Origin of the sequence: Actinomadura parmotrematis (genome assembly GCF_019458805.1) — a bacterium.
Taxonomy (GTDB): Bacteria; Actinomycetota; Actinomycetes; order Streptosporangiales; family Streptosporangiaceae; genus Spirillospora; species Spirillospora parmotrematis.
In genome coordinates, this window is sequence record NZ_JAIBOA010000021.1 from 55,721 (window position 1) to 112,294 (window position 56,574).

At 74.2% G+C, this 56,574-nt stretch carries 50 protein-coding genes and 1 tRNA gene (2 of these 51 only partly in view); 27 read left to right on the top strand and 24 right to left on the bottom strand.

Features of this window, described 5'->3' with window-relative positions:
* From K1Y72_RS27550 to K1Y72_RS27580, 7 genes are all read left to right on the top strand, one after another.
* On the top strand, positions 1 to 400 hold the 3' portion of the coding sequence (locus tag K1Y72_RS27550; protein WP_220169392.1) for a hypothetical protein. Its footprint begins 392 nt before the window's first position; only the last 400 of its 792 coding nucleotides appear in the window; its start codon lies off the left edge, out of view; the stop codon is at positions 398 to 400.
* A complete protein-coding gene (locus K1Y72_RS27555) occupies positions 397 to 1,506 on the top strand; it encodes a hypothetical protein (RefSeq protein WP_220169393.1) in 1,110 nt (369 codons plus the stop codon). The genes K1Y72_RS27550 and K1Y72_RS27555 overlap by 4 nt, the downstream gene beginning before the upstream one ends.
* Before the next feature lie 2 nt (positions 1,507 to 1,508).
* A complete protein-coding gene (locus K1Y72_RS27560; RefSeq protein ID WP_308287256.1) occupies positions 1,509 to 2,975 on the top strand; it encodes a hypothetical protein in 1,467 nt (488 codons plus the stop codon).
* The gene (locus K1Y72_RS27565) at positions 2,972 to 4,291 is read left to right on the top strand and encodes an AAA domain-containing protein (RefSeq protein ID WP_220169395.1); all 1,320 of its coding nucleotides are present in this window, start codon (positions 2,972 to 2,974) and stop codon (positions 4,289 to 4,291) included. The genes K1Y72_RS27560 and K1Y72_RS27565 overlap by 4 nt, the downstream gene beginning before the upstream one ends.
* Positions 4,292 to 4,374: 83 nt before the next feature.
* On the top strand, positions 4,375 to 4,890 hold the full coding sequence (locus K1Y72_RS27570; RefSeq protein WP_220169396.1) for a hypothetical protein: 516 nt from the start codon (positions 4,375 to 4,377) through the stop codon (positions 4,888 to 4,890).
* A gap of 108 nt (positions 4,891 to 4,998) precedes the next feature.
* A complete protein-coding gene (locus K1Y72_RS27575; RefSeq protein WP_220169397.1) occupies positions 4,999 to 5,685 on the top strand; it encodes a hypothetical protein in 687 nt (228 codons plus the stop codon).
* A 202-nt stretch (positions 5,686 to 5,887) separates the two neighbouring features.
* The gene (locus K1Y72_RS27580) at positions 5,888 to 6,103 is read left to right on the top strand and encodes a hypothetical protein (protein ID WP_220169398.1); all 216 of its coding nucleotides are present in this window, start codon (positions 5,888 to 5,890) and stop codon (positions 6,101 to 6,103) included.
* Positions 6,104 to 6,118: 15 nt separating this feature from the next.
* On the opposite strand, the gene K1Y72_RS27585 is transcribed toward K1Y72_RS27580, so the two are convergent.
* Entirely contained in the window at positions 6,119 to 7,627 is a 1,509-nt protein-coding gene (locus K1Y72_RS27585; RefSeq protein ID WP_258573943.1) for a coiled-coil domain-containing protein, read from the bottom strand.
* A 92-nt stretch (positions 7,628 to 7,719) separates the two neighbouring features.
* The gene (locus tag K1Y72_RS27590; RefSeq protein WP_220169399.1) at positions 7,720 to 8,229 is read right to left on the bottom strand and encodes a GbsR/MarR family transcriptional regulator; all 510 of its coding nucleotides are present in this window, start codon (positions 8,227 to 8,229) and stop codon (positions 7,720 to 7,722) included.
* Positions 8,230 to 8,320: 91 nt separating this feature from the next.
* Between K1Y72_RS27590 and K1Y72_RS27595 the strand changes: the two genes are divergently transcribed.
* Complete coding sequence (locus K1Y72_RS27595; RefSeq protein WP_220169400.1) at positions 8,321 to 9,232, top strand: ABC transporter ATP-binding protein; 912 nt, start codon at positions 8,321 to 8,323, stop codon at positions 9,230 to 9,232.
* Complete coding sequence (locus K1Y72_RS27600) at positions 9,229 to 10,830, top strand: ABC transporter permease (RefSeq protein ID WP_220169401.1); 1,602 nt, start codon at positions 9,229 to 9,231, stop codon at positions 10,828 to 10,830. The genes K1Y72_RS27595 and K1Y72_RS27600 overlap by 4 nt, the downstream gene beginning before the upstream one ends.
* 8 nt (positions 10,831 to 10,838) lie before the next feature.
* Here the strand turns inward: K1Y72_RS27600 and pip are convergent, their stop codons facing one another.
* Complete coding sequence (gene pip / locus K1Y72_RS27605; RefSeq protein WP_220169402.1) at positions 10,839 to 11,795, bottom strand: prolyl aminopeptidase; 957 nt, start codon at positions 11,793 to 11,795, stop codon at positions 10,839 to 10,841.
* A 19-nt stretch (positions 11,796 to 11,814) separates the two neighbouring features.
* Complete coding sequence (gene hrpA, locus K1Y72_RS27610) at positions 11,815 to 15,777, bottom strand: ATP-dependent RNA helicase HrpA (RefSeq protein ID WP_220169403.1); 3,963 nt, start codon at positions 15,775 to 15,777, stop codon at positions 11,815 to 11,817.
* Between the two features lie 174 nt (positions 15,778 to 15,951).
* On the opposite strand from hrpA, the gene K1Y72_RS27615 reads away from it, so the two are divergent.
* A complete protein-coding gene (locus K1Y72_RS27615) occupies positions 15,952 to 17,400 on the top strand; it encodes a protein kinase domain-containing protein (RefSeq protein ID WP_220169404.1) in 1,449 nt (482 codons plus the stop codon).
* Here K1Y72_RS27615 and K1Y72_RS27620 read toward each other — a convergent pair.
* Entirely contained in the window at positions 17,385 to 18,293 is a 909-nt protein-coding gene (locus K1Y72_RS27620; protein ID WP_220169405.1) for an SDR family oxidoreductase, read from the bottom strand. The two genes, K1Y72_RS27615 and K1Y72_RS27620, sit on opposite strands and share 16 nt — an antisense overlap.
* Before the next feature lie 6 nt (positions 18,294 to 18,299).
* Positions 18,300 to 19,067 carry an SDR family oxidoreductase gene (locus tag K1Y72_RS27625; RefSeq protein WP_220169406.1) on the bottom strand — a complete coding sequence of 256 codons (768 nt, stop codon included), beginning with the start codon at positions 19,065 to 19,067 and terminating at the stop codon, positions 18,300 to 18,302.
* 64 nt (positions 19,068 to 19,131) lie between these two features.
* Between K1Y72_RS27625 and K1Y72_RS27630 the strand changes: the two genes are divergently transcribed.
* From K1Y72_RS27630 to K1Y72_RS27645, 4 genes are read left to right on the top strand one after another with little or no spacing between them, the layout of a single operon-like run.
* Positions 19,132 to 19,881, top strand: coding sequence for an enoyl-CoA hydratase family protein (locus K1Y72_RS27630; protein ID WP_220169407.1), 750 nt, complete (start codon positions 19,132 to 19,134; stop codon positions 19,879 to 19,881).
* 5 nt (positions 19,882 to 19,886) lie between these two features.
* A complete protein-coding gene (locus tag K1Y72_RS27635) occupies positions 19,887 to 20,777 on the top strand; it encodes a CoA transferase subunit A (protein WP_258573979.1) in 891 nt (296 codons plus the stop codon).
* Positions 20,774 to 21,523 (top strand): CoA-transferase subunit beta, encoded by a 750-nt coding sequence (locus K1Y72_RS27640; RefSeq protein WP_220169408.1) that lies wholly within the window; start codon positions 20,774 to 20,776, stop codon positions 21,521 to 21,523. The genes K1Y72_RS27635 and K1Y72_RS27640 overlap by 4 nt, the downstream gene beginning before the upstream one ends.
* Positions 21,520 to 22,590, top strand: a complete 1,071-nt coding sequence (locus K1Y72_RS27645; RefSeq protein WP_220169409.1) for an NAD(P)H-dependent flavin oxidoreductase — start codon at positions 21,520 to 21,522, stop codon at positions 22,588 to 22,590. The genes K1Y72_RS27640 and K1Y72_RS27645 overlap by 4 nt, the downstream gene beginning before the upstream one ends.
* On the opposite strand, the gene K1Y72_RS27650 is transcribed toward K1Y72_RS27645, so the two are convergent.
* Complete coding sequence (locus K1Y72_RS27650) at positions 22,559 to 23,191, bottom strand: TetR/AcrR family transcriptional regulator (RefSeq protein ID WP_220169410.1); 633 nt, start codon at positions 23,189 to 23,191, stop codon at positions 22,559 to 22,561. The genes K1Y72_RS27645 and K1Y72_RS27650 overlap by 32 nt on opposite strands.
* A gap of 72 nt (positions 23,192 to 23,263) precedes the next feature.
* On the opposite strand from K1Y72_RS27650, the gene K1Y72_RS27655 reads away from it, so the two are divergent.
* Positions 23,264 to 23,818 carry a peroxiredoxin-like family protein gene (locus K1Y72_RS27655; RefSeq protein WP_220169411.1) on the top strand — a complete coding sequence of 185 codons (555 nt, stop codon included), beginning with the start codon at positions 23,264 to 23,266 and terminating at the stop codon, positions 23,816 to 23,818.
* A gap of 30 nt (positions 23,819 to 23,848) precedes the next feature.
* Here K1Y72_RS27655 and K1Y72_RS27660 read toward each other — a convergent pair whose 3' ends face one another.
* From K1Y72_RS27660 to K1Y72_RS27670, 3 genes are all read right to left on the bottom strand, one after another.
* A complete protein-coding gene (locus K1Y72_RS27660) occupies positions 23,849 to 24,802 on the bottom strand; it encodes a quinone oxidoreductase family protein (RefSeq protein ID WP_220169412.1) in 954 nt (317 codons plus the stop codon).
* Positions 24,802 to 25,812 carry an aldo/keto reductase gene (locus K1Y72_RS27665; protein WP_220169413.1) on the bottom strand — a complete coding sequence of 337 codons (1,011 nt, stop codon included), beginning with the start codon at positions 25,810 to 25,812 and terminating at the stop codon, positions 24,802 to 24,804. Before K1Y72_RS27665 ends, K1Y72_RS27660 begins: the two co-directional genes overlap by 1 nt.
* 106 nt (positions 25,813 to 25,918) lie before the next feature.
* The gene (locus tag K1Y72_RS27670; protein WP_220169414.1) at positions 25,919 to 26,782 is read right to left on the bottom strand and encodes a helix-turn-helix transcriptional regulator; all 864 of its coding nucleotides are present in this window, start codon (positions 26,780 to 26,782) and stop codon (positions 25,919 to 25,921) included.
* Between the two features lie 113 nt (positions 26,783 to 26,895).
* Between K1Y72_RS27670 and K1Y72_RS27675 the strand changes: the two genes are divergently transcribed.
* Together K1Y72_RS27675 and K1Y72_RS27680 are read left to right on the top strand one after the other, a co-directional pair.
* A complete protein-coding gene (locus K1Y72_RS27675; protein WP_220169415.1) occupies positions 26,896 to 27,441 on the top strand; it encodes a MarR family winged helix-turn-helix transcriptional regulator in 546 nt (181 codons plus the stop codon).
* Between the two features lie 115 nt (positions 27,442 to 27,556).
* The gene (locus K1Y72_RS27680; protein ID WP_220169416.1) at positions 27,557 to 28,723 is read left to right on the top strand and encodes a PP2C family protein-serine/threonine phosphatase; all 1,167 of its coding nucleotides are present in this window, start codon (positions 27,557 to 27,559) and stop codon (positions 28,721 to 28,723) included.
* A gap of 25 nt (positions 28,724 to 28,748) precedes the next feature.
* Here the strand turns inward: K1Y72_RS27680 and K1Y72_RS27685 are convergent, their stop codons facing one another.
* A complete protein-coding gene (locus K1Y72_RS27685) occupies positions 28,749 to 29,924 on the bottom strand; it encodes an acyl-CoA dehydrogenase family protein (protein WP_220169417.1) in 1,176 nt (391 codons plus the stop codon).
* Between the two features lie 59 nt (positions 29,925 to 29,983).
* Positions 29,984 to 30,706 (bottom strand): GntR family transcriptional regulator, encoded by a 723-nt coding sequence (locus tag K1Y72_RS27690; RefSeq protein ID WP_220169418.1) that lies wholly within the window; start codon positions 30,704 to 30,706, stop codon positions 29,984 to 29,986.
* Between the two features lie 89 nt (positions 30,707 to 30,795).
* Between K1Y72_RS27690 and K1Y72_RS27695 the strand changes: the two genes are divergently transcribed.
* A complete protein-coding gene (locus K1Y72_RS27695; RefSeq protein ID WP_220169419.1) occupies positions 30,796 to 31,947 on the top strand; it encodes an acyl-CoA dehydrogenase family protein in 1,152 nt (383 codons plus the stop codon).
* Positions 31,948 to 32,115: 168 nt separating this feature from the next.
* On the opposite strand, the gene K1Y72_RS27700 is transcribed toward K1Y72_RS27695, so the two are convergent.
* The 6 genes from K1Y72_RS27700 to K1Y72_RS27725 form a co-directional block, all read right to left on the bottom strand.
* Complete coding sequence (locus K1Y72_RS27700; RefSeq protein ID WP_220169420.1) at positions 32,116 to 32,922, bottom strand: HTD2 family dehydratase; 807 nt, start codon at positions 32,920 to 32,922, stop codon at positions 32,116 to 32,118.
* On the bottom strand, positions 32,919 to 34,067 hold the full coding sequence (locus tag K1Y72_RS27705; RefSeq protein ID WP_220169421.1) for a CoA transferase: 1,149 nt from the start codon (positions 34,065 to 34,067) through the stop codon (positions 32,919 to 32,921). The genes K1Y72_RS27700 and K1Y72_RS27705 overlap by 4 nt, the downstream gene beginning before the upstream one ends.
* Before the next feature lie 71 nt (positions 34,068 to 34,138).
* Positions 34,139 to 35,293: an acetyl-CoA C-acetyltransferase gene (locus K1Y72_RS27710; protein ID WP_220169422.1), complete on the bottom strand. Its 1,155-nt coding sequence runs from the start codon at positions 35,291 to 35,293 to the stop codon at positions 34,139 to 34,141.
* Positions 35,294 to 35,306: 13 nt separating this feature from the next.
* Positions 35,307 to 35,930 carry a TetR/AcrR family transcriptional regulator gene (locus K1Y72_RS27715; protein ID WP_220169423.1) on the bottom strand — a complete coding sequence of 208 codons (624 nt, stop codon included), beginning with the start codon at positions 35,928 to 35,930 and terminating at the stop codon, positions 35,307 to 35,309.
* 3 nt (positions 35,931 to 35,933) lie between these two features.
* On the bottom strand, positions 35,934 to 36,713 hold the full coding sequence (locus tag K1Y72_RS27720; RefSeq protein ID WP_220169424.1) for an SDR family oxidoreductase: 780 nt from the start codon (positions 36,711 to 36,713) through the stop codon (positions 35,934 to 35,936).
* A complete protein-coding gene (locus tag K1Y72_RS27725) occupies positions 36,710 to 37,891 on the bottom strand; it encodes an acyl-CoA dehydrogenase family protein (RefSeq protein WP_220169425.1) in 1,182 nt (393 codons plus the stop codon). The genes K1Y72_RS27720 and K1Y72_RS27725 overlap by 4 nt, the downstream gene beginning before the upstream one ends.
* A 143-nt stretch (positions 37,892 to 38,034) precedes the next feature.
* Here K1Y72_RS27725 and K1Y72_RS27730 point away from each other — a divergent pair, with 143 nt between their 5' ends.
* Positions 38,035 to 38,580: a DUF6069 family protein gene (locus K1Y72_RS27730; RefSeq protein WP_220169426.1), complete on the top strand. Its 546-nt coding sequence runs from the start codon at positions 38,035 to 38,037 to the stop codon at positions 38,578 to 38,580.
* Here K1Y72_RS27730 and K1Y72_RS27735 read toward each other — a convergent pair.
* Both K1Y72_RS27735 and K1Y72_RS27740 read right to left on the bottom strand, forming a co-directional pair.
* Complete coding sequence (locus tag K1Y72_RS27735) at positions 38,577 to 40,454, bottom strand: SpoIIE family protein phosphatase (RefSeq protein WP_308287255.1); 1,878 nt, start codon at positions 40,452 to 40,454, stop codon at positions 38,577 to 38,579. The genes K1Y72_RS27730 and K1Y72_RS27735 overlap by 4 nt on opposite strands.
* A 324-nt stretch (positions 40,455 to 40,778) precedes the next feature.
* Entirely contained in the window at positions 40,779 to 41,699 is a 921-nt protein-coding gene (locus tag K1Y72_RS27740) for a hypothetical protein (RefSeq protein WP_220169427.1), read from the bottom strand.
* A gap of 117 nt (positions 41,700 to 41,816) precedes the next feature.
* Between K1Y72_RS27740 and K1Y72_RS27745 the strand changes: the two genes are divergently transcribed.
* The 3 genes from K1Y72_RS27745 to K1Y72_RS27755 all read left to right on the top strand — a co-directional run bounded on the left by K1Y72_RS27745 (position 41,817) and on the right by K1Y72_RS27755 (position 48,908).
* A tRNA-Pro gene (locus tag K1Y72_RS27745) sits at positions 41,817 to 41,890 on the top strand.
* A 148-nt stretch (positions 41,891 to 42,038) separates the two neighbouring features.
* Positions 42,039 to 43,022, top strand: coding sequence for an EcsC family protein (locus tag K1Y72_RS27750; protein ID WP_220169428.1), 984 nt, complete (start codon positions 42,039 to 42,041; stop codon positions 43,020 to 43,022).
* Positions 43,023 to 43,472: 450 nt separating this feature from the next.
* Positions 43,473 to 48,908: a DUF3320 domain-containing protein gene (locus K1Y72_RS27755; RefSeq protein WP_220169429.1), complete on the top strand. Its 5,436-nt coding sequence runs from the start codon at positions 43,473 to 43,475 to the stop codon at positions 48,906 to 48,908.
* Positions 48,909 to 49,049: 141 nt separating this feature from the next.
* Here K1Y72_RS27755 and K1Y72_RS27760 read toward each other — a convergent pair whose 3' ends face one another.
* Together K1Y72_RS27760 and K1Y72_RS27765 are read right to left on the bottom strand one after the other, a co-directional pair.
* Complete coding sequence (locus tag K1Y72_RS27760) at positions 49,050 to 49,481, bottom strand: hypothetical protein (protein WP_220169430.1); 432 nt, start codon at positions 49,479 to 49,481, stop codon at positions 49,050 to 49,052.
* 47 nt (positions 49,482 to 49,528) lie between these two features.
* Positions 49,529 to 49,948, bottom strand: a complete 420-nt coding sequence (locus K1Y72_RS27765) for a hypothetical protein (RefSeq protein WP_220169431.1) — start codon at positions 49,946 to 49,948, stop codon at positions 49,529 to 49,531.
* Positions 49,949 to 50,708: 760 nt separating this feature from the next.
* On the opposite strand from K1Y72_RS27765, the gene K1Y72_RS27770 reads away from it, so the two are divergent.
* The 5 genes from K1Y72_RS27770 (at position 50,709) to K1Y72_RS27790 (ending at position 55,478) form a co-directional block, all read left to right on the top strand.
* Complete coding sequence (locus K1Y72_RS27770; protein WP_220169432.1) at positions 50,709 to 53,072, top strand: sensor histidine kinase; 2,364 nt, start codon at positions 50,709 to 50,711, stop codon at positions 53,070 to 53,072.
* Entirely contained in the window at positions 53,069 to 53,482 is a 414-nt protein-coding gene (locus K1Y72_RS27775) for a roadblock/LC7 domain-containing protein (protein WP_220169433.1), read from the top strand. The genes K1Y72_RS27770 and K1Y72_RS27775 overlap by 4 nt, the downstream gene beginning before the upstream one ends.
* A gap of 6 nt (positions 53,483 to 53,488) precedes the next feature.
* A complete protein-coding gene (locus tag K1Y72_RS27780; protein ID WP_220169434.1) occupies positions 53,489 to 53,860 on the top strand; it encodes a DUF742 domain-containing protein in 372 nt (123 codons plus the stop codon).
* Positions 53,838 to 54,434, top strand: coding sequence for a GTP-binding protein (locus K1Y72_RS27785; protein ID WP_220169435.1), 597 nt, complete (start codon positions 53,838 to 53,840; stop codon positions 54,432 to 54,434). Before K1Y72_RS27780 ends, K1Y72_RS27785 begins: the two co-directional genes overlap by 23 nt.
* A 72-nt stretch (positions 54,435 to 54,506) precedes the next feature.
* Positions 54,507 to 55,478: an alpha/beta fold hydrolase gene (locus K1Y72_RS27790; protein WP_220169436.1), complete on the top strand. Its 972-nt coding sequence runs from the start codon at positions 54,507 to 54,509 to the stop codon at positions 55,476 to 55,478.
* Positions 55,479 to 55,485: 7 nt separating this feature from the next.
* On the opposite strand, the gene K1Y72_RS27795 is transcribed toward K1Y72_RS27790, so the two are convergent.
* Positions 55,486 to 55,989, bottom strand: a complete 504-nt coding sequence (locus K1Y72_RS27795) for a PH domain-containing protein (protein WP_220169437.1) — start codon at positions 55,987 to 55,989, stop codon at positions 55,486 to 55,488.
* Positions 55,990 to 56,047: 58 nt separating this feature from the next.
* On the bottom strand, positions 56,048 to 56,574 hold the final stretch of the coding sequence (locus K1Y72_RS37375; protein WP_220169438.1) for a nucleotide disphospho-sugar-binding domain-containing protein. The gene runs 700 nt beyond the window's last position; 527 of the gene's 1,227 nt are visible here — the last part of the coding sequence; the start codon falls outside the window, past its right edge — the gene reads right to left on this strand; it ends in the stop codon at positions 56,048 to 56,050.

Genomic DNA, 56,574 nt, shown 5'->3' on the forward strand with positions numbered 1-56,574 from the left:
GCCCGCGCGCGGGCTCCTGACGGTCGGTTCCTGGCCGCTGGAGCGCCGCGTCGTCGGGCGGCTGAGCGCCCGCACCGACTTCCTCACCGCCGCGATCCGCCTGGCCGGGCACCCCCGGCACGGCGAGCCGGCCGTGCAGCGGCTGCTCTGGCGGTTCGCGGCCAACATCCCGGGCGCGTCCGGTGGCGCGCTCGGTACAGTCGACGCGGCGGCCCTGGCCGCGGCCGCGCAGGCGGAACTGGACGTGCATCTCGGCGCCGACCGGCGCGAGCGGGCCGCGGCGGCGGCCCGCGCGGCCCGGCTGGGCGACGCCGAGCGGCTGTTCGGCCACCGCCTGCGGGCCCTGCGCGCCGCGTCCGGCGGACTTCCCCACGACCCATCCGACGGAGAACGACGATGACCGACACCGCGCCGGCGCTGGACCGGCTGCGCGGCGACGCGCCCCCGCGCAACCACGACGCCCGCACGATCGCCGCCCTCACCGCCAATCCCGGCTGCGCCCGGCGCGGCCTCATGGACGCCGCCGGCGTCGACAAGGACGCCGTCGCCCGCCATCTCGGCTTCCCCGCGCCGTTCGGCCAGTCGCAGTTCGCCATCACCCGCGGCAACGGCTTCGAGCAGCAGGTGAAGGAGAACGGCTGCGCCGAGCTGCTCACGCTGCTGCGCGAGCGCGCCGGCCTGGACGTCGCCGAGGTCGCCTACGACGACCTGGAGGTCGTCGCGGGCGGCGAGGGCCGCGAGCTGCGGCACGCCCGCACCCGGGCGCTCCTCGGGCGGGCCCTGGACGGCGACGCGGGCACCCTGTTCGACCATCCCCTGCTGAAGCTCGACATCGCCGGGCAGCCCGCCTACCTGGAGCCCGACGTCATCGCCTTCCAGCTCGCCGGGCGGTTCCACGTCGTGGAGATCAAGTCGTTCGCGGTGATCGACGGGCAGGCCGAGCCCGAGCAGGTCGCCGCCGCCGCCCGGCAGGCCGCGGTGTACGTGCTCGCGCTCCGCCGCCTCGTCGCCGAGCTCGGGCACGACCCCGCGCGGGTGTCGCACGAGGTGTTCCTCGTCTGCCCGGAGAACTTCTCCAACCGGCCCACCGCGACGGCGCTGGACGTCCGCCCGCAGCTGGCGACCGTCGAGCGCCAGCTCGCCCGGCTCACCCGCGTCGACCGGCTGGTCGAGGCGCTGCCCGACGGCCTCACCTTCGCGCTCGGCGAGGAGCTGCCCGAGACGGTGCGGGCGGTGGAGGCGCGGTACGCGCCCGAGTGCATGGCGAGCTGCGAGATGGCGATCTTCTGCCGCGACGAGGCGCGCGCCTGCGGCGCCACCGGCGTGCTCGGCCGGTCGGTCCGCGACGACCTCGGCGGCGTCGACTCGGTCGCCGCCGCGCTGGAACTGGCCGACGGCACGCGGGAGGCGCCGCCCGAGCTCGCCGAGCTCGCCGGGCAGCTGCGCACCGCCGCGCGGCTCCGCGCCGAGGCCCTGCAGCTCGCGGCCGCGGGCGGCGTCGCTTGAGCGTGCTGACGTCCCTCGCCCAGGTGCAGGCCGCCGCCGCGGGCGTGGCGCAGCCGGTCGCGACCGTCCGGCACTGCCACCTGGCGGCGGCGCCCCTGGTGATGGTCCCGCTGAAGATGGCCGGGGAGGCGGCGGCGCCGCTCGCGGTGATGCTCGGCAGCGACCGCGCCGCGCCCGAGCTGCTGGCCGTCCCGCAGCCCCGCAACCGCGACCTGCGGTTCGCCTTCGCCGCCGAGTTCGCCAAGCTCGTGCTGGAGCACGTGGCGGCCAACGTCGGCGCCGCCGAGTCGCTCGGCGAGGGGAAGGACGGCGAGGAGCGCGTCCGCTACACCGAGGCGCCGCAGATCCTGCTGCCCAACCGGGGCGGCGTCGGGTTCCTGCGGCTGCTCGGGCGCTCCACCCGGTTCCGGCGCACCGAGGGCCCCTACGCGGTGGAGCCGGCGGTGCCCGCGCTCGGCCGCTGGCTGACCTGGTACGCCGACCGCCACGACCGGCCCGGCTCGTCGCTGCTGCTGACGATGACCGAGACGCTGCGGCTGCACTGGGCGACCGGGCAGAGCTCGCTGGAGGACGGCAACCTCGCCGCGCTCGTCGGCTGGATCGACCCGCCCGACGGCCTGGACGGCCCGGCGGCGGCGCGCCGCGCCGAGGACCCGGTCGCGAGCCCGCCGGCCGGTCCCGCGACCGACCCGACGTTCGACAACGAGGTGCTGGCGCCCGCGATCGCCGCCTACGACGGCGCCGGCCGCGACCCGCGCGCCGAGGAGCGCGTCCGCGACGCGCTGCGCGGCCAGCTCGCCCCCACCTGGGACCTGATGTGGCGGTCGGTCGACCTGCTGCGCACCCTGCCCGAGGGCGGCAGCGTCGCGCGGCGCTGGGAGCGCGACCGCGACGGTTTCACCTGGTTCCACCGCTCGTTCGCCGAGAGCCTCCCCCAGCCGCGCCGCGACATCGCCGTCCGCGCGGCGCGGCGCCTGCACGACCTGGAGCGCGCCCAGGACGCCTACGAGGCGCAGCGCGCCTTCGACGACCCGCTGGTCATGATCGAGCACCGGCTGAACGGGCTGGCGTTCGGCGGCGTCGTCGTCGGCGGCGACCCCGCCCGGCTGGACGAGAGCGGCAAGCGGCCGAAGCTCCGCCCGCACCTGCTGGTCGCCACCGGCGACCCGGTCCGCCTCGACCCCGGCGCGACCGTGGTGAACGCGGCCCGGCCCGGCCTGAAGGGCAGGGTGCTGGAGGTCGGCGCGGACGGCGTCCTGGTCGAGCTGACCGGCGGGATGGGGCGCGGCCTCGTCCCGGCGGCGGGCTCGGTGCCGCAGGTCGGCGAGCGGGTGGTGTTCACCTCCCTCACCGAGGGCTCGTTCGGCCCGGCCCGCTTCCCCGAGGCCGAGGACACCCCGTGGACGCACGGCGGGCCGCCCGCCGAGTACGTCCCGACCGACGAGGACGCGCAGGAGGACTGGTCGTGACCGCAGCCGACGCCCTCGCCCCGGGCGACGCCGCCGAGGCGGTCGTCGCGGCGGTGCTCGCCGACCTCGGCCGCGGCCACCGCGGCGTGATCGTGGACTCCCCGCCGGGCGCCGGCAAGTCCACGCTGGTGGTGCGGGCGACCGCGCACCTGGCCGCCGCCGGCGACCGGCTGATGATCGTCGCGCAGACCAACGAGCAGGTCGACGACCTCATCGAGCGGATCGCCGCCAAGCACCCGCACCTCGGCGTCGGGCGGCTGTCGGCGGCGACCTACGCCCCGTCCGCGCGGGTCCTCGCGCACCCTCAGGTCCGCGTCGCGCAGAAGGCCGACGACCTCGCCGAGCAGCCCGTCGTCATCGCCACCGCCGCCAAGTGGGCGACGCTCACCGACGGCTCGTGGACGTGGGCGATCGTGGACGAGGCGTACCAGATGCGCTCGGACATGCTGCTGCGCATCGCGGGCCGCTTCGACAAGGCGCTGTTCGTCGGCGACCCCGGCCAGCTCGACCCGTTCTCCACCGTCGAGGTCGAGCGGTGGGCCGGGCTGACCTGGGATCCGATGCGCAGCGCGGTGTCGGTGCTGCTCGCGCACAACCCCGACCTGCCGGTGCACCGGCTGCCGGTGTCGTGGCGGCTGCCGGCGTCCGCGGCGCCCGTGGTGGCGCGGGCGTTCTACCCCTTCACCGGGTTCCGGTCGGGCACCGGACCCGGCGACCGCCGCCTGGAGCTGCGCGCCGGCGGCATGGGCACCGCGCACGACCGGGCGCTGGAGGAGGCCGCCGCGTCCGGATGGGCCCTGTACGAGCTGCCCGCCCGGCACACGCTGCGCACCGACGCCGAGGCCGTCCGGGCGACCGCCGCGCTCGCCGTCCGGCTGCTGCAGCGCGGGCCCGTCGCGCACTCCGAGCAGGGCTCCGCCGAGGTCGGCGCCGACCGGATCGCGATCGGCGCGGCGCACCGCGACCAGGTCGCGGCGATCCGCGCCGCGCTCGGCGAGGAGGGCGCGGGGATCACCGTCGACACCGCCAACCGGCTGCAGGGCCGCGAGTACGACGTCACCGTGGTGCTGCACCCGCTGTCGGGGCGGCGCGACGCGACCGCGTTCCACCTGGAGGCCGGGCGGCTCTGCGTGCTGACCTCGCGGCACCGGCACGCCTGCGTGGTGGTGGCGCGGGCCGGGATCCCCGAGCTGCTGGACGCCCACCCCTCGACCGAGCCGGTCCGGCTCGGCGTGCCGGTGAAGTTCCCCGACGGCTGGGAGGCCAACCAGGCGGTGCTGGCGCACCTGGCCGAGCACCGCGTCGCTGCGGGCTAGGGGCGCGCCCGCCGCACCGGGAGCGCGGGGCCGCCGGGCCGGATACGGTGAGAAGGCAGGTGCCACGGCGAACAGGGAGGGGCATGGACGACATCGGCTTCATGTGCGCCCGCTGCGACGGCGAGGTGCACGACGTGACCCACAACCGGGAGGGGACGCTGGACGGGGTCGGCTACCGCCACAACCGGCGCGTCGAACCTTGGGACCACGCGCTGGAGCTCGCGGTCGGGACGCCCGATCCGCCCCGCGCCGCCTGCGACTTCTGCGGCGCGGACGGGCCGGCGTGGCTCTACCCGCCGACGCTGGACCCCGAGGACACCGACATCTTCGAGGTGGAGCTGGACACCAGCCGGCTGTCCGACGACGACACCGCGGTGGCCGTCCTCAACATGCTCTACCCCTGGCTGGCCTGCGACACCTGCTCGGTGCTGGTCGCCGACCGCCGCGCCGACCTGCTGGTCGACCGGGCGCTGGAGCTCACCCCGGTGCCGGCGGGCGGCCCGGTCGACGAGGAGACGGTGCGCGCCCGGCTGCACGGCTCGCTGTCGGTGTTCTTCAGCACCCGCCCGGGGCGGCCGCAGCCGTCGCGGGCCCTGTGAACAGCGACCGGGATCACCCCCGGGCCGCCGCCGGGACGCCGCCGGATCGTCCGAAGCGCTGAATATGATCGGTGCCGTTTCGGTACGGTGGGAAACCGGGGGATTCCTGTGATCATTGACAAGCGCTTCCACGGCCCGGACGGCTCGGGCAACGGGGGGTACGTGGCGGGGCTGCTCGCCGCGCACGTCGACTCCGACACCGTGACGGTGTCGCTGCGCACGCCGCCGCCGCTGGACACCGAGCTGCGCGTCTCGCCCGCCGACGACCGCTGGCTCGGCGCGTGGCTGTGGAACGGCGACGAGCTCGTCGCCGAGGCGCTCACCGGCGCGATCGTGGTCCCGCCGGTGCCCGCCGTGGCGTTCGCGCGGGCCGAGCGGGCCGGCGCGGCGGCCCTGTCGTCCGAGGACCACCCCTTCCCGCGCTGCTTCGTCTGCGGGCCCGACCGCGACCCGGGCGACGGGCTGCGGCTCGCCGTCGGCCCGGTGGGCGAGGGCACGGTGGCGGCCGCCTGGCGGCCGGCCGGGCCGGTCACGCCCGAGCTGGTCTGGGCCGCGCTGGACTGCCCCGGCGGCCTCGCCTTCGACCTGGCGGGGCGGGCGGCGGTGCTCGGCACCATGACGGCCCGGGTCCTCGGGCTGCCCGAGCCCGGCGAGGAATGCGTGGTGATGGGCCGCGCGCGCAGCCGCGAGGGGCGCAAGCTGCACGCCGCGACCGCGCTCTACGGGGCGGACGGGGGGCTGCTCGGGCGGGCCGAGCAGATCTGGATCGAGGTCGATCCGGCCCGTTTCCGGTGATGGGCGGGCCGGCTGCACCCGGTGACCGCCCGGTGACCTTGTTCCGCTAACGCGCCGCGCGGCGGGGTCCCGGTCCCGATCAGGAGGTGAGGCGGCCCTACCGGTTACGTCGAAGTGGCGCCAAATGTGTCGTCCGACACGGTATGGCCCGGTAACGTCGCGTTGAATCTGAGCACCCGTGACCAATGGAGGTCGGGTCGAGATGAACGGTAACGGGTTTCTGGTGATCTGCGCGGCGGCGCTCGCCGTGTACATGGGGATGACGTGGGAGCGCGCCCGCCGCGCGCTGTTCGACGTGCGCAGCGGGCGGAAGCGGGTGGACAACCTGAAACGGGCGGCCACCCGCGAGCGCTTCCACGCCTACCTGGTGGTGACCGCCGCGGCGGCGGTCATCTTCATGATCGCGAAGTACCAGTAGTCCCCGGTCCGGCCCTCACGGGCCGGTGAACAGCGGGTCCTCGCGCTCCCCCGCGCCATGGCGCCCGCCGGCGTGCGGGGCGTCCTGGACGGGCGGCGTCCCGGTCGCCGGCGGCCGGGACGCGCCGGGCGCGGGCGGGAACGTCGGGAAGGACGTCCCGCCGGGCACCGGCGCCGCCAGCGGGCCGGACGGCATCGCCCCGAGCGGCGAGGGCGCCTGCCCCACCGGCGCGCCCATGGGCTGCCCCATCGGCTGCGCCACCGGGACGTGGCCGCCCTGCGGCACGGCCGGGGCCGCCGCCGGGGGGACGTTGGACGACAGGCTGCCCGACGACAGCGTGCTGTGGGTGAACTGGTCGACCTGCCGGCGCGCCCGGTCGGCCTCGGCGCGGGCGGCGTCGCGCTCCTCGGCGAGGGCGGTGAGGGCCGCCTGCTGCTCGGCGACCGACTGCGACAGCCGGCGGAGCTGCGCGGCCTGCTCGGCGAGCCGCCCCGACATCTCGTCGCGCTCGCCGGCCGCCGCGGTGGCCTGGGAGAGGGCGGCGTCGCGCTCCTTGACCGCCTCCTGGAGGCGCTCGGCGGCGCGCGCGGCCTCGCTCTCGGCGTCGGCGCGGGCGCGCTGGGCGGCGGTGCGCTCGGCCTCGGCCTTGCTGGCGGCCTGCATGGCGCGCTGGCGCTGCGCCTCGCTGTCGCGCATGGCGTTGCGCAGGTCCTCGGCGCCCTGGCGGACGACGGCGGCCTCGACGCGCTGCGCCTCGGCGCCGCCCTCGATCTCGGCGACGCGCGCGTGCAGGGCGACCAGCTCGGCGCGGGCGTTCTCCAGGGCGGCGAGCAGCTCGGTCTCGCGGGCGGCGATGCGGTCGCGCTCGCTCTCGGCGGCGAGCTTGGCGGTCATCGCCTGCTGCGCGATCTGGTGCGCCTCCTCCCACGCCTTCTCGGCGGCGTCGCGCTTGGCGGTGGCCAGCTTGGCCTCCTCGCGCGCCTGGGCGGCGTCGCGGTCGGCGAGGCCCGCGCGGTGGCGCGCCTGGCCGGCCTCCTGGCGGGCCTCGTCGGCCTGCCGCTGGGAGGCGTCGCGCTCGGTCTGCGCGACGGCGAGCTCGCGGGCCGCCTCGGCGCGCACCTCGGCGACGCGGCGCTCGACGCCGGCGACGCTGAGCTCGGCGGTGAGGGAGTCGGCGAGCAGGTCGGCGGCCTTCTCCAGGCGCTCGACCATGTCCCAGGTGGCGGCGACCTGGCCGGTGAGGCCGGGGGCGTCGCGGCCGCGCTCGCGGCGCTCGCGCGACTGGCGCTCGCAGGCGCCGTCGTTGTCCTGGCAGTAGCGGACGGCGCGGACGGCGCCGATCGCCTGCGGGACGGGCCGTCCGCAGTTGGCGCAGGGCCAGACCGTCACCGGGTCGCCCACCCGCGCGACCGCGGCCTCGCCCCGGACCCCCTGCACCGCCGCGGAGGGCACCCCGCCGGGCATGCCCATGGGCCTGCCCGGATCGCCCGGAACGCTGATGTCGCGCTCATCGCTGTTCGGCATGGAATGCACTTTACGGGCAAGTAGCCGGGGCTGCAGAGACTTGCGCACCCTGTGAGAAGGACGGTACGAGTGGTGACGGACCGGGCGGGCGGTCAGTCCGCGGCGCGCAGCGTCTTCCGGTAGGCGAGCCAGCGCTCGATCATCTCCGCGGCCTCGCGCTGCATGAAGGCGAAGAACTCCGCGCCCTCGTTCAGCCGCCGTCCCGCGCGGGTGTCCGCGCCGACCGCGCGGACGCCCTCGTACAGGCTCTCCTGGAACATGCGGGTGGTGCTCTCGCGGCCCGCGACGACCTCTTCCCACACGTTGTCGCGCACCCGGTAGACGTCGCGCCGGGAGCCGGGCTCGCGCTCGCGCGCCGCCATGTGCAGGTGCACCAGGTTGCGCACCGCGCCCGAGATGGCGGCGGGGCTGACCTGGAGCACCTCCGCGAGCTCGGCGGCGGTGAGGGCGCCGTCCTCCGACGCCAGCAGGGCGCCGAAGACGCGCGCGGGCATCCGCTGCCAGCCGGCGTCCTCCATCCGCACCGCGAAACGCTCGATGAAGCGCCGGACCGCGTCGATATCGGGGCCGGTGTCGGGCTCGCCCGCCTTCGGGTCGGTCACGCGCATCAGCTCCTGGATCCGGTCGGCTCCCCAGTGTAACCGGAAATTCAATCTCTTCACAGATTCATGAATCTGCTGTAGATTCTGAAATATGAACACGGCACTGGCCGTCTCCGGCCTGGTCAAGTCCTTCGGCCGGTCCCGCGCCCTCGACGGGCTCGACCTCACCGTGCGCGCCGGCGAGGTGCACGGCTTCCTCGGCCCGAACGGCGCGGGCAAGTCCACCACCATCCGGGTGCTCCTCGGCCTGCTGCGCGCCGACGCCGGCGACGCCGAGCTGCTCGGCGGCGACCCCTGGCGGCAGGCCACCGAGCTGCACCGGCGCCTCGCCTACGTCCCGGGCGACGTCACGCTCTGGCCGAACCTCACCGGCGGCGAGGTCATCGACCTGCTCGGCCGCCTGCGCGGCGGGCTGGACGAGCGGCGGCGCGACGAGCTGCTGCGGCGCTTCGAGCTGGACCCGCGCAAGAAGGGCCGCGCCTACTCCAAGGGCAACCGGCAGAAGGTCGCGCTCGTCGCCGCGCTCGCCTCCGACGCCGAGCTGCTGATCCTGGACGAGCCGACCTCGGGCCTCGACCCGCTCATGGAGGAGGTCTTCCAGGAGTGCGTGCGCGAGGAGCGCGAGAGCGGCCGCACCGTGCTGCTGTCCAGCCACATCCTCAGCGAGGTCGAGGCGCTCTGCGACCGGGTGACCATCATCCGCAAGGGGCGCACCGTCGAGAGCGGCACCCTCGCGGACCTCCGCCACCTCACCCGCACCTCGATCGAGGCCGAGCTCGCCGCCGCCCCCGACGGCGTCGCCGCGATGGAGGGCGTGCACGACGCCCGCGTCACCGGCACCACGATCGCGCTGGAGGTGGACACCGCCCGCCTGGACCCGGTGCTGCGGCGGCTCGCCGAGATCGGCGTGCGCGGCCTGGTCAGCCGCCCGCCCACGCTGGAGCAGCTGTTCCTGCGCCACTACGAGGACGACCTCGACAAGACCGCCGGGACCGCGCGATGAGCGCGGCGGCGGGCACCCCGGCCCTCGTCCGGCTCGCGCTGCGCCGCGACCGGATCATGATCCCGGCGTGGGTGCTGGTGACCTTCGTCCTGATCGCGGGCTCCGCGCGGGCCACCACGGACCTCTACGCGACGGTCGGGCAGCGGGTCCGGTTCGTGGCGACCAGCAACGGCACCCCGGCGATCGTCGCGCTCTACGGCCGCATCCCGGACGCGCGCTCGCCCGGCTCCGTCGCCCTGTTCAAGATCGACATCATCGGCGCGGTCCTCGCCGCCGTGCTGTCGATCCTGCTGGTCGTCCGGCACACCCGCGCCGAGGAGGAGAGCGGCCGGCTGGAGCTGGTCGGCGCGACCGGCGTCGGCCGCCGCGCCCCGCTCACCGCGGCGCTGCTCGTCGCCGGGGGCGCCGATCTCGCGCTCGGGCTGCTGTCGGCGGCCGGGCTCGTCGCGGTCGGGCTGCCGGTCGAGGGCTCGCTCGTCGCGGGCACCGCCTTCGCCACGGTCGGGTTCGCGTTCGCCGCCATCGCGGCCGTCGTCGCGCAGCTCACCAGTAGCGGGCGCGCCGCCGTCGGGCTGTCCTCGGCCGTCCTCGTCGCGGTGTACGTGGTGCGCGCGGCGGGCGACAGCGCGGACGCCGGCGGCGCCCGCCGGCTGACCTGGCTGTCCCCGCTCGGCTGGGGCCGCCAGTTCCGCCCCTACGCCGGGGACCGCTGGTGGGTGGCGCTCGTCACCCTCGGCTTCGCCGCCGTCATGGTCGCCGCCGCCTACGTCCTGGTGGCCCGCCGCGACCTCGGCGCCGGCCTGCTCCCCGACCGCCCGGGGCCCCCGCGCGCGGGACGGGCGCTGGCCGGGCCGCTCGGGCTGGCCTGGCGGCTCCAGCGCACGTCGCTGCTGTGGTGGACGGTCGCGTTCGCGATCCTCGGCGCCGTCCTCGGCGGGATGGCCGGCAGCGTGTCCGACATCGTCGGCGACAGCGCGGGCGCCGGCGACCTCATCACCAAGCTCGGCGGCGGCGAGGCGCTGACCGACGCGTTCCTGTCCACCGAGCTTTCGTTCCTCGGGATCGGCGCGGCGGTGTTCGGCGTCCAGACGGCGATGCGGGCCCGCGGCGAGGAGACCGCCGGCGCGGCCGAACTGGTGCTCGCCGCCTCCGTCGGCCGGTTCCGCTGGCTGGCGTCCTGGCTCGCCGTGGCGCTCGCGGGCACCGCGCTGCTCATGGCGGTGGCGGGCGTCGCGTCGGGGCTCGTGTACGCCGGGCAGAGCGGCGACGGCGGCGAGACGGGCCGCCTGGCCGGGGCGGCGCTCGCGCGCGTCCCGGCCGTCTGGGTGTCGGTCGGCGTCGTCGCCGCCGCGTTCGGGCTCCTGCCCCGTCTCGCGGCCGCCGGCTGGGCCGCGCTCGCGCTGTTCCTCGTGCTCACCGAAGGGGGGCCGCTGCTCGGCCTGCCGCAGGGCGTGCAGGACGTGTCGCCGTTCACGCACGTCCCTCACCTGCCCGGCGGGCAGGCGTCGGCGGCGCCCTTCGGCTGGCTGTTCGCCGTCGCGGTCGTGCTGCTCGCGGCGGGTCTCGCCGGGTTCCGCCGCCGCGACCTGACGTCCTGACGCGCGGGTCAGCGGCGGAAGCGGTCGGTCGCCTCGATGAGGCGGTGGAGGGTGCCGGGCTCGGCGCCGGCGTGCCCGGCGTCCTCCACCACGTGGAACTCCGCCTCCGGCCAGGCCAGGTGCAGGTCCCACGCGCCGACCAGGTTCGTCTTCATGTCGTACCGGCCGTTGACGATCACGGCGGGGATGTGGCGGATCCGGTCCAGGCCGCGCAGCAGCTGGTCCTCGGCCAGGAAGCAGCCGTTGCTGAAGTAGTGGTGGGAGATGCGGGCGAAGCCGAGGACCAGCCGGTCGTCCAGCTCGGGCGGCTCGGCCGGCAGCAGCGTGTTGGCCGACATCTCCCAGGCGACCCAGGCGCGCGCGGCGGGCAGGTGGACGGCCGGGTCGGGGTCGGCGAGGCGGCGCCCGTACGCGGCGAGCAGGTCGTCCTGCTCGGCGGCCGGGATGTGGCCCGCGAACGGCGCCCAGTCCTCGGGGAACAGCCGCGCCTGCCCGGCGGGCGTGAAGGCCCACTCCTCGTCGGAGGCGCGGGCGAGGTAGACGCCGCGCAGCACCATCTCGGTGACGCGCCCGGGATGCGCCTGCGCGTAGGCGAGGGCGAGGGTGCTCCCCCACGAGCCGCCGTGCACGAGCCAGCGCTCGACGCCGAGGTGCTCGCGCAGCCGCTCGATGTCGGCGACCAGGTGCCCGGTGGTGTTGGCGTCCAGGGACGTGCCCGGGTCGCCCGCGTGCGGGACGCTGCGCCCGCAGCCGCGCTGGTCGAACAGGACGATCCGGTAGGCGGCCGGGTCGAACAGGCGCCGGAAGGACGGCAGCAGGCCGCCGCCGGGGCCGCCGTGCAGGAACACCGCCGGTTTGCCGCCGGGGTCGCCGCACTCCTCCCAGTGGACGGCCGCGCCGTCCCCGACGTCCAGCAGGCCCGAGGCGTACGGTTCGGCCGGGGGGTACAGCGCGCGCGACACCATGATCTGAATTCTTACCCGATCATGGGGTCAGCTGCGCCATCGCCTTCCGGATCCGCTTGTCCGACACCGGGTACCGGGTGCCGAGCCGCTGCGCGAAGAGGCTGACCCGCAGCTCTTCGATCATCCAGCGGATCTGCCGGACCGGCTCGTCGTCGCGGCGGCCGGGCGGCAGCCGCCGCAGCAGCGCGCCGTACTCGCCGGCGAGCACCTCGGCCTGGTGGGCGGCGGCCCGGTCGCGGCCGGGGTTCTCCGGCAGCCGGTCGAGGCGCGCCTGGAGCGCCTTCAGGTAGCGCAGCAGGTCGGGCAGGCGGGCGGCGCCGGTCGCGGTGACGAACCCCGGGTGGACGAGTTCGGCGCGGCGCGCCTTGATGTCGGTGAGCGCCGGGACGAGCGTCAGGCTGGCGGTGCCGCGCAGCTTGCGGTCCAGCTCGTGGGAGGCGGCGAGGATCCGCTCGACCTGCCCGACGATCGCGGCGGTCGTGTCGTGCAGCTCGGCGCGGACGTGGTCGTACAGGCGGGTGAAGCCCGCCTCGTCCCAGGCCGGGCCGCCCGCCTGCGCGATGAGGTGGTCGGCGGCGGCCGTCACGCAGTCCTCGAACAGCTTGGCCACCGACCCGTCGGGGTTGTGGCTGAGCGCGAGCTTGGCCTGGTTGGTGAGGGCGCCCTGGATCGCCTTGGCGGGCGACGGCGCGTTCAGCAGGACGAGGCGGCGGGTGCCGCGCCACATGGCGCGGCGCTGCTCGGCCTCGGTCTCGTACATGCGGACGGCGACGGTGCCGCCCTCGTCGGTGAGCGCCGGGTACGCCTTCACCTGGTAGCCGGCCTGGCTGCGCTCGTAGGTGCGCGGCAGCGCGCCGACCGTCCAGGACGTGAGGCCGCCCCGCTCGACGCCCTCGGCGGACGCGGCCTCGGCCAGGGTGCCGCGCACTTTGGGGGCCAGGCGCCGCTTCAGGGCGTCCAGGTCGGTGTCCTCGCCGAGCGCGGCGCCCTGGGCGTCCTCGACGCGGAAGGTGATCCGCAGGTGCGCGGGCAGCCGGGACAGGTCCCACGCCTCGCGGGCGACCGGGACGCTCGTCAGCGCGGTCAGCTCGCGCTCCAGCGCGTCGAGCAGCGGCTCGGTGCGCGGCGCGACGCGTTCCAGGACGCGGCGGGCGTAGTCGGGCGCGGGCACGAAGTTGACCCGCAGCTGCTTCGGCAGGGAGCGGATCAGCTCGGTGACGAGCTCGGTGCGGAGGCCCGGGACGAGCCATTCGAAGCCCTGCGGCCGCACCTGGTTGAGGATCTGGACGGGGATGTGGACGGTGACGCCGTCGGCGTTCGCGCCCGGCTCGAACTGGTAGGTGAGGCGCAGCCGGAGCGGTCCCTGCTGCCAGCCGTCGGGGTAGTCGGCCTCGGTGACCTGCCCGGCGGCGGCGTTCATGAGCATCGACTTCTCGAAGGCCAGCCGGTCGGGCTCGCGGTGGCGGGCCTTCTTCCACCAGGCGTCGAAGTGGCGGCCCGACACCACGTCCTCGGGGACGCGCTTGTCGTAGAAGTCGAACAGGGTGTGGTCGTCGACGAGGATGTCGCGGCGCCGGGCGCGGTGCTCCAGCTCCTCGACCTCCTCCAGGAGGGCGCGGTTCTCGTGGAAGAACCGGTGGTGGGTCTCCCAGTCGCCCTCGACGAGGGCGTGCCGGATGAACAGCTCGCGCGACAGCTCCGGGTCGACGCGGCCGTAGTTGACGCGCCGCTGCGCCACGATCGGCACCCCGTACAGGGTGACCTTCTCGTAGGCCATGACGGCGGCCTGCTTCTTGGACCAGTGCGGCTCGCTGTAGGTGCGCTTGACGAGGTGCTCGGCGAGCGGCTCGACCCACTCGGGCTCGATCTTGGCGTTGACGCGGGCCCACAGCCGGGACGTCTCGACCAGCTCGGCCGACATGATCCAGCGCGGCGGCTTCTTGAACAGCGCCGACCCGGGGAACACGGCGAACTTGGCGTTCCGGGCACCGATGTACTCGCGCGACCCGCGCCGCTTGTCCCCCCCGCCCTCGTCCTTCTTCTCGGTGTCCATGAGCCCGATGTGCGAGAGCAGGCCCGCCAGCAGCGACTGGTGGATACGGTCCGGCGGCGCGTCGGTGCTGTTGAGGGTCACACCGAGGCCCTTGGCGACCTGCTTCAGCTGGCCGTGCAGGTCCTGCCATTCGCGGACGCGCAGGAAGTGCAGGAACTCGTTCTTGCACATGCGGCGGAACCGGCTGCCCGACAGCTCGTTCTGCTGCTCGCGCAGGTAGTTCCACAGGTTCAGGTAGGACAGGAAGTCCGAGGTGGGGTCGGCGAAGCGGCGGTGCTGCTCGTCGGCGGCCTGCTGGTGGTCCGAGGGGCGCTCGCGCGGGTCCTGGATGGACAGGGCGGCGGCGATGACGAGGACCTCGCGGACGCAGCCGTTGCGGTCGGCCTCCAGGACCATGCGGCCGAGCCGCGGGTCGACGGGCAGCTGGGCGAGGCGGCGGCCGGCCTCGGTGAGGCGCCTGCGGGGGTCCTTCTCGGCCGGGTCGAGCGCGCCGAGCTCGTGCAGCAGGTCGACGCCGGCCTTGACGTTGCGGCGGTCGGGCGGCTCGACGAACGGGAACGCGGCGATGTCGCCGAGGCCGAGGGCGGTCATCTGCAGGATGACCGAGGCGAGGTTGGTGCGCAGGATCTCGGGGTCGGTGAACTCGGGGCGGGACGCGAAGTCCTCCTCGGAGTACAGCCGGATGCAGATGCCGTCCGACACGCGGCCGCAGCGGCCCTTGCGCTGGTCGGCCGACGCCTGCGAGATCGGCTCGATGGGGAGCCGCTGCACCTTCAGCCGGTGGCTGTAGCGGGAGATGCGGGCGGTGCCGGGGTCCACGACGTACTTGATGCCGGGGACGGTGAGGGAGGTCTCGGCGACGTTGGTGGACAGCACGACGCGGCGGCTGCGGTGGGGCTGGAACACGCGGTGCTGCTCGGCGGCCGACAGCCGCGCGTAGAGCGGCAGGACCTCGGTCGCGGGCCCGCGCCTCCGCTCGAAGTGCTTGCCCAGCGCGTCGGCGGTGTCGCGGATCTCCCGCTCGCCGCTGAGGAAGACCAGGACGTCGCCGGGCGCCTCCAGCGCCAGCTCGTCCACCGCCTCGATGATCGCCTGGACCTGGTCGCGGTCGGGGTCGGCGCCCGGGTCGTCGGGGTCGGCGACGGGCCGGTAGCGGACCTCGACGGGGTAGGTGCGGCCGGACACCTCCACGATGGGGGCGTCGTCGAAGTGCCGGGAGAACCGCTCGGGGTCGATCGTCGCCGAGGTGATGATCACCTTGAGGTCGGGGCGGCGCGGCAGGATCTCCTTGACGTAGCCGAGCAGGAAGTCGATGTTCAGGCTGCGCTCGTGCGCCTCGTCGATGATGAGGGTGTCGTAGCGGCGGAGCAGCCGGTCGGTCTGGATCTCGGCGAGCAGGATGCCGTCGGTCATCAGCTTGACCAGCGTGCCGTCGCTCGACTCGTCGGTGAAGCGGACCTTGTAGCCGACGGCCGCGCCGAGGTCGGTGCCGAGCTCGGCGGCGATGCGGTCGGCGACGGTGCGGGCGGCGAGGCGGCGCGGCTGGGTGTGGCCGATGGCGCCGAGCACGCCGCGGCCGAGCTCCAGGCAGATCTTGGGGAGCTGGGTGGTCTTGCCCGACCCGGTCTCGCCGGCGACGATCACGACCTGGTGGTCGCGGATCGCGGCGGCGATGTCGGCGCGCTTGCGGCTGACCGGCAGCTCGTCGGGGTAGGTGATCGCGGGCACGGCGGCGCGCCGGCGGGCGACCCGCCGTTCGGCGGCCTCCACGTCGGCGGCGATCTGCGCGGTGACGCTCTCGCGGCGCGCGGCGTCCCGCATCTTCTGCGTCCCCTCGATCCGGCGGCGCAGGCGCTGCCGGTCGTAGGGCATCAGCTCGGGCAGGCGCGCGCGCAGATCGGCGAGCGGCGATGTCACAGGCGTCCTCATAACCGTCGATCAGGATAGGTCGCGGACGGGCGGATCGGCGAACGCTTTTCCCGGCTCCCTCGCGCGACCACCAGTGCAACGCCCGAGGCCACGGCGGCATTCCGGGCGCTCCCACCGGGTGGTCACCCCCCGACCCCTGCCCGATGTGCGGTGGATCGTTCATTATGGGCGACCATGGACACCCCTAGCGCGGCGGGGCGGTACCGGATCGACCGGCTCCTCGGGTCCGGCGCGTTCGCCACCGTGTGGCTCGGCCACGACGAGGAGCTGGCCTCCCCCGTCGCGATCAAGATCCTGGCCGAGCACTGGGTGCGGCGCACCGACGTGCGCGACCGGTTCGTGCAGGAGGCCCGGCTGCTCCGCCGGGTCGACTCGCACCGGCTGGTCCAGGTGTTCGACATCGGCGAGCTCCCCGACGGCCGCCCCTACTTCGTGATGACCTACGCCGACCAGGGCACGCTGGAGGACCTGCTGGCGGCGGCGCCGCTGCCCCTCGCCGAGGCGCTCCGGCTGGCCCGCGAGGTCGCGCTCGGGCTGCAGGAGCTGCACGGCCAGGGCATCGTGCACCGCGACCTGAAGCCCTCCAACGTGCTCATCCGCACCGCCACCGGCGGCGAGGAGCGGGTGATGGTCTCCGACCTCGGCATCGCCCGGTCCGGCGACCGGCTGTCCAGCCTCACCCTGCCCGCCGGGTCGCCCGGCTACATGGCGCCCGAGCAGACCATGATCGACGGGGCGCCGGACCACCGTGCCGACATCTACGGGCTCGGCGCGCTCACCTACCACCTGCTCACCGGCGAGCCGCCGGGCGAGGCGCGGCGGCCGCCGAGCCTGCTGCGGCCGGCCGTCCCGCCGCTGATCGACACGGTGGTGATGCGGGCGCTGGAGCCCGACCGGGACCGGCGCTGGCCGTCGGCGGCGGCGTTCGGCAAGGCCCTGGTCACCAGCGCGTCGCAGGCCGCCGTCGTCCTCGATCCCCCGGCGCGGCGGCGGCGCCCGCGCCGGGCGCTGCTGCTCGCCGGCGCGGGCGCGCTCGCCGTGGGCCTCGCCGCGGCCGGGGCGGCGGCGCTGGCGGCGCTGGACGGCGCGCACGGCGGGCGGGTCGCCGCCGACCGCGGCGCGATGGTCGGCGACCCGAACGGGCACTGGCTGCGCACCGACCGCGACGTCCCGCCCCGCTACCGGGCGCTGATCGTGCAGGCCGGCACCTGGTGCCGGCTGAGGGGCCTCAGCCCGGCGCTCGTCGCGGCGGTGCTGAAGGCCGAGAGCGGCTTCGACGCGCACCTGTCCGACCCCGGCCGCGACGAGTACGGCATCGCCCGCTGGACGCCCGGCACGCTCGCCTACTGGCAGCCCGGCGGGCCGCGCGACCCCGAGCCGCGCCCCGAGCAGATCACGCCGGAGCTGTCGGTCCCGGCGCTCGGCCGCTACTTCTGCTCGATGGGGCGCACGCTCGGCGACGTGCCGGGCGACCCCGCGCTGAACCTCGCCGCCGCCTACCGCTCATCGCCGTCGGCGGTGGTGCAGGCGCGCGGCGTCCCGCCCCGGTACCGGTCCTACACCGCGCAGGTCGCCCGCCACCTGGCCGAGTACCGGCCGGGCGGCGCTCAGGACGCGCCGTAGACGGGCTCGGGCGCGGGCGCCTGGGCGAGCAACTCCTTCATGGCCGCGCCGATCTCGGCGGGGTCCCAGCGGGCGCCCTTGTCGACGGCCGGGCCGTGCCGGAAGGCGTCCATCACGCAGAGGTGGCCGCCCTCGGCCTCGAAGACGCGGCCGGTGATCCCGCGCGACTCGGCCGACCCGAGCCAGACGACGAGCGGTGAGACGTTCTCGGGCGCCATGGCGTCGAACGCGCCCTCGGCGGGTGCGGCCATGGTCTGCGCGAACACCTCCTCGGTCATGCGGGTGCGCGCGGCGGGCGCGATCGCGTTGACGGTGACGCCGTAGCGGCCGAGTTCGGCGGCGGCGACGAGGGTCAGGCCGACGATGCCGGCCTTGGCGGCCGAGTAGTTGCCCTGGCCGACGCTGCCGAGCAGCCCGGCGCCCGAGGAGGTGTTGACGATGCGCGCGTCCACCGGGCGGCCCGCCTTGCTCTCGGCGCGCCAGTAGGCGCCGGCGTGCTTCAGCGGCAGGAAGTGGCCCTTGAGGTGGACGCGCATGACCGCGTCCCACTCGTCCTCCGCCAGGTTGACCAGCATCCGGTCGCGCAGGAACCCGGCGTTGTTGACCAGCACGTCCAGGCGCCCGAACCGCTCGACGGCGGCGGCGACCACGGCCCGCGCGCCCGCCTCGGTCGCGATGTCGTCGCCGTTCGCGACGGCCTCGCCGCCGAGGGCGCGGATCTCCTCGACGACCTCGCCGGCCGGGCCGCCGGACGCCTCCCCCGACCCGTCGCGGGCCACCCCGAGGTCGTTGACGACGACCCGCGCGCCCTGGCGGGCGAACTCCAGCGCGTGCGCACGGCCGAGGCCGCGGCCGGCCCCGGTGACGACGACGACCCGGTCCTGGCAGATCATGTGCGGTCAGTCCTTTCGGTTGGCGGTCGCGGCGTCCAGGAAGGCGGGCCGCTCGCCGCCGCCGTGCATCAGCAGCGTCGAGCCGGTCACGTAGGACGCCCGGTCGGAGGCGAGGAACACCGCGGCCTCGCCGACCTCGAAGGGGTCGGCGAGGCGCCCGGCGGGGACGGTGGCGGCGACGGCGGCGACGCCCGCCTCGTCGCCGTAGTGCAGGTGGGCCTGCTCGGTGCGGACCATCCCGAGGGTGATCGCGTTGACCCGGATGTCGGGCGCCCACTCGACCGCGAGGGAGCGGGTGAGGCTCTCCAGGCCGGCCTTGGCGGCGCCGTAGGCGGCGCTGCCGGGCGACGGTCGCACCGCGCTGACGCTGCTGATCATGAGGACGGATCCGCCGTGGCCGTCCGCGCGCATCCGTGCGGCGGCGGCCCGCGCCATGATCAGCGGCGCGGCCAGGTTCAGCTCCAGGATCCTCAGGTGGGTGCGCAGGTCCCCGTCCACCAGCGGCAGGAACGGGCCGCCGCCGGCGTTGTTGACCAGCACGTCCAGGCGGTCCAGGCCGGCGGTGAAGTCCTGGACGGCGTCGGGGTCGCGCACGTCCAGCGAGGCGAACCCCGCGGTCCGGCCGCCCGCCTCCGGCAGCGCGTCGGGCTCGCGGCGCGCGACCGCGACGACGTCGGCGCCCGCCTCCAGGAAGGCGCGGCTGATGCCGGCGCCGACGCCGCGCACCCCGCCGGTGACGACGACCGTCCGGCCGCTCAGGTCCAGCGTCAGCATCCTGTCCCTCCCGGTGGCGTCTGCTACGTTCAGTTCTAACAAATGTTTGGTGGAAAGGTAGCGTATGGGAGTCTCCACCACGACCCACCCCGGCGGGGTCGCCGAGATCGTCGTCGACGCGCCGCCGGTGAACGCCCTCACCGTCGCCGGCTGGTACGGGCTCGCCGACGCCGTCGTCGCGGCCGGCCGCGACCCGCGGGTCGGCGCCGTCGTCCTCCGCTCGGAGGGGCGCGGCTTCAACGCCGGCGTCGACATCAAGGAGATGCAGTCCACCGAGGGCCACGGCGCCCTGGTCGGCGCCAACCGCGGCTGCTACGCCGCCTTCGCCGCCGTCTACGACTGCGAGGTCCCGGTCGTCGCGGCCGTGCACGGCTTCTGCCTCGGCGGCGGGATCGGCCTCGCCGGCAATGCCGACATCGTCATCGCCGCCGACGACGCCTATTTCGGCCTGCCCGAGGTGGATCGCGGCGCGCTCGGCGCCGCCACGCACCTCGCCCGGCTCGTCCCCCAGCACCTCATGCGCGCGATGGTCTACACCTGCCGCAACGTCACCGCCGCCGAGCTGCACCACCACGGCTCGGTGCTGGAGGTCGTGGCGCGCGAGGACCTGCGCGCCAAGGCGCTGGAGGTCGCCGGGGACATCGCCGCCAAGGACCGGTACGTGATCCGCCGGGCCAAGGAGTCGCTGAACGGCATCGACCCGGTCGACGTCAAGCGCAGCTACCGGTTCGAGCAGGGCCTCACCTACGAGCTGAACCTCGTCGGCGCGGGCGACGCGCACCGGGACGCCTTCGTCGCCAAGGGGGCCCGGTGAGCGCCTTGGGCAAGGTCACCCCGGGCAAGGTCACCCCGGGCAAGGTCACCACGGTCGAGGCGATCGTCGGGTCGCTGGAGAGCGGCATGACGCTCGGCATCGGCGGCTGGGGGTCGCGGCGCAAGCCGATGGCGCTCGTCCGCGCGATCTGCGCCTCGCCGCTCACCGACCTCACCGTCGTCTCCTACGGCGGCCCCGACGTCGGGCTGCTCTGCGCGGCCGGCAAGGTCCGCCGCCTCGTCGCCCCGTTCGTCACCCTGGACTCGGTGCCGCTGGAGCCGCACTTCCGCGCCGCCCGCCAGACCGGCGCGATCGAGCTGACCGAGTACGACGAGGGCATGTTCATGTTCGGGCTGTACGCGGCGGCGCACCGGCTGCCGTTCCTGCCCACCCCCGCCGGGCTCGGCTCGGACGTCCTGAAGGTCAACCCGGACCTGCGGACCGTCCGCTCCCCCTACGCGGGCGGCGAGGAGCTGATCGCGGTGCCCGCGCTCACCATGGACGTCTCGCTCGTCCACATGAACCGCGCCGACGCGCGCGGCAACGGCCAGTACCTCGGGCCCGACCCCTACATGGACGACCTGTTCGCCAAGGCCGCCCCGCGCACCTACCTGTCGTGCGAGCGGCTCGTCGACACCGCCGACCTGCTGAAGGAGGGGCCGGTGCAGTCCCTGCTGATCAGCCGGGCGCACGTCACGGGCGTGGTGGAGACGCCGAACGGCGCGCACTTCACCGACTGCGAGCCCGACCACCGGCGCGACGAGGCGTTCCAGAAGCTGTACGTCAAGGCCGCGGGCGACCCGGAGGGGTGGGCGGCGTTCCGCGACCGCTTCCTGTCCGGCGACGAGGCCGCCTACCAGGACGCCGTGCGCGCGTGGCGGGAGGAGTCGCGATGACCGAGGCCACCGAGACGGGGACGGCGACGCGCGCGGAGGTCTGCGCGGCCGCGTGCGCCGACGCCTTCCGCGGCGACGGGGAGATCGTGGCGGCGGCCGTCGCCGGGCTCGTCCCGATGCTGGGGTCGCGGCTCGCCCGCATGACGTTCGAGCCGGGGCTGCTCACCACCGACGGCGGGCCGTCGCTCACCGCCGAGGCCGTCCCGCTCGGCGCGCCCGCCGATGTCGTGGAGGGCTGGCTGCCGTTCCGCGACCACCTGTGGCTGGTGCTGAACGGGCGCCGCCACGTGTGGATGGGCGCGAGCCAGATGGACCGCTACGGCAACGCCAACATCTCCTGCATCGGCGACTGGGCGAAGCCGAAGTCGCAGCTGCTCGGGGTGCGCGGCGCGCCCGGCAACACGCGGCTGAACACCACCAGCTACTGGATCCCCAAGCACTCGGCGCGCGTGTTCACCGAGCGCGTCGACTTCGCCAGCGGCGTCGGCCACGACCGGGGGGCCTTCGAGCTGCGCGTCGTCGTCACCAACCTCGCCGTCCTGGACTTCGCCACGCCCGACCACCGGATGCGGCTGCGGTCGGTGCACCCGGGCGTCGCGGTGGACGACGTCGTCGCCGCGACCGGGTTCGAGCTGGAGATCCCCGCCGAGGTGCCGGAGACGCGCGCGCCCACCGCCGAGGAGCTGCGGATCATGCGCGAGGTGCTGGACCCGAAGGGCCTGCGCGAGCGCGAGGTCCCGGCGTGAGCGCGGACGGCCGGGTCCTCGACACCGCGCTGACGCGCCTGGTCGGCGTCCGCCACCCCGTCGTGCAGACCGGGATGGGCTGGGTCGCCGGCCCGCGCCTCGTGTCGGCCGTCGCGAACGCGGGCGGCCTCGGCGTCCTCGCGTCGGCGACGATGACGCTGGAGCAGCTCGCGACCGCGATCGGCGAGGTCAAGGACCGCACCGGCGCGCCGTTCGGCGTCAACCTGCGCGCCGACGCCGGCGACGCGGGCGAGCGCATCGACCTGCTGATCAAGGAGGGGGTGCGGGTCGCCTCGTTCGCGCTCGCGCCCCGCCGGGAGCTGATCGGCCGGCTCAAGGACGCCGGCGTCGTGGTGATCCCCTCGGTCGGCGCCCGCCGGCACGCCGAGAAGGTCGCGGCCTGGGGCGCCGACGCGGTGCTCGTCCAGGGCGGCGAGGGCGGCGGCCACACCGGCCCCGTCGCGACGACGCTGCTGCTGCCGCAGGTGGTGGACGCCGTCGAGATCCCCGTCATCGCCGCGGGCGGCTTCTTCGACGGCCGCGGCCTCGCCGCCGCGCTCGCCTACGGCGCGGCGGGCGTGGCGATGGGCACCCGGTTCCTGCTCACCGCCGACAGCTCGGTGCCCGACGCCGTCAAGAAGGTCTACCTCGGGACGGCCGAGACGGTCGTGACGCGGCAGGTGGACGGGATGCCGCACCGCGTCCTGCGCAGCGACCTCGTGGACGGCCTGGAGCGCTCGGGGCGGCTCGGCGCGCTCGCCCGGGCGCTCCGCAACGCCGCCGCGTTCAAGAGGATCTCCGGAATGTCGTGGCGGGCGATGCTCGCCGACGGCCGCGCCATGAAGCACGGCAAGGACCTGTCGTGGTCGCAGGTGCTCATGGCGGGCAACACCCCGATGCTGCTGAAGGCCGCCATGGTCGACGGCCGCCCCGACCTCGGCGTGATGGCCTCCGGCCAGGCCGTCGCCGTCATCGACGACCTGCCGTCCTGCGCCGAGCTGATCGAGGCGATCGTCGCGCGGGCGGCCGAGCGGATCAGGGCGCAGCAGGCGGTGCTGGCGGGCTGAACCCGGCCAGCAGCAGGCCGAGGCCGCGCTCGAACTCCTCGTCGGCGCCGACCGACCGGGCCGCGCGCGCGGTCTCGGCCATCAGCGGGAACTCCGCCTCCGGCAACGCCGCGATCACGTCGGTGCCCGGCCCCGACAGCGGCCCGAGGTGCTCCAGCTGCACGGCCCCGATGATCTGCGCGGTGAGCGCGCGCAGCGCGACGACGCGCGCCCGCCCGTCCAGCCCGGCGCCGGTGAGGATGCCGAGGACGGTCTCCGACCAGCGCAGCAGGCCGGGCGAGCTGTGCCGGTGCGTCATCGTCAGGGGCACGGCCTCGGGGTGGGCGCCGATGGCGGCGCGCACCCGGCGCGCCATCTCGGCGACCCGCTCCTGCCAGGCGCCGCCCGCCGGCGGCGAGGTGTCCACGCCCGCCAGCATCAGCTCGACGATGAGGCCCTCCAGCTCGCGGCGGTCGCGGACGTAGCGGTAGAGGGCCATGGTGCTGACGCCGAGGCGCCCGGCGACGGCGCGCATGGACAGCGCGGCCAGCCCGCCGCCGTCGATGACGGCGAGCGCGGCGGCGGCGATCTGCGGCTGGGTGAAGGAGCGGGGACGCGGCATGAGGGTTGACAGCGTACGGCATACGCCTACGCTCTATGGGTGTATGCCGTACACCTACGAAGGAGCACCGCCGTGCCCTCTCCTCTCCCTGGCACCGTCGCCGCCCGCGAGCTGACCGCCGCCACCGGCGAGGCCGTCCCGATCCCCGACCCCGAACGCCTCGTCCACCTGCAGCTCCGCCGCTTCGCGGGCTGCCCGATCTGCAACCTGCACCTGCGCTCGGTCGCCGCCCGGCACGCCGAGATCGAGGCGGCCGGCGTCCGGGAGGTCGTCGTCTTCCACGCCCCGGCGGACGAGCTGCGCCCGCACGTCGAGGACCTGCCGTTCGCCGCGATCCCCGACCCGGACCGCGCCCTCTACCGCGAGTTCGGCGTCGAGTCCTCGCCCCGCGCGCTGCTCGACCCGCGCGTGTGGGGCACGATCGTGCGGTCGGTCGCGGCGGGCCTGCGGCGCGGCGACCGGAAGCCCGCCGCCCGCCCGCACGGCGGGCGGCTCGGCCTGCCCGGCGACGTCCTCATCGCCCCCGACGGCGCCGTCCTCGCCGCCAAGATCGGCGCGCACGCGGGCGACCAGTGGACGGTCGACGAGCTCCTCGCCCGCGCGCGCCTCCCCCGTCCGGTCCGCTGAGCGCGCGCGTGCGCGGTGCGGCGCTGACGCTCAGGGAGCGACGGCGAGGACGAGCTTGCCGGTCGTCGCGCCCGACTCGATGCGCCGGTGCGCTTCGGCGGCCCGCTCCAGCGGCAGCGTCTCCACGCCGACCCGCAGGTCGCCCGCGGCCGCGGCACGGACGGCCCGGCGGAGCGCCCGGCCCGCCTCGGCGGGGTGGGCGGCGGCGAACGCGGCGAGGTTGAACCCCGCCACGGTCTTGTTGGCGAACCACAGCCCGTTCGCCGACAGGCCGACGTCCTCGGCGCCCGAGGCGTTGCCCATGACGACCAGGCGCCCGAGCGGCGCCAGGGCGTCCAGGCCCGCCTGCCGGGACGGGCCGCCGACCATGTCCACCACGACGTCGAACAGGCCGTCCGGCCGCTCGCCGCGCAGCACGACCTCGGTGTAGCCGAACGCCCTCGCGGCCTCGACCTTGGCGGCACCGCCGACGCTGCCGACGACGCGGCCCGCGCCGAGCAGCCGGGCGGCCTGCCCGAGCTGGCTGCCGACGCCCCCGGCGGCGGCGTGCACGAGCACGCTCTCGCCGGGCTCGATGCGGGCGATCCGGTCGAGGACGAGGAAGGCGGTGGTGCTGTTGGACGGCACCGCCGCCGCCACGTCCAGCGGCAGGCCGTCCTCCAGCGGGGCGACGAGGTCGGCGGCGGTCACCGCGACCTCGGCGTAGCCGCCGCCGTCGACGATGGTGAGCGCCGCGACCGGCTGCCCGGGGCGCAGCCCGTCGACGCCGTCGCCGACGGCCCGCACATGACCCGACACCTCGATGCCGGGGACGAACGGCAGCGGCACGTCCACGACGCCCTGCCGGTAGAGGATCTCGGCGAAGTTCGCGCCGGCGTAGGCGACGTCGATCGCGACCTGGCCCGGCCCCGGCTCGGGGGCCTCGACGTCGGCGACGGTGAGCACGTCCGCCGCGCCGAAGCGGGGAATGGTGACGGCCCTCATCAGTAACGCGCTCCCACCGCGGCGGGGACGCCGTCGAGCTCGGCGAGGTCGGCGGCGGTGAGGTCGAGGTCGGCGGCGCCGGCGTTGTCGCGCAGGTACTTCGCCTTCTTGGTGCCGGGGATCGGGACGACGTGGTCGCCCTGCGCGAGCGTCCAGGCGATCGCGACCTGGGCGGGCGTCGCGCCGTGCCGGGCGGCGACGGCCTTGACGACGTCCACGATGGCGAGGTTGGCCTTCAGCGCCTCGCTCTGGAAGCGGGGGTTGGTGCTGCGGAAGTCGTCGCCCGCGAAGTCGGCGGCGGTCACCGTGCCGGTGAGGAAGCCGCGGCCGAGCGGGCTGAACGGCACGAACGCCGCGCCGCTGGCGGCGCACCAGCCGACGACGTCGCCGACCTCGGGGCTCGCCGAGGCGGTGCCGTCGCCGCCGCCGCCCGCGCTGCCGCCGGGCGCGCCGAGCGCGTCGCGCGTCCAGAGCGACAGCTCGGACTGGACCGCGGCGACCGGGTGGACGGCGTGGGCCTCGGCGGCCTGCGCGACCGTCACCTCCGACAGCCCGAGGTGGCGGACCTTGCCGGCCGCGACCAGCTCGGCCATCGCGCCCCAGGTCTCGGCGAGCGGCACCGCCGGGTCGACGCGGTGCAGGTAGTACAGGTCGATCACGTCGGTGCCGAGGCGGCGCAGGCTCTCCTCGGCCGAGGCCCGGACGTGCGCGGGCGAGCCGTCGCGGCGCATCGAGGAAGCGTCCCGCCCCTGCACCACGAGGCCGGTCTTGGTGGCGAGGACGGCCTCGTCGCGGCGGCCTTGCAGGGCGCGGCCGACGAGCTCCTCGTTGTCGCCGTTCCCGTACACCTGTGCGGTGTCGAGGAAGGTGACGCCGAGGTCGAGCGCCTCGCCGATGAGCGCCGCCGAGGCGGAGTCGTCGCGCTCGGCGGCGCTGTAGGCCCAGCTCATGCCCATGCAGCCGAGCCCGACGGCGCCGACGGCGGTTCCCTGGAAATCACGCGTCCGCATTGCGTTCGTCCTTTCCGTTCGCGATGGCACGATCGTGCCGCGCCGGCGGGCGGCCCGGCAGTGCGCGCTCATCCGGGGTCTGCCACCACCACCCTGCCGGGCGGCCTCAGCTCGCCCGGGACAGCCGGCGGTGCTCCATGTGGCGCTCCAGGCGCTCCTCGGTGCCCGTGCCGGGGCGGGGGTGGTGCAGGATCAGGCTGAGGCCCGGGCGGTCGGCGAGGGGCAGCGCCAGGGCGTCGAAGACCAGCTCGCCCGCCTCGGGGTGGCGGATCGCCTTGACGGCGTCGGTTCCGGCGGACACGTCGTGCCGCGCCCACAGCTCGGCGAACTCGGGGCAGGCGGCGCGCAGGCCGTCCGCCAGCCGGCCGAACTCCGGGTCGTCCGGGTGGCGGGCGCTGTCGGCGCGGAAGCGGGCGACGACGCCGGGCGCGGCCTCGGCCCACTCGGTGCTCATGGCGCGGAAGATGCCGTTGGTGAAGAAGGTGACCAGGCAGTTGCGGTCGGTGTCGCCGTAGCCGAACACCTCGCGCGCCGCGTCGTTGATGGCCAGGAAGTTCCAGTGCCGGTCGCGGACGTAGGCCGGGCGCGGCGCCCACGCCTCCAGCACGCGCCGCAGCTCCGGCGACACGGCGCCGCCGGCCGCGGTCCCCTCGGCCGGCGGCGGGTTCAGCCCGGCGAGCAGGTAGAGGTGCTCGCGCTCGGCGGCGTCCAGGCGGAGCGCCCGCGCGATCGCGTCCAGCACCTCGCCGGACACCTTGATGTCGCGTCCCTGCTCCAGCCAGGTGTACCAGGACACCCCGACCCCGGCGAGGACCGCGACCTCCTCGCGGCGCAGTCCCGGCGTCCGGCGGCGGCCCCCGGCGGGCATGCCGACGTCGGCGGGCGCGAGCCGCGCGCGCCGGGTGCGCAGGAAGTCGCGGAGCTCGGCGCGGCGCCGGTCGGCCCCGGAGTCGGGCGGTTCGTTGCTCATGGCGGCCACGATAGTCCGGCTCGTCACGATCATCCCGGCGTGCGCCCGGCGGCGGCGCCACCCGTCGTCTAGGGTGTGAACCCGGCACCGGAGGGCGAAGGGCGGTTGGGGCGATGATGACCGGTCCCGGGACTGGACCGCTGGGCGACCAGCAACCGGGCGACGCCCCGGGGGCGGCCGGGCCGGGCGGCTCGGGCCTCGCCGACCTCGCGGCGGCCGTCGAGCGGGCCGTCGCCACCGCGATGCTCGCCTGGAACCGCGCCGACCAGGGGCTGGAGGTGCACGTCTCCCCGGTCCAGCTGCGCGCGATCGAGACGATCGCCCGGCAGGACCGGATCAACCTCGGCGGCCTCGCCGCCGAGCTCGGCGTCATCCCCTCCTCGGCCAGCCGGCTCTGCGACCGGCTGGAGGCCGCCGGGCTGATCCTGCGCGAGCCCGCGCAGGCCGACCGGCGCGAGATCATCGTGACGCTGAGCCGGGACGGCCAGGCGCTCTGCGCGTCGCTGTCGCGCCGCCGCCGGGCCGTCGTCGCCGCGGCCCTCGCCGAGCTGTCGGCGCCCTCCCGGGCGCGCCTGCTGGACAGCCTCACCGAGTTCGCGCGGGCCTGCGAGCAGCAGGCCGTCCGCCGCACCGGTACGGCGGGGTCCCGTCCCGCCTGACCGATATTTGTCACACGGCAAATTCTCTGTCATCCTCTGCGCGGGGCCTCCGCCCTGCGGCGTCCGCCGAGCGGGGCGATCCCGCCGTGCTGACAGCGAGAGGAAACGGCGGCACATGAGCACCGAGCACCGTCCGTGCGGCGTGGAACGGGCGTTGCGGGAGGCGCCCGCGAACGCGCTCCCCGAGGCGCTCATCGCGACGCTGCGGCTGAACTACCCGCGCGTCGCCGCGGTCCGGCTGCTCCTCGCCGACTACCACCTGCGCTCGCTGCTGCCGGTCGGCCCCGAGGAGCCCGCCGACCCCGTCCGCGTGCACGGCACCGCCGCCGGCCGCGCCTTCGCCACCGGCCGCGTCGTCACCGAGGACGGCGCCGCGGTGTCGGTCCCGGTGACCGCGCGCGGCGACCGCCTCGGCGTGCTCGCCATCACCCTGAGCGCCCCCGCCGCCGAGGACGAGCTGCTGGAGCTCGGCGAGATCGGCCGCATCGCCGGCGGCGCGCTGAAGGTCGCCTGGCCCCTCACCGACCGCTACGAGCGGGCCCGCCGGCGGCGCCGCCTCACCCTGGCCGCCGAGCTGCAGTGGCAGCTCCTGCCCGGCCAGTCGATGTCCGGCGACCGCTTCACCGTCGGCGGCCACCTGGAGCCCGCCTACTCGATCGGCGGCGACAACTACGACTGGGTCGCCGAGCAGGACCAGCTCACCCTCAGCGTCACCAACGGGGCGGGCACCGGCACCCAGGCCGCGCTGCTCACCTCGCTCGTCGTCGGCGCGCTCCGCAACGCCCGCCGCTCGGGCGCCGACCTCGCCGAGCAGGCGAGCCTCGCCAACGACATGGTGCACGCCCGGCACGGCGGCAAGGAGTTCACCGAGACGCTGCTCATCGGCGTCGACCTCACCAGCGGCGCCGTCACGGTCGTGGACGCCGGGTCGCCGCGGATCCTGCGGATGCGCGGCACCCAGGTCACCCCCATCGAGCTCGACCAGCAGCTCCCGCTCGGCATGTTCGCCGACACCGAGTACCGGCCCCAGCGGTTCGCCCTGGAGCCCGGGGACCGCCTCGTCATCTGCAGCGACGGCGTCTACTCGGCGGCCTCGCAGCGCGGTGACGACTTCGGCGCCCACCTGCTGGAGCAGACCGTGCGGCGCACCCGGCTGCAGGACGCCGCGGCGGTGCCGCTGTCGATCGTCGGGGAGCTCATGGACTTCCAGGGCGAGCACGACCTCGGCGACGACGCCATCGTCGTCTGCCTGGACTGGCACGACGAGGCGGCCCGGCGCTGACCCCGGCGGCGGCCCGGCGGGCGGGTCAGTCCGCCAGCAGCCGCCGGCCGATGACCATCTTCTGGATGTCGGCGGTGCCCTCGCCGATCAGCAGCATCGGCGCCTCCCGGTACAGGCGCTCGATCTCGTACTCGGTGGAGTAGCCGTACCCGCCGTGGATGCGGAAGGCGTCCTCCACCACCTCCTTGCAGTACTCGCTCGCCAGGTACTTGGCCATCCCGGCCTCCAGATCGTTGCGCTCGCCGCCGTCCTTGCGGCGCGCCGCCATCACCGTCATCTGGTGGGCGGCCTCGACCTTGGTCGCCATGTCCGCCAGCCGGAACAGCACGGCCTGGTGCTCGGCGATCGGGCGGCCGAACGTCTCGCGCTCGCGGGCGTAGGCCAGCGCGAGCTCGTAGGCGCGGCGGGCGACGCCGCAGCCGCGCGCGGCGACGTTGACGCGGCCGACCTCGACGCCGTCCATCATCTGGTAGAAGCCGCGCCCCGGCTCCCCGCCGAGGAGCTGGCCGGCGCCGACCCGGTGGGCGTCGAAGAGCAGCTCGGTGGTGTCGACGCCCTTGTAGCCCATCTTGCCGATCTTCCCGGGGACGGTGAGGCCGGGCGCGACCTCCCCGAACCCCGGCTCCTTGTCGACCAGGAACGTCGTCATGCCGCGGTGCCCGGCGTCCGGGTCGGTCTTGACCAGGGTCGCGACGAGGTGGGCGCTGCCGCCGTTGGTCAGCCACATCTTCCGGCCGGTGATCAGGTAGCCGTCCCCGTCGGGCACCGCGCGGGTGCGGATCGCCGCGACGTCCGAGCCGCAGCCGGGCTCGGACATGGAGAACGCGCCGCGCACCTCGCCGGTCGCCATCCGCGGCAGGTAGCGGTCCCGCTGCTCGGCGGTGCCGTGGTGGGCGATCATCCAGGCGACGATGAAGTGGGTGTTGACGATGCCCGACACGCTCATCCAGCCGCGCGACAGCTCCTCGACGACGAGGGCGTAGGTGAGCAGCGACGCGCCGAGCCCGCCGTGCTCCTCGCCGATCATGAGGCCGAACAGGCCGAGCTCCCGCATCCCGTCGACGATCTCCTGCGGGTAGGCGTCGGCGCGCTCCAGGTCGCCCGCGACGGGCAGGACCTCGCGGTCCACGAAGTCCCGGACGACGGCCACGATCGCGCGCTGCTCGTCGGTCAGCCCGTAGGTCTGCTGCAGCCTGCCCATCGCGGTTCCTCCGCTCGCCCGGAACGAGATTTTTTATACGATAGGGGGAGGCCCTGCGGTCAGTCCCCGGCGGGTGCGCCCGGGGTCGCGTCCGTGGTCGCGCCGGCGGGCGCGTCCCAGAAGCCGCGGCCCTCCAGGTGCCCGACGAGCAGCGCGCCCGCGTGCCGGATGTGCGCGCGCATCGCGTGCCGCGCGGCCCCGGCGTCACCGGACCGCAGCGCGGCGAGGACGCTCCCGTGGTCGTCGACCGACGCCTGCGGCCAGCCCTCGATCGAGGGGTAGAAGCGGCGCGGCGCGTACCGCGCGACCAGGCCGAGCAGCCAGGCGTTCTTCGGCGACCCGGCGGCCAGGTTGACGGCCCGGTGGAAGCGGTGGTTGGCGTCCTCGATGGCGGCGGGGTCGCGGGCGGCGGCGGCCCGCTCCAGCTCGGCCTGCAGCCCCTCCAGCTCGGCGAGCCCGGCGGGCGTGAGGGACGCGGCGGCGCGCGCGGCGAGCTCGCCCGCGAAGTACGCCTGCGCCTCGAACAGGTCGTGGACGTCGGCGCGGGTGAGCGGGGCGGCCCGGAAGCCGCGGCGCGGCTCCAGCGTCACGAAGCCCTCGCCGCGCAGCGCGAGCAGCGCCTCGCGCACCGGCGTGACGCTGATCCCGAGGTCGCCGGCGATCCGCTCCAGCCGGACGAACTCCCCCGGCCGCACCTGCCCGGACATGATGAGCTCGCGGATGTGGTCGGCGACCTCGTCGCCGAGCTGGCGGCGCCGCCCGAGCGCCCGTGGCGTCCCCATAGGCGACTCATTATGGACCGGCGCCACCCGTCCCGCCGTCCGCATCACATATATGACAGACTCCGGAACCCCATCCCCCGGGAGGCGCCGTGTTCGGTCTGAACGACGAGGAGCGCGCGATCGTGCGGGTCGTCGCCGAGTTCGTGGACCGCGAGGTGCGGCCCGTCGCGCGCGAGCTGGAGCACGCCGACGCCTATCCCGAGGCGCTCATCGAGCGGATGAAGCGGCTCGGGGTGTTCGGCCTGGCGGTGCCCGCGCCCTACGGCGAGTCGGCCGTGTCCAAGCGCTGCTACGCGCTGGTCACCGAGGAGCTGGCGCGCGGCTGGATGTCGCTGGCGGGCGCGTTCGGCGGCCACACCGTCGTGTCGCACCTGCTCGCCACGTTCGGCACCGAGGAGCAGAAGGACCGCTACCTGCCGCGGATGGCGACCGGCGAGCTGCGCGCCACGATGGCGCTGACCGAGCCGTCCGGCGGCTCGGACCTGCAGGCGATGACGACCACCGCGCGCCGCGACGGCGCCTTCTACACCGTCGACGGCGCCAAGATGTGGATCACCAACGCGCGCCGCTCCGGGCTGATCGCGCTCCTCTGCAAGACCGACCCGGACGCCGTGCCGCGCCACAAGGGCATCAGCATCCTGCTGGTGGAGCCCGGCCCCGGCCTCACCGTCTCGCGCGACCTGCCGAAGCTCGGCTACAAGGGCGTGGAGACCTGCGAGCTGGCGTTCGACGGCCTGCGGGTGCCCGCGGGCGCCGTCCTCGGCGGCGCCGAGGGCCGCGGGTTCGCGCAGATGATGAAGGGCCTGGAGGTCGGGCGCATCCAGGTCGCGGCGCGCGCGCTCGGCGTCGGCCGCGCCGCGCTGGAGGACTCGCTGCGCTACGCCCGGCAGCGCGAGGCGTTCGGCAAGCCGATCTGGCGGCACCAGTCGGTCGGCAACATGCTCGCCGACATGGCGACGCAGCTGCGCGCCGCGCGGCTGCTGACGCTGGACGCGGCCGAGCGCCTGGACGCCGGGGAGCGCTGCGACATGGAGGCCGGCATGGCCAAGCTGCACGCCTCCGAGACGGCGATGCGGATCGCGCTGGACGCCGTGCGCATCCACGGCGCGGCCGGCTACTCCACCGAGTTCGACGTGGAGCGCTACTTCCGCGACGCCCCGCTGATGATCGTCGGCGAGGGCACCAACGAGATCCAGCGGGGCGTCATCGTCAAGCAGCTCGTGGAGCGCGGCCGGGTCTAGCGGGGGCTGGGGCGTGTTCTGTGGATCTACGTTCTGCTGCGCGGCGCCCAGGCGGCCCCCGGCGGCGTTGTCGTCGGTCGACGGCCGACACCGGGCCGCCTCCCTCCTCCGCCTTGCCGGGGACCACCTGGACACCGCTCACGACGGACAAGACCCACAGAACACGCCCTAGGAGAACGTCGCCGTCATGGCGGTGACGCCGCCGGGCGCGTGCACGGCGAGCTCGCCCTCCGGGGAGCCCGCGACGACGAACGGCTGGTCGCCGTAGACGGGGCGGCGGGCGCGGAACGACAGCTCGGTCACCTTGTGGCCCTCGCGGCGCGGCAGCTCCAGGCAGAGCAGCGCGAGCAGCGGCCCGTGCACGACGAGGCCCGGGTGCCCCTCGGCCTGCGTGGCGTAGGTCTGGTCGTAGTGGATGCGGTGCGCGTTGTAGGTGAGCGCGCTGAACCGGAACAGCAGGACGGGGTCGGCGCTCATCGGCAGCGTCCAGGGCGCCGTCACCTCGGGCGTCAGGTAGGACGGCTCGGCGGTGGGGAAGGACGGGTCGCCGCTGCGGTAGACCAGGTCCTGCTCCTCGACGGCGATGCGGTCGCCGTCGCGCAGGAAGGTGTGCCGGACGGTGACGAACGCCAGCTCGCCGGTGCGGCCCCGCTTGACCTCGACGCCGGCGAGCTCGGTGCGGCGGGTGAGGGTGTCGCCGATGCGGAGCGGCTCGCGGACGAGGAACCGGCCGCCGGCGAACATGCGGCGGCGGTCGCGGATCGGCGGCAGGAACCGGCCGGCCGCGGGGTGGCCGTCGGGGCCGAGCTCGGCGGTGGCGGGCCGGTCCAGGAAGTACAGCCACTGCCAGAGCGGCGGCAGGTCCGCGGCGGGCGCCGGCACGTCCAGCAGCCCGGCGAGCGCCGCGGCGGGCTCGGCGTCCAGGGTCTGCACGGCCTCGTGCGGGGCGGGGGTCCAGCCTTCGAGGTCGATCATGCGACGGCTCCGTTCGCGCGCAGGGTCTCGGGGTCCAGGCCGAGGGCGGACAGGATGGAGTCGGTGTGCTCGCCGAGGCGCGGCGCCGGGGCGGGCGCGGCGCGGTCGCCGTCGTCGAGCGGGGAGCCGGGCGCGCGCAGCCGGCCGACGCCCGGCTGGTCCAGCTCGCCCATCAGCGGATGGCCGGCGAGGTCGAGATCGGTGAAGCGGCGGTAGGGCGCCCACAGCACCGACGTGGCGTCCAGCGCCGCGCCGGCCTGGGCGAGGGTGCGCTCGGCGAACCAGGGCGCGAACAGCGCGGCGAGCGCCTCGCGGTGGCGGTACCGGTCGCCGTCGACGGTGAAGTCGGCGCCGAGCAGCCCGGCGAGCTGGTCGATCGTCTCGGCGCGCCCGGTGGCCGCGCAGAGGTCGGCGAAGTGGCGCTCGGTGAGGGCGACGACCATGACGCGCTCGCCGTCGCCGAGGGCGAAGTCGCGGCCGAAGCCGCCGTACAGGTGGTTGCCGATGCGGGGCCGCACCTCGCCGAACTGCGCCTCGGCGAGGAACCCCAGGTTGCCCGCGGTCGCGAGGGCGACGTCGTAGAGGGGCAGGCGGATGCGGGCGCCCTCCCCCGTCGCGGCGCGCCGCCGCTCGGCGGCCAGCAGCCCGACGGCGGCGTACAGGCCGCACGCCACGTCCCAGGCGGGCAGCACGTGCGAGACGGGCCCGGCGTGGTCGGGCGGGCCGGTGACGAGCGGGAACCCGATCTCGGCGTTGACGGTGTAGTCGACGGCGGCGCCGCCGTCGCGGCGGCCCTCGATCGCCAGGTGGATCAGGTCGGGGCGGGCGGCGCTCAGCGCCTCGTGGGACAGCCAGCCGCGCCCGACGGCGTTGGTGACGACGGTCCCGGCGTCGGCGGCGAGCCGGGTGACGACCTCGCGGCCCTGCGCGGACCGGAAGTCGACGGTGATGGACCGCTTGCCCTTGTTCATCCCGGTCCACAGCAGGCTCGCGCCGGACGGGGCGAGCGGCCAGCGGCCGGTGTCGGCGGCGCCGCCGAGCGGGTCGACGCGGATCACGTCCGCGCCGAGCTGGGCGAGCGTCATCCCGGCGAGGGGGGCGGCGACGAAGCTGGAGATCTCGATGATCCGCACGCCTTCGAGCATCCGCCGTCCCCCTCCGGTCGCCTCCCGGCAGTATGCCGGACGGCGCGGCGTCCCTCGATCCGGGCCTCGCCTCAGAGGCGCTCGATGACGGTGACGTTCGCCTGGCCTCCGCCTTCGCACATCGTCTGCAGCCCGTAGCGGCCGCCGGTGCGCTCCAGCTCGTGCAGCAGCGAGGTCATGAGGCGGGCGCCGGTCGCGCCGAGCGGGTGGCCGAGCGCGATGGCGCCGCCGTTGGGGTTGACGGTGGCGGGGTCGGCGCCGGTCTCCCGCAGCCAGGCGAGGACGACCGAGGCGAACGCCTCGTTGATCTCGACGGCGTCGATGTCCTGGATCTTCATGCCGGTTCTGGCGAGCGCGTGCGCGGTCGCCGGGATCGGCGCCGACAGCATCCGGATCGGGTCCTCGCCGCGCGCCGACAGGTGGTGGACGCGGGCGCGGGGGGTGAGGCCGTGGTCGCGGACGGCGCGCTCGGAGGCGATGAGCAGCGCGGCGGAGGCGTCGGAGATCTGCGAGGACAGCGCGGCGGTGAGGCGCCCGCCGTCCAGCAGCGTCCGCAGCCCGGCCATCTTCTCCAGGGTGGTGTCGCGGCGCGGGCCCTCGTCGGCGGTGACGCCCTCCAGCGGGACGATCTCGCGGTCGAAGCGGCCCTCGTCGATGGCGCGGATCGCGCGCTGGTGGGAGGTGTAGGCGAACTCCTCCATGGCGGCGCGGGAGATGTCCCAGTCGCGGGCGATCTGCTCGGCGCCGGCGAACTGGGAGACCTCGCCGGTGCCGTAGCGGGCCGTCCAGCCCTTGGAGCCGGCGAAGGGGCCCTCGGTGAAGCCGAGCGGCTCGGCGGCCGTCATCGCGAACGCGATCGGGATCTGCGACATGTTCTGCACGCCGCCCGCCACGACGAGGTCGCTGGTGCCCGCCAGGACGGCCTGCGCGGCGAAGTGCACGGCCTGCTGGGAGGAGCCGCACTGGCGGTCCACGGTGACCCCCGGCACGTGCTCGGGCAGCCCGGCGGCGAGCCAGCAGGTGCGGGCGATGTCGCCGGCCTGCGGGCCGACGGCGTCCACGCAGCCGAACACCACGTCCTCGACGGCGCCGGGGTCGATGCCGGTGCGGTCCATGAGCGCGGTGATCGCGTGGGCGCCGAGATCGGCGGGGTGGACGCCGGCGAAGGCGCCGCCGCGCCGCCCGACGGGGGTGCGGACCGCGTCGACGATGTAGGCCTCGGCCATCAGGGGGTCTCCTTCAGTCGCGGCTCGCCGAGATCCCCTCCAGGACCATGGCGAGGTACTGCTTGGCGATGTCGTCGGCGGACAGCCGTCCGCCGCGCTGGTACCAGTTCGCGGCCACCCAGACGGTGTCGCGGATGAAGCGGTAGACCAGGCCGGCGTCCAGGTCGGGCCGGAACGCGCCCTCGGCGGTGCCGCGGGCGAGCAGCGAGATCCACATCTCCTGGAAGCGGCGGTGCGAGTCGCGCAGGTACCCGAACCGCTCGCTCGCCGCCAGGAGCTTGGACTCGTTCTGGTAGATCACCACGGCGGGGCGGTGCCGGTCGATGGAGCGGAACGAGGCGACGACGAGCGCCTCCATCGTCTCCCGCGCGCCGAGGCCGGCGGCGAGCACCTCCTCGTAGGAGGCCCACATGTCGTCCAGGAACGTCGACAGCACCTCGTCGACCATCGACTCCTTGGAGTCGAAGTGGTAGTACAGGCTGCCGCCGAGCATGCCGGCGGCGTCGGCCACCTGCCGGATGGTGGTGGCGGCGTACCCCTGCGAGGCGAACACCTCGGCGGCGGTGGCGAGCAGCTCGGCCCGCCGCTCCGCGCGCGCGGCGGCGGTGCCCTCGGCGTCGCGCCGTCGTGGACTCATGGGTCAGGCTCTCTGGCTGGAGACGGAGACCACCTCGCCCGTCATGTAGGACGAGTAGTCGCTGGCCAGGAAGACGATAACGTTGGCGACCTCCCAGGGCTCGGCGTAGCGGCCGAACGCCTCGCGGTCCGTCAGCTCCTCCAGCAGCTCGGCCGAGGTGACCTTCACCAGGTGCGGGTGCATCGCCAGCGACGGCGACACCGCGTTGATCCGGACGCCGTGCTCGGCGGCCTCCAGCGCGGCGCAGCGGGTGAGCGCCATGACGCCGGCCTTGGCGGCGGCGTAGTGCGACTGGCCCTTCTGCGCCCGCCAGCCGATCACCGAGGCGTTGTTGACGATGGCGCCCGTGCCCTGCCCCCGCATGATGCGGAGGGCGGCGCGGGTGCAGCGCATCGTGCCGTTGAGGGTGATGTCGAGGACGCGGCTCCAGGCGTCGTCGGCCATGTCGACGAGGTCGGCGGTGCCGCCGAGCCCGGCGTTGTTGACCGCGACGTCGACGCGCCCGAACCGCTCGACGGCCAGGTCGTAGAGCGCCTGGACCTGCTCCTCGCGGGTGACGTCGCAGGGCAGCGCGGCGACGCGGTCGGCGCCGAACTCCTTCTCCAGCGCCTCCCGGGACTCGCCGAGGCGGCGCTCGTGCGCGTCGGAGATGAGGACGCGGGCGCCCTCCTCCAGGCAGCGGCGCGCGGTGGCGCCGCCGATGCCGGCGCCGGCGGCGGCGGTGATGACGACGGCGCGGTCCGTCAGCAGGCCGTGGCCCTGGACGTAGGGCGGTGGGGTCACGGGCGCGCCTCTCTCGGCAGGCCGAGGACGCGCTCGGCGATGATGTTGCGCTGGATCTCGTTGGAGCCGGCGTAGATGGTGTCGGAGCGCGAGAACAGGAACAGGCGCTGCCAGTCGTTCAGGTCGTAGGGCCCGCCGTCGGCGACCAGGCCGGCGGCGCCGAGCACGTCCATGGCGAGCTCGCCGAGGTCGCGGTGCCAGTTGGCCCACACGAGCTTGGAGATCGAGGACTCGGGGCCGGGCGCGCCCGCCTCGACGCCCGCCATGGTGCGGGTCGCGTTGTGGCGCATCACCTGCAGCCCGATCCAGGCGCGGGTGAGGCGGTCGCGCAGCAGCGGGTCGTCGAGGGCGCCGGTGCGGTGCGCGAGGTCGACGACGCCCTGCAGCTCGCGGCGGAACCCGACCTGCTGGCCGAGGGTCGCGACGCCGCGCTCGAACCCCAGCGTCGCCATCGCGATCTTCCAGCCCTCCCCCGGCGCGCCGACGATGTTGCCGGCGGCGGTGCGGGCGCCGTCGAAGAACACCTCGTTGAACTCCGAGGTGCCGGTCATCTGCACGATGGGGCGGACGTCGACGCCGTCCTGGCGCATCGGGATGAGCAGGTAGGACAGCCCGCGGTGGCGCGCGGAGCCGGGCTCGGTGCGGCAGACGACGAAGCACCAGTCCGATTCGAGCGCCAGCGACGTCCAGACCTTCTGCCCGTCGACGACCCACGCGTCGCCGTCGAGGACGGCGCGGGTCTGCACGCCGGCGAGGTCGGATCCGGCGTCCGGTTCGGAGTAGCCCTGGCACCACAGCTCCTGGACGGCGACGATCGGCGGCAGGAAGCGGGCCCGCTGCTCGGCGGTGCCGAACGCCAGGATCGTCGGGCCGAGCAGGTTCTCGCCGATGTGGTTGACGCGGGCGGGCGCGTCGGCGAGGGCGTACTCCTCGTTGAAGACGACCTGCTGCGCGACGCTCGCGCCGCGGCCGCCGTACTCGGCGGGCCAGCCGATGCACGTCCAGCCCGCGGCGGCCATGTGCCGCTCCCAGGCGAGCCGCGCGGGGAACGCCTCGTGCTCGCGGCCGGGGCCGCCGAGGCCGCGGGCGTGCGCGAAGTCGCCGGACAGGTGGGTCTCCAGCCAGTCGCGGACCTCGGCGCGGAAGGCCCGGTCGGCGGACGCCTCGTTCTGCTCCACGCCCGCACTCTACCAAATGGTTGTTAGAAAGAATGGGGGGCGGGGCCGCCGGCCGCGGTCGGCAAAGTCCCGGCCAAGGTTGCCGCCGCCGAGGTCGCCCCGGACCGCGACCGGGAACCGTCTCCGCGAGAGGGGTGATGCCGATGACCTACGACGGCGGGAACACCTATCCGATGCCGCCGGACGGCACCTCGCGGACGCCGCCGCAGGAGCCGCCGGGGCGGCGGCGCCCGCGCGTCAACGCCGCCCGGCTGTGGGCGGGGGGCGTCGCGACGGCCGTCGTCGCCGCGTTCGTCGGGGTCGTCGGCGTGCTCATCGCGCGCGGCATCCTGGACATCCCGGTGTGGCTGCCCGACAGCGACCACCGCATCGTCGACGGCACCGCGGGCGGCGTCGCGCTGGCCGGCGCGATCGCGGGGCTCGCCGCGACCGCCGTCATGCACCTGCTGCTGGTCAGCACCCCGAGCCCGCGCCAGTTCTTCGGCTGGATCGTGCTGCTCGCCACGCTCGTCGCGATGCTGTGGCCGTTCGGCACCGACATGTCACTGGCGAGCAAGCTCGCCGGGCTGGTCATCGCCGGCGTCACCGGCCTCGCGATCTGGATGCTGCTGGACTCGGTGGCCGCGTCCTCGGTGGAGTCCCGCCGGCCGGCCGGCCCGGGGTATCCGGGGTACCCGGCGCCGCGCTAGCGGACGCGCACCGCGACGAGCGTGGTGTCGTCGGCGGCGCGGTCGTGCTCCATGCGGGCCAGCACCTTGTCCAGCGCGAGGTTCCGGCCGTTCGCCGAGGTCCGCAGGATCTCCGCGAGGCGGGCGATGCGGTCGCCGATGTCGGCGTCGCGGCGCTCCACCAGCCCGTCGGTGTACAGGTACACCACGTCGTCCTCGTAGAGCCGGATCTCGTGGCCGGTGTACTCCACGCCGGGCAGCGCGCCGAGGATCGGGTCCGGCTCGCCCTCCAGCACGACGGCGGCGCCGCCGCGCACCAGGATCGGCGGCGGGTGCCCGGCCGACGTCCAGCGCAGCATCCGCGTCGCCCGGTCGTAGTCGGCGACGATCGCGGTGCCGGTCGCGGCCGGCTCCATGTCGTCGACCAGCTCGTTCAGCCAGCCGACCAGCCGCCCGGGGTGCTCCCCCGTGGAGGCGAGCCCGAGCAGGCCGTTGCGGGTGCGGGCCATCGCGGCGGCCGCGGGCAGGCCGTGCCCGGCCGCGTCGCCGATCGCGAACAGGCCGCGCCCGCCGGGCAGCTCGCGGGTGGCGAACCAGTCGCCGCCGATGCGGGCCGCGCTCTCGGCCGCCTGGCTGCGCACCGCGACCACCAGGCCGGGCAGCTGCTGCACGTCGGCGGGGTCGGGCAGGATCGCGCGGCGCAGCGTCACCGCGACGCGGTGCTCCTGCGCGGTGCGCGCCTGCTGGCGCAGCATCTGGCGGCGCGTCTCGGCGAGCGCGCGCTCGATGCCGCGGCGGCGGGTGATGTCCTGCGACACGATGTTGATCGACACCGGCCGGCCGGCGTCGTCGAGGACCGGCTCGGCGAACATCCACAGGTGCCGGTGGCGGCCGTCGGGGGTCGGCACGCGGTGCTCGATCTCCACCGGCTCGCGCCGCTCGAACAGGTCGGCGACGGCCTCCTCGACCATCGCGATGTCCTGCTCGGCGACGACCTTGGCGAGGTCGTGCGGGGACGCCGGCGCGTCCTCGGGGTCCAGCCCGTAGTTGGCCGACATCTGCGCGGACCAGTTGGCCTCGCCGCTCACCAGGTCCCACTCGCCGAACCCGAGGCGGCCGAGGCGCTCGACGCGCTCCAGGCGGCGCCGCGTCCGGTCCTCCTCGTGGTGGTGGCGCCAGATGACGACGACACCGGTCGGGACGGCGACGGCGCGCACGCTGAGCCGGGTGCTGCGCGACACCCCGTCCTTGGCCGCGGCGTAGGCGAACGGGCCGCGCGCGTAGGGCGCGCCGCTCTCCAGGACCGTCACGTAGGCGTCGAACAGGCCGGTCAGCGCCGACCCGGGCTCGGTGCAGAGGAGGCGGCGGCCGGTGAGCTCGGCCGCGCCCTGCCCGAACAGGTCCTCGGCGGCGTCGTTCAGCCGCGCGTACAGCAGGTCGACGACACGCCCGTCGGGGCCGCGCACCGGGACGAGGTGGGCGGCGGAGTCCATCGAGGCGTCCAGCAGGGCGTGCGCCTGCGCGTCGTGGGGCAGCGCGGCGAGCAGCGCCCGGTCGTCCTCGGCGGCGAAGCGGGCGGCGCGGCGCAGCACCTCGTCGCGGTCGGCCTGCGCGGGCGGCGGCGCGGCGGGCGCGGCGTGCGGGGGGAGCGGCGGCAGGAACGCCTGGACACCGGTCTCGGGGACCGTCTCGCGGTCGCCGACCACCATCTCGGCGGCGTCGGTCATGTCCAGGTCGAGGTCGCGGGCCAGCCAGATGAGGTGCTGGAGCGCCTCCCCGGTCGGGCAGCCCAGCCGGTCGGCGAGCACCTCACGGGCCTCCGCGAGGAGCGCGCGCTCGCGCCCCGCCCCGGTCAGGCCCTCCAGACCCGCGGTCATGCCGTCATCGATCGTCACGGGTCACCCCCTGGCCTCGCCCGTCACTATCCCGCCGAAGAAAAGGTACACACTGGATCGAACCCTGCCTTCAATGAATTTCTTCCGTGTGCCACACCTTTACTCCTCTTTTCCATGAACCCCGCCCGACCGGCACAATGCAGCCACGGAGGAGACCGTCGCTTACCTGGAGGCGACACCGCCGGACGACGTCGGCTCCGCGTCGGCGCGGGCGGTCCACCTGCACAACGAATCGGCGGCCACAGCGAAGTTCCGCCTCGCCCCGAAAGAGGCGGAGATCACCAGTTTCGGCCTGCGGCCCTTCCGCGCCGAGCGGCCCGGCGGTCAGCCGGCGGCCCTGTAGACCCGCCTCGTCAGCTCGGTGATCCGCGCCTCGGCGGCCTGAAAGCCCGACCCCGCGGGCTGCAGCGTCAGGACGGCCACAATCCGCCGATCACCGACGAGGCCCGTCGTGTGCAGCACCGGCCGCCCGATCCCGAGATCGGGCGCCGCCGCCCGCACGCTCCGCGCGCCCGCCGCCCTGCACGGCACCGCGGGCACGTCCCCGAACCCCGACCAGCCCTGCTTCACCGCCCACGGCTTCGGCAGGGCGCGCGGGATGCCGAAGTACTGGTCGAAGTCGTCGGTCCCGCAGGGCGTCGCCTTCCGCAGGTGCCCTAGCACCAGGTCCCGGTCCCGCACGGGCGCCTTCTCCAGCAGGTAGCGCCACATCTTCACCACGTCGCTCGCACTGATCGCGGTGTACCCCCAGAACCCGGGCTTGGACGCGGGCGGCGGCGCCGTGTCGTCCAGCCCGATCCGCGCGGACATCCGCCGGACGATCGCGCCCTGGCCGCCCCGCTTCCAGAAGGACGTCGCGGCCTTGTCGTCGCTGGACCGCAGCATCGGCCGCAGCAGCGCCAGATCGGCCGCCGGCACCGTCTCGTGCCGCCCCAGGTAGTCGAGCGCGATCAGGATCTTCACCACCGACGCCGACCGGAACGTCAGATGCTCCCCCCGGTGCACCAGCGCCTTCCGGGAGTCGCGGTCGTAGACCATGTAGCCGGCCCGCACCCCGGCGGGCACCACCACCCGCGCCTTCTTCCGCGGCGTCGCGGGCGGGCTCACCGCCCCCGCCGTCGTCGCGGCGGGCACCGCCGCCGTCCCCGTCCCAGCCGGCCGGCCGCTTCCGTCCCCGCCCCCGCACCCGGCGAGGCCGACCCCGACCACCGCGGCGACCGCGCCGCGCACCACCAAGGAGAACACCGGCCCCGCACCCCCGTCCGCAGACCTCACCGCTTCCGCAGGGCGCGCCCTATCTCGGTACGCACTCACGCGCAGACTGCGCTAGAGTACTCACGTCCGCCCGGCAAGGGCAGGCAACGGGACGTAGCGCAGTTTGGCAGCGCACTTGACTGGGGGTCAAGGGGTCGTGGGTTCAAATCCCGCCGTCCCGACAGAGCAGTAGAAGGCCACAGGCCGCTTTCCGATCGCGGAAAGCGGCCTTCGTCGTTTTCCGGCGGCCAGGCGGTGTCGCCACATGCGGACAGCGAATGCACGGAGAAGGCATTCATCCGCCGGCCCCCGTCCCCTAACGTTCCGATCATGAGCAATGACGGCGTGAAATCTCCGGTCATGTCCCCGTACGAGGAACGGCGCTGGGCAGCGCTGCAGCGGCACTGGGAGAAGAAGGCCGAGCGCCGCCGACTGCTCCCGCCGCGAGCACGCGCTGCTCTCGACGACGTGGGCGGCCAGGTCAAGGGCGCTGCCAAGAAGGCCGGCAAGGCGGTCTCGAACGCCACTCCCTCCCTCGTGAAGGACGGCATCGAGAAGGCTGGCGACGCGGCGCTGGCACCCACGGTCAGGGCGGCCGTGCAGCTCCTGGAGCTGGTGACCGACTGGACGGCCGAGCTCATGGATCCCGAGAAGGTCCTGGCGCACCATCGGGCGGCGGGGCACGATGTGGCGGACCTGCAGGATCTCAAGGAGCTCGACCTCGAGGACCTGGACGGCTTCACCCGGACGATGCCGTTGCGGTGGCGCACGAACGGGGCGCTCCAGGGCGGCGCGATGGGAGCGCTGGCGATGATCCCGTACGCGGGCGGCATCGCGGCCATCGGGCTGGACATGCTGGTGATGCACGTGCTGACGACGGCGATCGTGACGCGGGTCTGCCACTCCTACGGGATCGACGTGGCCGATGAGGAGATGGAGCACCTCGTCGACCGCATGGTGCGGCGCGCCTACAGCGGCCAGGCGCCGAAGGCCGGCACCGTCCGGCAGGCCGGCACGGCCTTCAACGCGGCCAAGGGCCGGGTGCGCTGGACCGCGAAGCTGCGGGACGACCACAAGATCATGGCCGCGGTCGAGAAGCTCATGAAGCAGCTCACGAACGAGAGCTTCGTCTCCGTCGGCAAGGTCGCGAAGGCGATGCCCGCCGTGGCCGTGGTCACGGGCGCGGGCACCAACGCCTACGTCCTGGGCGACGTGGCGCGCCAGGCCCGCCTCTATGCCCAGACCTTGCACCTGGCCGAGAAGTACGGGCTGCCGCTTCCCGAGAACCTGCGAAGCCGGGACGACGAGGAGTGATCGGGCCTCAATGGCCAAGACCGCCGATATCACCGTGTCCAAGTCCCTGCTGTCAGTGCCTGCGGCGGTGCGCTCACCGCACGGCCCGCACCGCCGCCGATGAAGCACCGAACGCGCCCTGGTCCGATTGCCGCCCTCCAGGCGCCCGACCGTCCGCTACGAACGCCGCAACGGCCTGTCCGCCCCAGCCTTATCTTGACCGGCCACAAGAACCCACGCAGACCATCGCGGGCGACAGTTCTCATGACCGATCTCGTCGGCACCACCTGCCGATGCCCGCAGAGGCCAACCGATCGGCCGGCCAAGACGTCCCACCGTACGCGTCCGCTCGCTGTCCGCGATCGGTCCGTCGGAAGAGAAATCAACGTGTCAGAGCCGCTCCTGCCGCTGGCCGGGACCTCACCGGTTCGGGTGCTGCCGCAAGGGAGTTGGGTTCATGGGGGTTCAGTCATGGATGAGCAGCTCCGCGCCCAGTTGCGGAACGTGCTGGGCAGATGGCGCGACGACCTGATCGATCTCACCGGCCGGAATCGGCTGCTGAACTTCCGACCCACGCGCACGGCCACATTGGAGATCCGGTCCCCGTCGGCCGATTCGCTGCTCGCCGATCTCGATTCGGGCTTGCGGTTCGCCGAACTTCCCGAGAGCGATGAGAGCCCGGCCGACCTTGCGGACGCCGACGGAATAGTCACGCAGAAGACCACCGGGGCTTCGCTCAGCGCCTCGCTCCGCAAGCTCTACCGCGACTCCAACCAGGTGTTCAACGACACCGGCCTGTGGACGCTCCAACTCGGCGTCGCCTTTCTCAAATGGCGTGAGCCAGGCGCAGAGGGCTTCAACCTGGCGCCGCTGCTCCTCGTCCCAGTGCGGCTCGACCGTCTCGGACCCGGTCTTTTCCGGCTGATAGCCGAGCAGAGCGAGGACGCCGTGCCCAATCCGGCGCTGGCGGTCAAGATGGGTCAGCTCGGCGTCGACTGGCCCGACCCCGACAGCATGCAGGATCTTTCCGGCGCCCTCTCCGCTGTGCGGGCCGCCGTCGCGGGCCACTCGGACTGGGAGGTCGACGAGGACGTCGTGCTCGCGACGTTCCGCTCCCACAAGGAGGCGATGTACCGGGACCTGCTCGACAACGAGGACCAGATCCTGGCCCATCCCCTCGTTCAGGCCATCGGGCTCGGTGAAGCCGCGCATCTGCCTGAGGACGCGCTGTACTTCGATCCCCTCGACGCCGACAGGATCGACGAACTCCAGCCTCCCGAGCTGACGCCGCTCGTCCTGGATGCCGACTCGTCACAGCGCCAGTGCGTCGCGGCGGCGCTTGACGGGCGGTCGTTCATCATGGACGGCCCGCCCGGCACCGGCAAGAGTCAGACCATCGCCAACATGATCGCGGCGCTCATGCACCAAGGCCGCAGCGTCCTGTTCGTCAGCGAGAAAGCCGCGGCGCTGGATGTGGTCCGCGATCGCCTGGAGAAGGTGGGACTCGGGACGTTCGTGCTGGCACTGCACAGCCACCACGCGAGCCGCAAGAAGGTCGCGAAGACGCTGGGGAAGGCCCTGTCGCAGCGTCCCAAAGCGGCTCGCAGCGGATCGAGGGAAGATCGGCAGCGCCTTCAGCGCACGCGGCGGGATCTGTCGGCGTACGCGGCGGCGATGAACGAGACGCGGTCGCCGCTGGGCCTCACCCTCCACGAGGTGATCGGACGGCTGAGCGCCCTGGCCGACACCTGTTCGCTGCCGACCGCGTTGCCCGGTGGCCTGACCGCTGAAGGATTTCAGGACATCCGCGATGCGGCGGCGAAGCTGGGCGACGCATGGCGCCCCGCGGCCGAAGGGCGCGACTTCGCATGGTACGGGCTTATAGGGATCGGGCAACCACAGCCGTGCCTCCAACTGTTGCGGGAACGTGCCGACGTGCTGGGTCGCCGCCTCGCCGTGCACGCCGATCTGGCTGCCTCCATGGGCCTCACTGACCTCGGTGACGCCGAGCGGCTGCTCGCTCTGCTCGACCGTACGGCAGGCCGGCCCTACGTCCCGGAGACCTGGCTCACTGTCCCCGACCTTGCGGCGCTGCGTACGAGGATCTCCGAGTTCACGGCGTGTCTCGGCGATTTGCGGGCCGCGATCGGCACCGCAGCCGACGAAGTCGGTGACAGATGGGACAGCCTGCCCTCCGGCCTTCCTGCCACGCCGACCGTCGCAGAGAACGCGCTCGCCGAACTGTCGGTCGAGGGGCTCGACCTGTCCGTCCTCACAGAGGAGGGGCTACGCAGCCTCGCCGCTCACTTCCAGGAGATGGCGCGGCTGCTTCGCGGAGTCCACGCTTCTCTGACGGACATCGCCGCGGTTTACGGCATGCCCGCCCCTGAGACCATCGAGCAGGCACTCGGATTGTGCAGGTTGACCGATTTCGCACGTCGGCGGGTTCGTCCGGAGGCGGCATGGCTGACTCATGACGGCAGAAGCGCTGCAGCCCGCGCCGCTACCGAACTTGAGAAACACGTCATCGAACTCGCCCAGGCCAGGGCTGCGGCGGGCCAGGTTTTCACCGAGGGCATCCTCGGCGTTCCGGAGTTCCCTGCCGTCGTCCGTCGGTTCGGTGAGACCCGCGGGATCGCCAAGCTCTCGGGCTCCCACCGCGTCGACAGGCAGCTTCTGGCCGGATTGACCGTCACCGGCGAGTGGAGCAAGGAGGCATCCGCACGACTCCCGCAGGCGCTGGCCTGGTACGAGGCCGCGATGGCCCTGCGTCTCGCATCCGCCTCGAGCAGCCGTCTGCTCGGACGCTACTGGCTAGGCGAACGCACCGACTTCAACCTCATTCGCGGACTGCTGGAAAGCGCCGAGAACATCTGCCGTCTCGCCGGTCCGCTGGACGTTCCGGCCGCTCTCGCCGATCAGGTGAGCGCCGATGGCCGCCCCGACACCGAGGTCTACGCTGACGCCGACCGGATCCGCGAGCGGCTTGACCAGTGGCGACGGACGCTTTTGCCCGCCCCTCGACCGGCTGGACGCCCGCGGTTGGCGTACGGGCCCTTGCTGGACGCCGCCGCTTGGTACGAGAGCCACTTGCAGCCGATGGCCGACGCCGCGAAGACGATCGCAGTCGTGCAGTCGGTGGCCACGGCAACGACGCCACTGACGCTCAGGGAAGCACGCCGCATCACTGCGCAGGTCGAAGAGGTCCGTGCCGGTCAGAAAGCCTTTCTCGTCCGCAGAGCCCGGGACGAGCAACTGATCGGCACCCTCTACTCCGGAGCGGGCACGGACACCGCGGCCCTCTCCGTCGCGCTCGACTGGGTCGCCGGCGTTCGCACGTCGGACGAACCCATGCCGGAGCAGGCCGCTCGAGTGCTCCTCGCGGCTCGCCCGGATGAAGAATTGCGCATGGCGTGGACGGCATTCCGCGCCGCCGTCACCGAATTCGTCCAGTTGTTCGACAGCGACTGCCGCCCCGACCTATGTTCTCGGCTCCTAGGCGCCGCCTCCGCCTTCGACGAAATCACCGGCCGGCTCGCCGCCGACCGGTCCGGCCCCGACGAGTGGCGCTCTTTCCGCGACGCCCAGAAGACCTTGCGGCGGTACGGGCTCGACGGTCTGATCGGTCGCGCCGCCGAGAAGGGACTGGGCGGAACGCAGTTCCCGCGGGCCGCCGAACGGGCCGTTCTCGAGGCATGGACCGAGCAGATCATGACTGGCGACAGGCGGCTCGCCCCCGTTCGAGCGGTCGAGCGCGACAAGCTCGTCAACCTGTTCCGCAGCCTGGACCGGGCTCTGGTCTCCTCCGCGCACGCCCAGGTGATCGACGAGTGCAATGCGCGCCGTCCCCGGCCCAACGTTGGGCAGGCCGCCGTCATCCAGCGGGAAGCCGAGAAGAAGAGCCGGCACATGCCCGTGCGGACACTCCTCGGCAGGACCTCCGACATCATCCCGCTGGTAAAGCCTTGCTTCATGATGAGCCCGCTGACTGTCAGCCAGTTCCTGCCGCCGGGGTATCGCTTCGACGTCGTCATCTTCGACGAGGCGTCGCAGGTGCTCCCCCAGGATGCGGTCAATTGCGTCTACCGCGGCGGCTCGCTCATCGTGGCGGGCGACCAGAAGCAGTTGCCACCCACAGACTTCTTCGCCCAGACCGACGACTCCGGCGACGACGAATACGACGAGGACGTCCCCGACTCCTTCGACTCGCTCCTCGACATGTGCAAGGGCAGCGGTCTCATTCGCAGCCTGTCGCTGTCCTGGCACTACCGCAGCCGCCATGAAGGGCTCATCGCCTTCAGCAAAAACCAGTTCTATGAAAACCTGGTGACCTTCCCCGGCGCGTTCGAATCCGGCGACGATGTCGGCGTCACCTTCTCCAAGGTGCCCGGTGTATACGAGCGTGGCCGCAGTCGCAGCAATCCGATCGAGGCGGCCGCCGTCGCTGCACGTGTCCTGCAGCACTTCCGGACGCGCCCCAACCTGAGTCTCGGAGTAGTGGCGATGTCCGACGCGCAGGCGCGCGCCATCGAGGACGCCGTGGAACGGGCCCGCACCGGCCACCCTGAACTCGAGGAGTTCTTCGCCGAGGACCGGCTCAACGGGTTCTTCATCAAGAATCTGGAGACCGTCCAAGGCGACGAGCGGGACGTCGTCATCCTCTCCATAGGGTACGGCCCCGGCCCCGACGGGCGGCTCACCATGGCATTCGGTCCGCTCACCCGGGAGAACGGCTGGCGGCGGCTCAATGTCGCCGTGACCCGTGCCCGCCGCCGTATCGAGGTCATCTCGTCCATCTCCGGCTCTGACATCCAGAAAGGCACCAACAAGAGCCGCGGTCACTTCAAGAAGTATCTCGACTATGCCGAACGCGGCCCTGCTGCCTTGAATCAGGAGCCGACCACCGACGACGCGGCGCCCGAGAGCCCCTTCGAGGAATCGGTGCTCGATGTTCTGACGGGCTGGGGGTACGACGTCCAGCCTCAGGTCGGTGCAGGCAGCTACAGGATCGACATGGCGGTGCGCCACCCCGCGCTGCCGGGCCGGTTCGCCCTGGGCATCGAGTGCGACGGCGCCATGTACCACTCGTCCAAAACCGCAAGGGATCGCGATCGCCTGCGTGAAGAGGTGCTTCGCGGACTCGGCTGGGAACTTCACCGCATCTGGGGCACCGACTGGTACCGCAACCGTCCCGAAGCTGAGGTCCGCCTGCGTGAAGCCGTCGAATCAGCCGTCGCCGTGGCATCGGAGCGACCGGAACCGGACGGCGAGCAAGATCCGGTCATGGTGGTCCCCGAACCGCCGCAGGAAGTAGAGCCGCCACGCGTCACCATGGAGTCCATCGATGACGATCAGAGGCGCAGCTGGGCGGCGCCTTACCGACGAGTGCACCTCGACGGGCACTTCTATCGCTACGAGATACATGAGCCCGAGTCACGCGCCCTTCTCCAGCGGCTTTTTCGCAAGGCGCTCGACGCCGAGGCACCGACTCAACGCGATGTCCTCTATCGGAGGGTGGCGACGGTCTGGGGCATCGAGCGGATCGGCTCACGGATTCGCTCCAATCTCGACGCGGCGCTCACCGAATTACTGCTCAACGACCCTGAGGTCGAGCAGAACGGCGATACTGTCACCGTACGCGGGCGTCGGATCGTGCCTCGCGAGCCCGGTGATGGCGTTTCTCGCAGGGTCACCGAGGTACCGCCCGCAGAACGGCGCCTCGCCCTGCTCGGCCTCATCCGTGAATCTCCCGGAATATCCGAGTCCGACCTGACCTTTCTCGCCGCCCGTTTCTTCGGCTGGAACCGCCGCGGCTCGGAAATCGCCCACGCATTCAACCAAGATCTGGTGGATCTCCAGAAGGAGGGTTTGATCGGGGGCTTGCCGGATCGCATCGTCCCGCGCTGACCGCAACAGGACTTGCGGGGTAGGCCCGTTTGGGCGGCCCATCACGGACGAGGAGGCGAGCGGCGAACAGGCGCGGCCACTCGACGCCGGCCCGCGAAGGGACTGCGGGGCCGACGTCGGGTGGCCGGTCGGGTCAGGCGATCACCAGATGCCGTAGGAGCAGGCCTTCTCGCCGGTGTCGATGACCTGCATGCAGATCCGGGTGCCGGCGTTCGTGCCGTTCCAGTGGTAGCCGGACTCGTCGTGGCTGTTGTTGACGAAGTAGAAGTTGGTGACCTTGGTCCAGTTCTGCTTCACCGTTCCGTCGGTGTTGTAGGTCTTGCGCTCCAGCCAGCCCTTGCAGGAGATGGAGTAGGGCTGAAAGGAGGAGAAGCCGCCCTTGACGTAGCCGTCGGAGGACCGGACGGTGATCGTCGCTCCGCAGATGCGGACGCCGAAGTTGCCCTCGGTCCAGATGTCGACGTAGTCGTCGCCCTTGCGGACGTCGGCCGAGGCGGGGGCCGCGGTGGCCAGCACGCAGAGCGCGGCCAGGGGAAGGGCGGCCCATGCCGCCCCGTTCTCGAGGTTGCGCACGGGTCTCGTCCTTCCGGTGGTGGGCGGGCGGGTCGGGGCGGGGCCGGTCACCAGACGCCGGTGGAGCACTGGGTCTGGCCGCTGTCGATGACCTGCGCGCAGATCCGGGTGCCGGCGTTCGTGCCGTTCCAGTGGTAGCCGGACCTGTCCTGGTCGCTGTTGACGAAGTAGTAGTTGGTGACCTTGGTCCAGTTCTGCTTCACCGTCCCGTCGGTGCTGTAGGTCTTGCGCTCCAGCCAGCCCTTGCAGGACACGGCGTAGAGGTCCGAGGACTGCCAGACGCCGCGCACGTAGCCGTCGGACGCGCGGACCTCCATCCAGCCCTGGCACATGTAGGGGTAGTTGGGCGGGCAGAGGCCCGGGGAGCAGAACGCCACGTAGTCCTTGCCGTACTTGACGTCGGCGGCGGCCGGGCCGGCCGAGAGCACGACGATCGCGGTCGCCGCCAGAGGCAGTCCGGCCAGCATTGCCGATCTTTTTCGCATGACACCGATCTCCGTGAAGCGGGGGCGCTGGACGATCGGGATTCAAACGGCACGCGGCGTGTTCGCCCAGGGGTTTCGATGTTCGGAACAATCCCGAACGACTTTCGGCCGCGCTTCAAAGCCGTGTTGCGGCAGAGCCGGTACTCGGCCCGGCCGGCGGATGCCAAGCGGACAAAATGCTCTTGATCTTCGGAGGGGGGCGGGCCGGGAGTGGCCGGGACCGGACAGCGAGAGCCCTTCGCGCGCCGTTCGCCCGGCGCCGTCGTCGCGGTAGGCGATCAGGCGCCGTCCCGCATCGGAGGGATTTTCTCGGACGGCCTCCCGGCGTGGCACCCGCGGGGATCCCGCCGGATCGTAAGGAATTGTCAGAAGCGATGGTCAGGGTGTGACCGTGCGGCTTTGCCGTCCTGCCGCGGAGTGGTCGAGGGCAGCGGTAAACCCCTTCCGGCGCCCTTCTCGTCGATCTTCATCGCCGGGCAAGAGGCAGGTGACGGTGCGTGAGCCGAACGATGTCCGCCCGCCTGGACGCCCCTTGCGCTCCCGTTTCCCTAGGGCAATCATGTTGTGCCACGCTCTGGCGCCGGGAAGATAGCGGGTTTCTTCCTTAGGGAATGCGCGGCCTCGGTCCGCCATTGAAGAACCGCCAATCGGGAGCGGCGGGAATGGGGGCGGGGTGCGGTGAGGGAATGGCCGGATTCCACTTTGTCGGTGCGATTTCCGGGTTCGATGGAAGGCGATGTTGTTGAGCATTTTTCGGCGGGGACGGTACGGGGGCGCGCGGACGTGGAAGGCGCCGTGGCGGGCGGGCGGTGAGCGGAGGCGCCGCTCGGTCTGGTTCCAGATCGCGGTCCTGCTCGTCGTGCCGCTGGTGTCGCTGGTCGCCATCTGGTCCTTCGCCGCGAACCTCACGCTCGACAACGCCCTCAGCAAGGACGCCACGCAGCGCGCCAACGACAAGGTCGGCCTGCCGGGGGCCCTCCTCGCGAACGGGTTCCAGGCCGAGCGGGCGCTGTCGGTGGTGTTCCTCACCGCCGGCGAGCCGGGGCGGGCCGAGCTGGCCGAGCAGCGGGGCCGGACGGACGCGGCCGTCGCGGCGTTCCGCCGCACCGCCCTCTCCGCCGGCCTGCGCTCCGGCGTCAGCGCCGACATCCGGGGGCGGCTGGACGAGGTGGCGGCCGCCGTCGCGAGGCTGGCGGGCCTGCGGGCCGCGGTCGACCGCGGCGCGCTCGGCTGGTCCGACGCGGCCGGCCGCTACGACGAGCTCGTGGACGCGACGCAGCACCTGTTCAGCGGACTGGTGATCGTCAAGGACATCGGCGTCTTCCAGGCCGGCCGGGCGCTGATCAACATCGGCTGGGCGCGCGAGTACCTGATGCGCGAGGACTGCGTGATGATCGCCGCCCGGGCGCTGCGGAACCGGCTCACCCCCGACGAGCGGGCCGCGTTCGGCCGCTGGGCGGGCGCCGGCCGGCAGTTCTACCGGGTCGGCACCGCCGACCTGCACGGCCCGCTGTCCACCGGGATCGCCGGGCTCGGCGCGTCCGACGGCTACCGGCGCTACCGCGCGCTCGAGGACGCGATCGTCGCGTCGGGCGGGCGGCCCACCGCCGCCCAGGCGGCCGAGTGGGAGCAGCTGTTCCCGCCGCTCAACGCGGCCTGGGCGCGGGCGCTCAGCGCCACCGGCGCCGCCCTCACCGAGCAGGCCGAGCCGATCGGCCAGTCGATCGCCCGGCAGCTCGTCCTCGCGGGCGGGCTCGGCCTGGTCGCGGTGCTCGTCTCCATCGCCCTGTCGGTGCTGTTCGGGCGGGGCCTCGGCCGGGAGCTGCGCGAGCTGCAGCGGGCCGCCCAGCAGCTCGCCGAGGAGCGGCTGCCCTCGGTCGTGGCGCGCCTCCGCCGGGGCGAGCGGGTGGACGTGGGCACCGAGGCGCCGCCGCTGTCGGTGGGGCGCACCGCGGAGGTCGGCCGGGTCGCCGACGCGCTCTCCCAGGTGCAGCGCACCGCCGTGGCGAGCGCGATCGGGGAGGCCGACCTGCGGCAGGGCATCAACCGCGTCTTCCTCAACCTGGCCTGGCGCAGCCAGTCGCTCCTGCACCGCCAGCTGCGGCTCCTCGACGCGATGGAGCGCCGCGCCGACTCCGAGGTGCTGGAGGACCTGTTCCGGCTGGACCACCTCACGACCCGCATGCGCCGCCACGCCGAGGGCCTGGTGATCCTGTCGGGCGCCTCCCCGGGCCGCGGGTGGAGCCGCCCGCTGCCGATGGTGGACGTGCTGCGCGCCGCGGTGGCCGAGGTGGAGGACTACACGCGGGTCGAGGTGTCGACGGGCGAGGAGATCGCCCTGGTCGGCGGGGCCGCCGCCGACATCGTCCACCTGCTCGCCGAGCTGGTGGAGAACGCCACCATGTTCTCGCCGCCGAACACGCAGGTGATCGTGCGCGGCGAGCCGGTCGGCAAGGGCTACGCGATCGAGGTCGTGGACCGGGGCATCGGCCTGGACGAGGCCGAGCGGGAGCGGCTGAACCGGGTCCTCGCCCGGCCGCCGGAGTTCGACTTCGCCGACACCGACCGGCTCGGCCTGTTCGTCGTCGCCCGGCTCGCCGCGCGCCGCAACGTGCGGGTCGGGCTGCAGCCGTCGCTGTACGGCGGGACGACCGCGATCGTCCTGCTGCCGCACGCGCTCGTGGTGAGCGCGCTCGACGCCGACCCGGACGAGGCGGAGCCGCCCGCGGAGGCCCGGGAGCTCCCTTGGCGGCAGCGGCCGGACGGGGCCGGTGAGAGGCCCGCCGGGCAGGAGCCGCCGGAGCCGTCCCGCGCGCCGGACGCCGAGGCGGCGCCGCTCCAGGCGTCCGCGCCGCCGGCCGCCGGCAAGCCCGTGCTGGCGCGCCGCAAGCGGATGGAGAACCTGGTGCCGCAGCTGCGGGCGTCCGGTGCGCAGGCCGTCCCCTCCGCGGAGGAGGCCGGGCGGTCGTGGGCCGAGGCGCCCCCGGGGCGCGCGGAGCCGGAGCCCGAGCGGACGCGCGACCTGTGGGGGGCTCTGCAGGGCGGCTGGGAACGGGGCCGCGACCAGGACGCGCCGGACGGGGCCGCCGGGGAGGGGACGTCATGACGCGATCCGACATCGCCGGCGAGCTCGGCTGGATGCTCGACGACCTCGTCGAGCGGGTCGGGGACGTCCGCACGGCCATGGTCCTGTCCCGGGACGGCCTGATCATGGCCACGACGCGCGGGATGGACCGCGAGAACGCCGAGTTCCTGGCGGCGCTCGCCGCGGGGTTCTTCAGCCTGGCGGCCGGGGCCCGCGACCATCTGGAGGCGGGCGAGGTCCGGCAGGCGGTGATCGAGCTGGAGGAGGGCCTGTTCTTCGTCGTGCCGGCCGGGGTGAACAGCTGCCTGGCGCTGCTCAGCCGGGCCGGGAGCGACGCCGGGCTGGTGAGCTACGAGATGACGATGCTGGTCCGGCGGGTCAGCCGGCACCTGGCCGCCCGCCCCCGCGGCGCCGACCTCGGCGCGGGGTGAGCGGCGATGAGCGGCCGTCGTGAACGGTGGCTGGACGAGGACGCCGGTCCCCTCGTCCGCCCGTACGCCATCACCCGCGGCCGCACCCGGGCCCGCGGCGCGGCGCTGGACCTGGTGACCATCCTGGTCGCCGCCGAGGGCCCGGCGGCGCCCCGGTCCGGCCTGTCCCCCGAGCACCAGCGCGTGCTCCGGCTCTGCCGGGCCCCGCACACCCTGGTCGACCTGGCGTCCCGGCTGGAGCTGCCGCTCGGCGTCATCCGGGTGCTGGTGGACGAGCTCCTGGAGCCGGGCCTGCTGCGGGTGGAGACCCCGGCGCCCACCGCGCTCCCCGACCTCGACGTCCTGAGGAGGATCCGTGACGAGCTCCGGACGATCTGACCGCGCCGCCGCGCCGCGGGCCGCCTACAAGATCCTGGTGGCCGGCGGGTTCGGCACCGGCAAGACGACGATGGTGGGCGCGGTCAGCGAGATCCGCCCGCTGCGGACCGAGGAGTCGATCACCGAGGCGAGCGCGGGCGTGGACGACCTCAGCGAGCTGGAGCGCAAGTCCACCACGACGGTCGCCATGGACTTCGGCCGCATCACCCTCGGCGACGGCCTGGCGGTCTACCTGTTCGGCACGCCCGGGCAGGAGCGGTTCTGGTTCATGTGGGAGGAGCTCGCGCGCGGCGCGCTCGGCGCGGTGGTCGTGGTGGACACCCGCCGCATCTCCGCGAGCTTCGCCTCGCTGGACTACTTCGAGCAGCGCGCGGAGCCCTTCGTCATCGCGGTCAACCGCTTCGAGGGCTCGGTGGAGTACACCGAGGAGGAGATCCGCACCGCGCTGGACACCGACCCCGAGGTCCCGATCGTGCTGTTCGACGCGCGGGACCGGGAGTCGGCCAAGTTCGTCCTGGTCGAGCTGCTGGACCACGCCATCAGCCGCCCGCGCGAGGTCCCGGCCGGCCTCTGACGGTCGGGGGGCCGCCGTGGGATGATCGTGGCCGGTCCCCCGGCCCCCGGTCCGAGCGAGGCGAGTTCGTCCATGAGCGAAGCGGTGTCCGTGCGGCCGTGGCGGGCTCGGGCCCGGCGGTGGGGGCGGCGGCTGGTGCAGGCGGCCGTGGTCGCGTTCATCGTGGTGACGCTGGCCTCGTTCGGGTTCAACGCGCTGACGCGGGGGCACGCCGCGCCGCCGCCGGGACAGCTGTACGTGCAGGCCGGGGACGTGCGGACGCGGTACCGCGTGTGGGGCACCGGCGGCAGCCCGATCGTGCTGGTGCACGGCGCGTTCGAGAACGCCGACATGTGGGAGCCGCTCGCCGGAGCGCTGGCGCGGACGCACATGGTGTACGCGCTGGACGCGACCGGCAACGGGTACAGCGAGCGGCGCCCGCCCTACGACGCGGCGCACATGGGGGCCCAGCTCGTCGCGTTCATCGACGCGCTGCACCTGGTCCGGCCGGTCGTCGCCGGGCATTCCAGCGGCGCGGCGATCGTCGCCGAGGCGGCGCTGCGCGACCCGCGGGGCGTCGGCGGGGTGGCCTTCCTCGACGGGGACGCGCTGCTGACGGGCGCGGGCCAGCGCAACCCGCTGCCCTACCTGCTGCTCGATCCCTACCGGACGTCCGCGCTGCGGCTGGCGCTCCGGTCGGACGGGCTGGTGCGCAGCGCGTACGCCGCCATCTGCGGGCCGCGCTGCGCGCGGCTGGACGACGCCGGGGTGGACCGGTGGCGGCGGCCGTTCATGGTCGAGGGGGCCGAGAAGGCGCTCTGGCAGATGCTGCGCGCCGGCGTCGTCGGCCTGCCGACGGAGCGGGTCGCGGCCCTGCGCGCCCTGCCGATGCGCAAGCTCGTGGTCTACGGCGCGGACGACCCGGTCTTCACCAAGGCGTCGCCGTACGAGACGGCGGCGCTGATCGGCGCCCCCTCCCCCACGCTCATCCCCGACGCCCGCCACCTCGCGGTCATCTCCGACCCGGTTCCGATCGCCGCCGCCCTGGACGCCCTGGCGCGCTGACGCCCGCTCATGCGCCGGGCGCGGCGCGGTGGCGCTCCCAGGTGTCGCGGAGGAAGCCGTACTGGATGCGCAGGTGCTTCGGGGCGGACGGCGGGGCCACCGCGTAGCGCTCGTTCCGCAGGGTCGGGAACGGTTCGGCCGGTACGGAGTGCAGGATCTCCTCCCCCGCCGGGGTGCGCACGACCACGTCCCAGAACCGGGGCCGGCGGTGCAGTTCCACGCCGGTGACCTCGTCCCAGGGCAGGTGCCTGCGCCTGAAGGCGCCGATGACGTGGATGCCCTCCGGCCCGACGACCACCCGTTCGGCCAGCCTCAGCGCCGCCCGCACGGCCAGGTAGAGCATGCCGGCCGCCATGACGCCCCCGACGAACCGGAAGCCGAAGGAGTTCTCGAGCAGGTCGCCGGCCGCGATGATCTTGAGTAGCCACACCGACGTCGCGAGGAGCATGACGCAGCCGAAGGCCAGGAGGGCGCGCCCCGAGGCGCTCGTCAGGGTCATGCGTTCCGCCACGCGGCCAAGTGTGCCCCGATCGCCGCCGCCCCGGCCGGGAAAAAGGGAAGTTCGGGGATCAGGCGGAGGCGAGGTCCTCCAGCGTTCCGACGAGTTCGGCCGGGGTCGGCTGGGCCAGGATCTCCGCGCGGATGCGGGCGGCGGCGGTGCGGTGGGCGGGGTCGGTGAGGAGGGCGTCGAGGGCCGCGCGCAGGGCGGCCGGATCGGCCTCGTGGCCGGGGAGGTGGCGGCCGGCGCCGGCGGCGGCGACGCGGCGGCCGGTGGCGGCCTGCTCGGCGGCGAAGGTGGTGATCAGTTGAGGGACGCCCGCCCGCAGGGCGGTCATGGCGCTGCCGCTGCCGCCGTGGTGGATCACGGCGGCGCAGCCGGGCAGGACGGCCATCAGCGGGACGTGCTCGGCCACCCGGACGCCGGCCGGCACGCGGCCGAGGGCGGCGACGTCCGCGGCGGTCGCGGTGACGACGACCTCGCGGCCGGTGCCGTCCAGGGCGCGCAGGATGTCGGGCAGCAGGTAGGAGCGCGGGCCGGAGGTCGCGGTGAGGGCCGTCGACCAGGTGACGCAGACGCGGGGGCGGCCGGGCGCCG

Coding starts and splice junctions, on each gene's coding strand:
- hrpA (WP_220169403.1), bottom strand. CDS start 15,777: ATGAGGACGCCTGTGACATCGCCGCTCGCCGATCTGCGCGCGCGCCTG.
- K1Y72_RS27675 (WP_220169415.1), top strand. CDS start 26,896: ATGATGACCGGTCCCGGGACTGGACCGCTGGGCGACCAGCAACCGGGC.
- K1Y72_RS27705 (WP_220169421.1), bottom strand. CDS start 34,067: ATGCTCGAAGGCGTGCGGATCATCGAGATCTCCAGCTTCGTCGCCGCC.
- K1Y72_RS27640 (WP_220169408.1), top strand. CDS start 20,774: ATGACCGAGGCCACCGAGACGGGGACGGCGACGCGCGCGGAGGTCTGC.
- K1Y72_RS27580 (WP_220169398.1), top strand. CDS start 5,888: ATGAACGGTAACGGGTTTCTGGTGATCTGCGCGGCGGCGCTCGCCGTG.
- K1Y72_RS27670 (WP_220169414.1), bottom strand. CDS start 26,782: ATGAGCAACGAACCGCCCGACTCCGGGGCCGACCGGCGCCGCGCCGAG.
- K1Y72_RS27780 (WP_220169434.1), top strand. CDS start 53,489: ATGAGCGGCCGTCGTGAACGGTGGCTGGACGAGGACGCCGGTCCCCTC.
- K1Y72_RS27660 (WP_220169412.1), bottom strand. CDS start 24,802: ATGAGGGCCGTCACCATTCCCCGCTTCGGCGCGGCGGACGTGCTCACC.
- K1Y72_RS27710 (WP_220169422.1), bottom strand. CDS start 35,293: ATGGCCGAGGCCTACATCGTCGACGCGGTCCGCACCCCCGTCGGGCGG.
- K1Y72_RS27790 (WP_220169436.1), top strand. CDS start 54,507: ATGAGCGAAGCGGTGTCCGTGCGGCCGTGGCGGGCTCGGGCCCGGCGG.
- K1Y72_RS27585 (WP_258573943.1), bottom strand. CDS start 7,627: ATGCCGAACAGCGATGAGCGCGACATCAGCGTTCCGGGCGATCCGGGC.
- K1Y72_RS27570 (WP_220169396.1), top strand. CDS start 4,375: ATGGACGACATCGGCTTCATGTGCGCCCGCTGCGACGGCGAGGTGCAC.
- K1Y72_RS27680 (WP_220169416.1), top strand. CDS start 27,557: ATGAGCACCGAGCACCGTCCGTGCGGCGTGGAACGGGCGTTGCGGGAG.
- K1Y72_RS27615 (WP_220169404.1), top strand. CDS start 15,952: ATGGACACCCCTAGCGCGGCGGGGCGGTACCGGATCGACCGGCTCCTC.
- pip (WP_220169402.1), bottom strand. CDS start 11,795: ATGGTGTCGCGCGCGCTGTACCCCCCGGCCGAACCGTACGCCTCGGGC.
- K1Y72_RS27625 (WP_220169406.1), bottom strand. CDS start 19,067: ATGCTGACGCTGGACCTGAGCGGCCGGACGGTCGTCGTCACCGGCGGG.
- K1Y72_RS27750 (WP_220169428.1), top strand. CDS start 42,039: ATGAGCAATGACGGCGTGAAATCTCCGGTCATGTCCCCGTACGAGGAA.
- K1Y72_RS27555 (WP_220169393.1), top strand. CDS start 397: ATGACCGACACCGCGCCGGCGCTGGACCGGCTGCGCGGCGACGCGCCC.
- K1Y72_RS27700 (WP_220169420.1), bottom strand. CDS start 32,922: ATGATCGACCTCGAAGGCTGGACCCCCGCCCCGCACGAGGCCGTGCAG.
- K1Y72_RS27715 (WP_220169423.1), bottom strand. CDS start 35,930: ATGAGTCCACGACGGCGCGACGCCGAGGGCACCGCCGCCGCGCGCGCG.
- K1Y72_RS27775 (WP_220169433.1), top strand. CDS start 53,069: ATGACGCGATCCGACATCGCCGGCGAGCTCGGCTGGATGCTCGACGAC.
- K1Y72_RS27595 (WP_220169400.1), top strand. CDS start 8,321: ATGAACACGGCACTGGCCGTCTCCGGCCTGGTCAAGTCCTTCGGCCGG.
- K1Y72_RS27600 (WP_220169401.1), top strand. CDS start 9,229: ATGAGCGCGGCGGCGGGCACCCCGGCCCTCGTCCGGCTCGCGCTGCGC.
- K1Y72_RS27620 (WP_220169405.1), bottom strand. CDS start 18,293: ATGATCTGCCAGGACCGGGTCGTCGTCGTCACCGGGGCCGGCCGCGGC.
- K1Y72_RS27630 (WP_220169407.1), top strand. CDS start 19,132: ATGGGAGTCTCCACCACGACCCACCCCGGCGGGGTCGCCGAGATCGTC.
- K1Y72_RS27685 (WP_220169417.1), bottom strand. CDS start 29,924: ATGGGCAGGCTGCAGCAGACCTACGGGCTGACCGACGAGCAGCGCGCG.
- K1Y72_RS27730 (WP_220169426.1), top strand. CDS start 38,035: ATGACCTACGACGGCGGGAACACCTATCCGATGCCGCCGGACGGCACC.
- K1Y72_RS27690 (WP_220169418.1), bottom strand. CDS start 30,706: ATGGGGACGCCACGGGCGCTCGGGCGGCGCCGCCAGCTCGGCGACGAG.
- K1Y72_RS27650 (WP_220169410.1), bottom strand. CDS start 23,191: ATGCCGCGTCCCCGCTCCTTCACCCAGCCGCAGATCGCCGCCGCCGCG.
- K1Y72_RS27755 (WP_220169429.1), top strand. CDS start 43,473: ATGGATGAGCAGCTCCGCGCCCAGTTGCGGAACGTGCTGGGCAGATGG.
- K1Y72_RS27665 (WP_220169413.1), bottom strand. CDS start 25,812: ATGCGGACGCGTGATTTCCAGGGAACCGCCGTCGGCGCCGTCGGGCTC.
- K1Y72_RS27765 (WP_220169431.1), bottom strand. CDS start 49,948: ATGCTGGCCGGACTGCCTCTGGCGGCGACCGCGATCGTCGTGCTCTCG.